The sequence below is a fragment of the Microcoleus sp. B4-D4 genome (assembly GCF_036705185.1).
Taxonomy (GTDB): Bacteria; Cyanobacteriota; Cyanobacteriia; order Cyanobacteriales; family Microcoleaceae; genus Microcoleus.
Window position 1 is genome coordinate 168,219 of record NZ_JAUBTX010000005.1, and the last position, 57,671, is coordinate 225,889.

Below are 57,671 nucleotides of genomic sequence, written 5' to 3' on the forward strand. Positions count from 1 at the left end.
AAATGGCAAGATGGCAAGTTGGTTTTAGAGTTTGAAGGAAATCGGATAGATGCGATCGCCGATAAAACCTTCAACGGCGGCGCGATTTCTGCTAAAATTGCGATCGACGGCAAAAAACCCTCAGAATTTCCCGAACTTTACACCATCACCAGACCCAGCGCTAGTCTGGGCGTCGCTTGGCCCGCAATTCTCCAAATATCCAGTCAAAAACCGCTAATCGTCGAAGATTGGAAAGCAGTAATTACCGAAATTAACAGCGACTCCAGCAAGTTTAAATTTGACGTCATAGGTTCCAAAACAGGTTACGACGGCAGCGGTACAAACGACAAAATGTTCGTTTCAAAATCTAGCCGCATCGCCATTGAACCGAAAAACTGGTGGCTGCAAAATGCCTACGAATACTCGAAAAAGCCTACACCAAAAGGCTTTGAGATTACGTGGCAAGTTAAGCCGATGTTTGTAGATTCATACATTCCGCCACAAATTGCAGATTCCAACCGCGAATATCCTACAACATTAGCTCAGAATTTAAGCAACTCCAAACACATCCTTGAAATCATTCCTGAAACAGAAGGCACAGTTCCCATTCAAGCAATTCGAGTCTATCGCCCTCCTTATATTCCTGATATTCCTGCGCCATGAAGAAGGACTAAGGAATGAAAATTTAATAACTTAAGCGATTGCTCGTTACCAGGCTCTGCCTGGTAATGCAGAGCCGGAGGCTCTGCCTCCTTTTACCTGCTAACTTACAGGAGAGAGGACTGTAGGAGGTGTTTAAGTTATTAAGTTTTCGATCCTAAAGTCCTTACTGCAAACTTAATTTCTGTAGTTATTTCTTCAACCCACGCACCATCCGGGTTTTGTTTCTATAGTCCTGGTTTCAACCGCCGAGTCTTATACCAACAATTACCCGCTTCTCGTGATTCCCAACTCGTGAAACATCAACAGCGATAAAAAGAAATCCGCCACAAAAATAAACACCCAAGAAGTCACCACCGCAGCCGTTGCAGCTTGACCTACCCCTTTCCCACCACCCGCCGTTGTCAACCCCCAACCGCAACCGACAAGGGCAATAATCAACCCAAAAATAAAACTCTTAATCGCCACAGTTACTAAATCCCAAGGCCCCAAAAAAGTCCGCACCGATTCCAAAAATACCGACGGTTCCAACTCGTAAAAAAAAGCCGCCACAAACAGCCCGCCCAAAATCCCCACCGCTACCGCAAAAATTGTTAAAACCGGCAGCATTATGCAGCAAGCTATCACTCTCGGCACTACTAAATAATCAACTGGATTTGTTCTCAACATATACAGGGCATCTATTTGTTCCGTCACCTGCATTTCTCCAATCTCCGCAGCAAAAGCCGAACCTACTTGTCCCGCCACCACGCCCGCCGTTAAAACCGGTGCTAATTCCCGGCAAAATGCCACAGCAAAAGCACCTCCCACTGCCCCAATCGCCCCAAACCGAATCAATTCTCTGGCCGATTGAACGGTAAAAATCATGCCCGCAAAAAAGGCTATTAGCAGCACTGAACGCAAAGAATCCAGGCCTACTGTTACTAAATGTTCCATGATTTTGCGGCGGTCAATTTTGCATTGGAGTATCCGCAGCAGCACTTGACCGCCCAGGAACAAAGTCACTAAAAACCGCTGAAACCACCTGTTATTGAAGGTTTCATCTAAATGTCGATCGCGCTTTTCTTGGTATTTTTTAACCAATTATATCAATTCCGGTTGCACCGTCAGGTGACTGTTGACTGTTGACTGTTGACTGGCGGGTCGAAAAACTGAATAGTTGAGTGTTAACTGTTGACTCAATTTTATTATTCCGATGCAACCAGAAACGATATTATTGACAGCTCGCGATTAATTACAAACAGGGCAAAGCATTGCTAAATAGAGACTTACCCAATTCTACAGCAATTACTGCGCGATTTGTCAACATATTTTTAGTCTGCCAGCCTTGCCGTTGGTAGGTTATACCATTTTAAATTTTAGATTGAGACTGATTGGTTTTGTGGTCATCCTCAGTTTTTCCCACTTGTCAAATCTCAAGTCTCAAATCCAAAATCTAAAATTTGATGTCTACTCGGCAAGCAACAAGTCGATAAACTTATCCAACTCTTCGTCATGCTTTTCGGCTTGATCCTTACCAATTCTCACCAAATCCAATATCCTCTCTTCCGAAGCATCATCAATCCGCAGCGGTGGTTCGTGGTTCAAATCGGGAGTAATTCTCAAATATTGATTTGGTCTTTCAATCGCATCATAAATTTGGAACAATTGATAATTTACAGTTTCAGCAACTCCCGTCATCATGATATTAATCAAAGGCTCAACCCACTCAATTTGACCCCAATTTTTCACTTCTTCGTAGGGATATTTTTTCTGAGCTTCTCCCGTCCCCAAAGATAAAATGACCATATCTTTTGCTGTCGGGCCTCTCTCTGGGCGATCGTCGGAAAATGTGAATTTATTTCTCACTTCCGCATAGGCGCAAAGTGCCGGATTGTTTGCGAATACTCCCCCGTCAATTAAAGCGTAGCATTCGTTTGTCAAAGAGTAAATTTTGGGAATTTCAAAGTAAGTGGGAGCGGCCGATGTCGCTCTGGCAACATCTCTGATAAAATAGTCAGCTTCGGGATGTTCTTTCGCATCCATTTGGTTGAAAAAATTAGCTTTTCTTCTTTCCACGTCGTAACTGGAAATTAAACAAGGTTTCAGCAGTTGGCTGAGTTGGCAATCACTAAAGTTTTTCCGAAAGAATTCTTCTAACGGAGGGCTGGGATATTTCTCATCTATCAAACCGTCTATAGAGCGAAATTTTTGCCAAAATGAACTTTTAAAAACGTCGCGGCCGCTGTTGATAGAAAAATTAACAGCGTCTAGTGCAGACCACCGAGGTCTGCTGGGATTTTTGGGATCGGGAAATAAATAGATGCAAGTTAAAATTCCTCCCGCACTCGTGCCGGCGATTAAATCGAAATAGTCAGCTATTCTCGCATCTGGGTTGCCGCTTTTCTGTTGCAGCTTTGACTCGATGCTAACTGCAACTTGCGCCGGGATAATTCCTCTGATTCCGCCTCCGTCTATGGATAAAACTCTGTTATATTTAGACATGATTGTTGTTTCCTTTTTTGGATATTTGCTTGTTGGCTACACTTTTGAAATCAAAAGTGTTTGATACGATACTTAGCGGTAAGGTACACCCGAAACACCCTAGATATATTAGATTTTACGTTTAGGAATTTCCTAAATTCATATCTAATATTTCAAATCTAAATTTAATTGGCGGGCTGCGATCGTGTATCGAAAAATGTACTCTACAATTTCTACGTAATTGTAGGCGGCGGCTGGGGAGTCTGCCCAGACTGTGATGCCGTGATCGCGAATTAATAAAGCTGGTACAGATGGTGCACAAATGGCAAAGTATTCGCAGATTTCCTTGGCTATCTTAGGCACTTCCAAATAATTTGCAAATAGGGGTATCGCCACTTGGGGGTTTTCCTCCCACACGCCCAAACCTTTGAGCATTTCGATCGCGGGTAAAGGCACTGCATCGCCTTCGGTTAGCCGAGAAACTAAATTTGCTTCGATGGAGTGGACGTGATAGCAAGCTTTAGCGTCTGGAAAACAATTGTAAACGGCTAAATGAATGCTGGTTTCGGCGGAAGGGCGGCTGTCGGCAACAGGTTGCTCCACGATCGCTCCGTCGGAACTCATTCTGATAAAATCTACTTCAGTCAACTGCCCTTTCGCACGACCACTCGCAGTAATCCAAAAACTACCATCTGGTAAGCGGGCCGAAAGATTGCCAGCAGTCCCCACCATCCAACCGCGATCGTAAAAATGTTTGGCTGCTGCAATTAAATCCGGTCTCAAATCGCCACTCATTCTTTGCAAATCCTCAGTTTTTTGTCCAGCTTTTACATTAATCAGAATTGCGCTAGTCTATTTAAATGTATGGTGCACAATGTGCACCTTACCAATACACATACCGCAGAGTGAGGTACGAAGAAAGTAATTCACAATTCCCTTCTACGAACAGGAAACACCAATGCCCTATGACCTGTTTGGCCAATGCCCAAGAGAATCTAATTCACCTGAGAAAGGCTATAGTTTCAATTCCATTTCTGGGACAAATTTTCCAACACGTCAAAAAAATTATCCCATTTAGTATAAGGCTTTTGCTGTTCGTCTAGATACTCGGCAAGCCGATCGCGCGCAAACACAGACGAAGCCTGCAAAGCCATATTAAAATCCGTCAGCGAATCTCCAATTGCCACCTGTTCCTTTGCAGGGTGACGGCGCATTACCCGCACCTTAGACACCAATTCTGCATCTCCTTCAAACTCAGAATTGACTTGCAAGCGAGGGCCGCTAGAGTCCAGATCCACGGCGTAAATAGCGATCGCCCGGTGTGCCAAATCACCCATAACCGCCTCTACCATAATCCGCAAACCACCGGAAACGATCGCAAAAGGCACCTGTTTCTCGTCCAAAAAATCCAGCAATTCCACCAATCCCGGCCGCATCAGTTGTCCCCTAGAAAATTCCACAATTTCCCCGTAACGTTCCGAAGAAATAGACTCTAGTAACTGCCGCACACCCGATCGCAAACTCAGCCTTCTTGCGTACATTTCCGGCATTAGTTGAGACGATAATTCCGGTGCAAAATGCTTCAGCATTGCCACAAAAGTTTCTTCAACAGTTATCGTGCCGTCAAAATCGCAGAATACCACCCGTTGCTGATTGTTCGGAATTGGAGAATTTTGCTTGTCATCAGTCATTGTCAGTCGCACCTTTGGAGAACGGGAAAAGTTTACACAATTCATCGTACACCGAAGGAGTCATTGGCCCGCGCAGGGCGGAGCGAAGCGGAGGGATTGGCCAAATAGGGCGAAGCGGAGGGATTGGGCGGAGCGAAGCGGAGGGATTGGGCATTAGTCATTAGTCATTAGTCATTAGTCATTAGTCATTAGTCATTAGTCATTGGTTACTTGCTACGAATTCCCAATTTCCACTTCTCAATTCCCAATAACAAATAACAAATAACAAATAACAACTAACAGCTAACAGTCAACAGTCAACAGTCAACAGTCATCAGTCATTGGTCATCAGGAAGAAGGCTCGCTTCGGCTTCCTTCGGCTACACTCTACCAGTTGTTCTTCGGGTAAAAAGAGACAATAATAGAAATGGAAGAAGGAAGAAACAAGAGAGAAGAAAGCCTTGAATTTTCGTCGCAAAATAACGCTTTAGTTTAGAACCAAAGCATAAGCAATCGACAGCATCGGCGTGCAATGCGAGAACAAATTACCCGCCGTCTGGTGCGGTTGATATAATAGCTAAACGCTGTTTCTGACACTGGCCCGGAAGATTTTATCAAGAATCTTCGAGGTCGTCTTCGATATCATCTTCGATATCATCTTCGATATCGTCTTCTAGAGAATCTTCGATATCGTCTTCGAGGAATGCTTCTACATCCTGCTTTTGATTTTTACTTTTTTGAGGATTAGCCTTAGTCGGCAAACAAATTAAGTTGTCATCCTCAGTATTAATCAAACCTTTCGATCGCAACTTGCCCATCAGTCGCGTCACAGTAACCCGCGTCGAGCCGATAGCGCTGCCAATTTGAGCGTGAGTCAACACCCAAGGCAGCCTGTAGCCCCGAACCACATCCGGTTCTGCCTCACTTACGTAAGGTTCGCCGAACTCTTCGATCAGCAAAGTGAGAAAACCCAGCAGTCGGTCGATCGTCCGGCGCTGTCCCAAAGTGCTCAGCCAGAGGAGTTTCCGCTGGTGCTGGTAGCGAAACGCATCCAAAATTTCCCGGCGAAAGTGAGGCCAATTATCCAAATCGTGCCAATACATCCAAACTACGTGAGTTTGATCGGCGTGAGCGAAAGCTTGGAGGGTAAACGGAGACTGAGCAACCAGTTCAAAAGGTTGACCCGCGCCGACGAAGCCCAAAAAAGCTTCTTCTGTAGTTTTGCGAGCGGATTTTAGCCCCGGCTTCGCCCCGACGCTAACTTGAGCGCTACCTACGAGCCGCACAGCACCTTTCTGGACTAAATAAAGCAGTCCGGGTCTGGCGGGAATCTTTTCGTCTTTGCTAAAAGTCCGGCAGCGGTAGTGTTCCTGGGCCCAGTCGATAATTCGCTGCCAAGTGATAAAAGGTCGATCGATCGTCTCTAGATGTGTGGAAGTTGATTGCATAAGTGAGGCTCTGGGATATATTTAATTAGTTAGAAAAACAGCTTCTGCCAGCATTCTGATACAAAGTGAGACAACCAACCCCCGATCGAACTTGCACGCTTCTTAACAGTGCTGATTATTTTCAGTTTTACCTAAAATTCAATGTAGCAAAAAATACATGAAAATGGTAGAGTTCAGCAAAGAGTTTCACGTAAATTATTGTTATGTAGCCTAAAAATCGCTCAAACGCCGATTAATTGGATGTAGCCGGTCAGGGCGAGCCGATCAGGGCGAGCCGATCGCTCATCTGTAATATCAGCAGTTTAACGTACAACAACAGCGCCAGCGGTAACACTCAGAGAGTAATTTTTACCTAATGATGGGCGATATGGATACACCAAATATGGAGCAGTGCCCCGAAGTTACAGTGAAGTGTTTTTTGCTCTTAAGGTTGCAGGGCGCGATCGCCCACCAGGAGACACTGGCACAAATTCCGTTAAATCGGGGTAAAGATAGCGCCGGGGTGCTGTACGTCTCTGCGATCGCCCTGAAATTGGCTAAAACTCGGCAACAGACACCGCAGGCGATCGCCGCCGAGTTGGTCGAAACTCTCAAACCGCTGTGCGAGCCAGATTTTGCCGTTAAAGTCGCAGCGGCGGGCATAATTGAGCTGGAGCTGACTGATGCAGGTTTAGCCCTCTGGTTGCAGCGTTTAGCTCAAAATTCCCTCCCAGATCCCGAATCTCGCATATTATCTCCTGTTGTGTCAGGCGATCGACTGTTTCCCATTCAATACAGCCACGCCCGCTGCTGTTCCCTGCTGCTAATGGCCCACCGCGATCGCCTAATTTCGATCGCACAGCCCGATGTCCGTACAGCACCGCAAATTTGGTCGCTGGCGGCCCCAAATCCCATACCCTGGCTCAACAGCAGCCAACAACTGCGGTTAGTACATCCGGGCGATCGTACTTTAATTTCGCAACTAATCACAGCCCTAGACAATTTATCTCCAGTTTTTGGGAATAATTGCACCCAACAAAAACCAGTCAATTATCTCAAAACAGCTAATAATTTGAGCCAAGCATTTCAGACTTTTTACAGCCAATGTCGGATTTGGGGCGAAGTTAAAACAGAAACACCAAAACTCGCCCAAGCCAGACTGGGTTTAGTATTAGCAACTCAATCCTTGCTGCGGTTTATCCTAGAAGAATTATTGAGCGCCGTTGCTCCTTTAGAACTTTGATTGCAGTCACACAATGTTGTATCAGAATAATAACTAATACCAAATCCGAGCTTTCTAACTCTTGTATCTTCTGACTTTTCTATTTCCTCTTCTCTTCGTGTTCTAGCGGTGATATCGTTTCCGCTTGCATCGGAATGATTTAACCGCAGAGTACACAGAGTACACAGAGTCCGAGAATATATATCTGAATCATTCCGATGCTACCGGATTTGATATGACGCGCGGCTTCGCCTAAAGCGTCTTCGCGGTGCCATCATAAAGGGGTATGTTACCTAGATTTAGTATTAGTTGTCAGTTGTCAGTTGCTAGTTGCTAGTTGTTATAGCAAATCCGGGTTTTGTATCCCCTTTACGAACCAGTGGCCTCCGGCCGACATCGTTTGTATAGACGCGGTTTCAACCGCCGAATCATCTAATTGTTATAGCAAATCCGGGTGTTTAATCTCCTTTACGCACCAGTTATCTCCGGCCGACATCGTTTGACTTTCTGGCGGTTTCAACCGCCGAATCATCTACTCTTTTTCAATTTTGGCGATCGGCAGCCTTACCGTAAACGTACTCCCGACACCCTCTTCACTGCTCAACACAATTTCGCCACCTTGCAAATCCACGCATTTTTTAACAATGCTCAGCCCCAGTCCAGTACCAGGAATTATACCCACATTTGTCGCGCGGTAAAACGAATCAAACAGCCGTTCTTGGTCTGCCAAAGGTATGCCAATTCCGGCATCTTGTACCGAAAAGATTACCTCAACCTCAGTAACTTTTAATTCAAAAACTACTTGAGTATTTGGAGGAGAATATTTAATAGCATTTGATAGCAAATTGCTGAGAATGCACCGCAGCAAACTTTCCTCCAAACAAGCCATCGCCGATTGACTGTGATTCACAAAAACCAGCGTCACCGGCTCAGTTTGTGGCTTCAATTTCAGGCTGTTCTGAAATTCCGCTACCAACTCATCACAAAACTTTGTTAAGTCTAGCGGTAGCAAGCAAAACGCAATTTTTCCCGACTCAGAGCGGTCGAGGAGCAAAACGTCATCTAATAACCGATCGATGCTTTTTGCTGCTGCTTGAGTTTTGTCTAGCATTTCTTGTGTTTTCTCATCTGTTAATGTCGATTTGTATTTAGTAAGAACTTGCGTAGTGCCGAGGATGAAGTTCAAAGGATTGCGAACGTCGTGAGCAATCATGTGCAGCAAAGATGTTTTCATCTCGTTGAGTTCTTGGGCTGTTTGCAGAGTGCGGTCGAGTTGGTCGTGAGACAATTTGAGAGTTAAAGACAACTGGCGCGATCGCAGCAAAATTTCCACCCGCGCTTGCAATTCTATTTTCTCGACCGGAGCAATAATTAAATCATCAATAGTTTGCCAAATAAATTGCGTTGCCATCTTTACATCCGAGCGAGATGTAATCAAAAGAAAAGGCAAACATAGGGGGTGTTCTGCCTGTTTTTTGGCAGCTACCCATTGCCAGTGGCTTTTCAGAGCCTGACCGTCAATTACCCCCAAATCGAAAGATTGATTTAACCCTAAAAAATCGTCAATATTTTCTTGTGAGTTTGGCAGCAATATTTCATAGTAAACTGCCAGCCATTCTAATAACAAGCGGCGATTTTCTTTTTGTTCTACAAGCAATAAAATTCGACTCACGCAGATTCTCCTAGCAAGCTGTGAACAACGGATAGCAAATCTCTAACGATCAAAGGTTTTACCAATATACTCCGAGCACCGCGGGAGAAGCTTTCGTGCCCAATGGCCGCGCTTTGTTTGGGCGAAAGTATCAGAAAAGGGATTTCGTGATTTCGCAATTGTTCGCAGCATTCCCAAATCTGGCTATCGAAACCAGAAATATCTACTAAAGCCATCCCGATTTTAGCAGGCTGACCGATCGCTCGCGCCACATCTTCCAAGCTAGAAGCCGCCAGCATCTGGTATCCTTCTTTGTTAAGAAATTGTGCTAAAAGCTGCAAGTTTCGCTGATTGCGGTCAACTGCTAAAATTATTGAATTGCCAGTCATCTGTCAGCTTCCTCGGAATAAGGCTGATGCCGTAGGAGATTTTATATTTAAGTTAGCGTCTGGGTACTTCAGGAAAAATCCCTCTCAATCAACAAGGCCGTCTGTCAACTTAATGCCTAAATTTTCGACCGCCAAACAGCCGATTGAGATCGACCCAGAAACCTTTTAACCCCGATTCAATCTTCATCCACTTCCCCCTCAACCCACACCGGCGCAGAGCTCAAAATGCCGCGCAGCCCCCGTATCGGCTTGCTGACTTTGATGCCGTAGCGAGTAATATCGAGTTCTCGCAGAGTTTTCTCGAAATTGCTGACTCGTTTTTTAATTACTCCGATCGCCTTGCGGATTTCTGTTCTATTATGCAGTTGGCGTTCCAGATAGCGGATAAACAGAATATTATCAGCCAAATAGCTAATCCCAATCTCAGTCATCCGAAAATCTCCACCAATCTCTTCTACCTCATTAATCAAGATCACGGTAACTCCCATATTCTTGAGATACTTGCACAAAGCGTGCAAATTGTTCACCAAATTTTGCCCCTGCATCGAAAGTTGATAGCCAGAAACACTGTCAATCATCACAATCCGCGTCTTTTCCTGCTCCACTTCTCGGCGTACCATGCAGGCAAACTGATCCGGCGAGTAGAGCAAAGGTTCCACGGGTATCACCGAAAGACTTCCCTGCGCCATCATCGCCCCAACCGGGATGTTAACGGATTCGCAGCGGTGCAGCAGAGTCGAAATTGACTCCTCAAAAATGTAAACTACCGATCGCTCCCCCCTTCCCGCCGCCTCCTTCATAAACTGAATTCCCACCGTCGTTTTACCCGCACCGCTAGGCCCAGTAATCACCGTCACAGTCCCCCGTTCCAGCCCCCCGTGCAACAGTTCGTCAATTTCAGGAACCCCAGCAGAAATCGGTTCAGCCACAAAATCCTGTTGATAGTTGTCCGGCAGCAATCGCGGAAATACCTCCATACCAGTCTGAGTCAGGCGCAGCGAATGGCGGCCGTTGCGGAAGTTGGAACCGCGCAGCTTAGTGACAGACAGAGTGCGCCCTTCTGTCAGCAGTTCCAAATAAATTACTCCGTCGCTGATGAATTGCAAATCGTCGTCGGGAGCACTTGACGTGCCTTCTGAGGTGAACACCACCGTCGCCCCCCCTTCCACCAAAAACCGCAGAAAAGACAAAACTTGCTTGCGAAACTGAAACTCATCCGCAGCTAAATAGCGAAATTGAGTAATCGCATCCAAAAATACCCGAGTAGGCTTGACAGCTTGGACTCGTTCGATAATCTTTTGTGTAGTGGGTTCTCGCTCTACCTCCGACGGGGAGAAAATGTCGTAGGTTTGAACTTCTGTAAAAAATTCCGAGGAGGGACTCAAATCGAGGAAAGCCATCGCTTCGATATCAAAACCGAGAGTTTCGGCATTGGCGCGCAATTGCGCTTCCGGTTCTCCTAAAGTAATAAACAGGGGCTTTTCACCCACAGCAATACCTGCAGTCAAAAAGTGAAAGCCCAGCGTAGTTTTGCCGGTGCCAGGGCCGCCCCGCACCAGATAAGAGCGCTGAGCAATCAGCCCGCCGTCAATCACTTCGTTGAGACCGGTAATTCCTACAGAAAGTCGTTTTTGAGGCATTTGTTGGTTCATGTTTTGAATATCGAGCCCGTATTAATATTTAATGGTTTTAGGCAGTGTTGTAATTATTTTTTTACCGGGCGTCTGATAACCTTGATGAAATCTTTCTCTACCGAAAATTACGTTACCACACAAAAATTAGAAAATATTGTTGGCACTGCTGCCATCTGTCTGCAGCAAGACATAGAGGCGGTTTGGCAAAATCGGGTAGAAAAAGCAATTGCCCCCGGTACTTCAATAGACTGCACTGTTTACCCGCATACTCAGGCAGAACTCGCGGCCGTGATTGCTTGTGCTCGGCAAAATCGCTGGGCCGTCTTGCCGGCAGGGAGTGGCAGCAAACTCGATTGGGGGGGTTTGGTTAAATTAGATCCGGATCCCCCCCAGCCTAGGGCGGGCCAGGGGGCACCGCCCCTACCAAGGGGGGAGCAAGATGTTGTCAAAGTCCCCCTTTTTAAGGGGGATTTAGGGGGATCTCCTGATGCAGGGGGGATAGCGGCTGTCAGCACAGCGCGCCTGAATCGCCTTGTAGAACACGCTGTGGGCGATTTAACGGTGACTGCGGAAGCGGGGATGAAGTTTGCGGATTTGCAGGAAATTTTAGCTGCAGCAGGTCAATTTTTGCCGATCGATCCAGCATATCCGCAGCAGGCAACTCTGGGCGGAATTGTCGCTACTGCTAGTGCAGGTTCTCTGCGGCACCGCTATCGGGGCGTGCGCGATTTGCTGTTGGGAATCACCTTTGTGCGATCGGACGGTAAAATTGCTGTAGCTGGCGGTCGAGTCGTTAAAAATGTCGCCGGTTACGACTTGATGAAACTGTTTACCGGTGCTTACGGCACCTTGGGAATCATTTCTCAAGTAACTTTCCGAGTTTATCCATTGCCTGAATCATCGGGAACTGTAATATTGACTGGGGAAACTAATGCTTTAGCTGAAGCTGCTCAAATCTTATTATCCTCTGCCTTGACTCCAACAGCCGTTGATTTGCTGTCGCCGCAGTTAGTAGAAAAACAGAGTTTGGGTAAAGGTTCGGGATTAATCGTAAGGTTTCAAAGTATCGCCGAAAGCGTCAAACAACAATCAGCCCGCTTGCGGTCAGTTGGCGAAAAGTTGGGATTGCAAGGTACTAGCTGCGGCGGTAATGATGAGGATCAATTATGGCAAAGATTGCCAGAAACAATGTGGGATTCTGCCAATAATTCAGCAATTATTTGTAAAATAGGCATCAGACCGTCGGAAGCAGTCAAGGCAATTAATGAGTTGCCGGTACAGGACGCTTTGATTCATGCCGGTAGCGGTTTGGGGGTTTTGCGGTTTGAGACGGCGACTGCTGAAACGCTGTTGCAGGTACGCAGGGGGTGCGAAGCTAATGGCGGTTTTTTGACTGTTTTGGCAGCGCCGACCAATATCAAGCAAGGGTTAGATGTTTGGGGCTATACTGGAAGTGCGATCGATTTAATGAGCCGCATCAAACAAGAGTTTGACCCGGAAAATATTTTTAGTCCAAATCGCTTTCTATTAAAAGGTTCGTAGTGAGGACAACCGTCCTTTTTGAATCTATTTCTAAGTCTTTTGTGAACCTGATTTTTTTTTAACGAACCGCGAAGGCGCAAAGAGCGCAAAGGAAGAAAGGAGAAGAAAATAAGAGAAGAGTTTGTGTTTAATTGACTGATGTAGACTTCCTATCTAGAAACTTATCTAAAAGTTAGATTTTTCTTGATTTAGCAAACCCATTATATTACTTCTTCCTTCTTCCCTCTTCCGACGGACTTACATCCGTTACATCCGTTACATCCGTTACATCCCGTACATTGCTCGTTGCCGAACTTCCTTCTTCCTTCAAATATGCAAACTTCAGAAACATCTCAAATTCCCAGCGACGATTTAAGGCCAGCCAAAGACAGCAATTTTTTAGCCCAAAATCCTCACTTAGAAACCCTCGAAATTCCCGGTTTCGACGCTAACAATCCGCCCGATCCGAAATTAATTGATACTTGCGTCCACTGCGGCTTTTGTTTGTCAACTTGTCCGAGTTATCGCGTACTCGGCAAAGAAATGGATTCGCCCAGAGGCCGCATTTATTTAATGGATGCAATTAACGAAGGCGATGCACCTTTAAACGAAGCAACTTCGCAGCATTTTGATACTTGTTTGGGCTGTTTGGCCTGCGTGACAACTTGTCCTTCTGGGGTTCAATACGATAAGCTAATTTCTGCAACTCGCCACCAAGTTACTAGAAATCAAGAACGCACTTTTTCTGACAATGTAATTCGTACTCTGATTTTTAATCTCTTTCCCTATCCTCACAGGTTGCGGCTTTTGCTTGTACCGCTGTTTGTTTATCAAAAATTAGGACTGCCAAAACTAATTCGCCAAACAGGTTTGCTGAAAAAAGTATTTCCTCGCTTGGCGGCGATGGAATCTATTTTGCCGAAGGTAACAGTTGATTCTTTTCGGGATAATTTACCCGAAGTTATTCCCGCACAAGGGGAGAAACGCTATCGAGTTGGCGTGATTTTAGGCTGCGTGCAGAGGTTGTTGTTCTCGCCGGTTAATGAGGCTACGGTGCGTGTTTTGACGGCTAACGGTTGCGAGGTTGTGATTCCGAAAAGTCAGGGATGTTGTGCTGCTTTGCCGGAACATCAAGGACAAGCCGAACAGGCGAAATCTTTGGCGCGACAAATGATTGACAGTTTTGAAAATACTAATGTTGATTTTGTAATTATTAACGCTGCTGGGTGCGGTCACACTTTGAAAGAATACGGCCACATTTTAGCAGATGATGCGGAATATCGGGAGAAAGCTGAGAATTTTGCGGCCAATGTTAAGGACGTGCAGGAGTTTTTGGCAAGTGCGGGCATTACGGCGAAACTCAATCCTTTGATTGAGGGAGATTTGACAATTGTTTATCAGGATGCTTGTCATTTGTTGCACGGACAAAAGATTAGTTTGCAGCCGCGCCAGTTGTTGCAACAAATTCCTGGTGTGAAGCTAAAAGAACCTGTGGATGCGGCTTTGTGCTGTGGTAGCGCGGGGGTTTACAATATGTTGCAGCCGGAAATTGCTGATGAGTTGGGTGTGCAGAAGGTGGAGAATTTGCTGAATACTGGGGCGGAGTTGATTGCTTCTTCTAATCCTGGTTGTTCTATGCAAATTAAGAAGCATTTGGAGTTGCAGGGTAAGGCTGTTACTTTGATGCACCCGATCGAGCTTTTGGATTATTCTATTCGTGGGGTGAAGTTGCAGAGGCGTTAGTTGGCTGGGGCGGGCGGTGTCTGCCCTGTTTTTGATGTTGAATGAGATTTTTTTTGATGAACCGCAGAGGGCGCTGAGGGCGCGGAGTTAGAGAGGAGAGAGCAAGATGAATAGGCTATTGTATTGAGAAAGATCGCACTTTGGGCTGCTGTCCTAGCAGAAAGACTGCGATCGATGGGAATTGACCCGGAATAATTGTAGACTGGATTGGGCAAAGGCCGATCGCACTTTTAAATTTTTCGCAAAAGTGCGATCGGCACAACAACCAATGACTAATGACCAATGACTAATGACTAATAACCAATAACCAATAACCAATAACTAATAATCAATTCCCTCTTCCAACTTCAAAAAATGCACTTGTCCCGAAGCTTCCGCCGCCACAATTGTCACCCCATCCGGTGCAATAGCGCAAGCTTTCAAAGCACTATCTCCCCTGAAACTAGCAACTATTTTTCGACTCAACAAATCCCAAACTTTCAGAGTATTGTCATCGGAAACCGAAATCACCTTATTTCCCAAAGTCGCCACAGATGTTACCGCATCCCCATGACCTGTCAAAGTAAAAATTTCTTTTCTACTTGACAAATCCCACACTCTCAAATTTGGTTCCCGCCCGCCAGAAATTGCCCATTTACCATCCGTTGTAACTGCCACAGCATTCACAAAACTCTCATGACCTTTGAGAGTGAAAAGTTGATTGTTGACGACTACATTCCACATATTTTTCAAAATATTCTTTTCTTTCCCCAAACTCCAAACTTTCAGAGTTTTGTCGCCGGCCGCCGAAATTACACGTTTTCCGTCGGGAGTAACTGCTACAGCTTTTATCCCGTCAGTATGACCTAAAAATGTAAAAAGTTCGTCTCCTGTTTCTAAACTCCAAACTTTAATAGTCTTGTCTCCAGAACCAGAAATTGCCATCGTTCCGTCAGGCGTAACAGCTACAGAATTTACCCAGTCTGTATGGCCCCTGAAAGTCAAGATTTCGGTTCCGGTTTCTAGATCCCAAAGTTTCACGGTTTTGTCGCCGGAACCCGAAATTATTCGCTGGCTATCTGCTGTGATTGCGATCGCTTTTACCCAATCTTGATGTCCCCCAATAGTAAAGATTTCTTGCCCATTTTTGAGATTCCAGACTTTAATTCTGTTGTCTCCTGAACCAGAAATCGCTTTAGTACCGTCCGCCGTCACTGCTACAGCATTTACCCAGTCATCGTGACTTGCAGGTGATAAATTTTCTTTGCCTGTTTCTAAGCGCCAAACTTTCAGGGTTTTGTCCGATGAACCAGAAACTATCCGCTTCCCGTCGGGGGTAACAGCGACAGCATTCACGGGCGCGATGTGATTGGTAAAAGTAAAAAGTTCTGCTTTTGTTTCTAAATTCCAAACTTTCAAGGTTTTGTCGCCGGCTGCCGAAATTACTTGTTTTCCATCGGGAGTGACTGCTACACCTTGCACGAAACTGCTGTGTTCTCCTAAAGTAAAAAGTTGCTTTTCTTCTAACAAACTCCACACTTTGATAGTGCCATCATAACTGCCGGAAATTATTTGTTTACCGTCGGGAGTTACGGCTACTGATTTCACCCAATCTGTATGTCCGGTGAGGGTAAAAAGTTCTTGTCCTTTTTCTAGATTCCAGACTTTAATACTGTTGTCTCCCGAACCGGAAATTAACTGTTTGCTATCGGGTGTTACTGCTACGGACTGGACAAAACTGCTGTGACTTTTTAGGTTGAAAATCACTGTTCCTGTTGACAAATCCCAAACTTGTATACTGCCATCCCAGGAACCGGAAATTATTCGCTTGCCGTCGGGAGTTACTGTTACTGCTTCTACTGCAAAAGTATCGCCTGCTAATGTTAATATTTCTGTTCCAGTTGCTAAATTCCAAATTTTAATCGTGTTGTCCCAAGAACCGGAAATTACTTTAGTGCTGTCTGGGGTGACGACTACAGCATTGACGTAGGTAAGATGACCTTTGAGGGTGAAAAGTTCTTCTCCTGTTTCTAAGTGCCAAACTTTGAGATTGTGGTCTGAGGATGCAGAAATTACCCGCTTGCCGTCGGGGGTAACAGCTACAGCTTGTACCCAGTCTGTATGTCCGGTGAGGGTACGCAGCAATCTGCCGCCCGGAGGGGTAAAGCTGGGCGTTAGGGGTCGCAACCAGGGGTTTTTCTGCTGTTTTGCTTGGGTTAGGAGTTTGTTGATTTCGGGGGTTTCAAAGCGCATTAAGCGGGCAATTAGTTGCGCTGCTAGTTGGCTTTTGTCTTTGGCTAATATGTGGGCAGAAAGTCTAATTGCTTCTTGGATTAACTTGAGGTTTTCGTTTTTTTGATCTGTAATAGTATCAGGATTTGTTGCTAAATCATAATCTTCTATTAGGGCTTGTACTCCTGATGCTGACAGCTTGGATTCAATAAATTTGTAATCTGTTAGTAAGCTGTATAATTTTTCTGAGTCTGAAGTCGCTGCTATCTGATTTGGCAGCATTTCCAGACAGTGTGTCTGTTCTGCAGACTGCATTGTGTCCAGCCCTTCCGTAAACTCGCTCATAAATTTGGTGATGTCTTTTTTTTAAATGTATACGATCGCTAGCTGCACGTTGCTGGAAACTCGATCGAGAATCTTTTCTCGTTTATTTAGGATGACATATTTAAAGGCTATTTGCTACCGGGCTACTGCCCTTGATGAGGCTGATGGTTCAATGAATCGCGGGTGTTTTAGTCCGTGTCTGCTTTGAGAATTTTTAATGAGTGCGATTGCTATCAACCGCAGCCCGTGAAAATTCAACTCTGCAGCGCCAAATCTACCGATCGACAAAACCTGACATATATCGTTGTTTTTCTTAATATAGCTGGTCTGGGAATGATGATTGTCGATCGGCTAACACTCTCAAAGCTCAATTTTTTAAGGTACTACAATCCTATTGGATGCGCGAATCAGACTTTTTTAGCGCAATACGATGCCGAATCTAATTTTCTGTCAACTCGGCTGCATCAGCCTGCTGTCGCCCGGTGGCGTTTCGTACCTCAACCAAACCTGCAATCTGCTGGACCCAAATCCCGGAAAGTTTTGCAGGCGCGCCCTATTCCTTTAAAATATAGAGTGGCACTTGCACTCTTAAACCTGGTTGATCGGCTAAAATCATTGGTTTAACCGCTAGGTACGCAGGTAGAAACCGGGTTTCTGAGTTTATAGCACGCCCGTGGCGATCGAAAATAAAGAAGTATTTAAGTTTAGAGACAAGTTTTATGGATGTTATCGAGTTTTTTGAGTTAAGTGCAGGTAAATGGTTTTCCCAGCGTACCGTACACAATCTTCAGTCTGGCGAATTGCAGGCTGGTAAATCTGACCTCAAAATAGAAATGGTGACAGCTAGCGATGCAGCAGTTGTCAAACTTTGCCAACAACACTCGATTAACCCTACCTCAACTCAGCTAAAGGGCGTTCGGATTTCTTGGGACGGTATTCCCGATCGCAACCAAGCTAAACAAATTGGTTCTACAATATTAGCGATCGTCCCCAATCCCGACAATCCTAGGGAAGGTCAAGTGTTGCAAGAGAAGGGAAACGCCCGCTACGTGATGGGCGATGACGATGTGCTGACATTGATTACAGAATCAGATACTGTCCGCGCCGAAGAAAGGCTGTGGTATCTCATGCCCAATCTGCGGCTGCGGACTAGCGTTGTTAAGCAAGCTAACGGTACCCAACAGGCATCTTTTTGTTCGGAAATTCGGATGGGAGTAAGTGCGAAAAGTTAACTTTCGGTTTATTGAACAATTGAACAATTGAATAATTGAGGAATCAGAGATTTACCCCACTGATGAATCTGCTATAGCGGTTCTCAAGCGTAGTGATATCGTTTCCGCTTGTATCGGAATGATTTAACCGGCGCTAGAACACAGAGTACACAGAGTCCGAGAATATATATCTGAATCATTCCGATGCTACCGGATTTGATATGAGGTATGCCCAATGCCCAACGCCCAATGCCCAATTCCCAATGCCCTGTTTGGCCTATGCCCGATGCCCAATGCCCAATGCCCCATGCCCCATGCCCAAAATTTACACTTTCTTTCTGCTTTCTCGCTTTTTGATTCGGCCTTTGAGGGCAATGGCTTTTAACTTGGTGTGAAAATCAGTGTGTTTGACAACTGGGAATGATTTTGTCACAGGTTTGTCGGGTAAAAAGCGATCGACCTCGGCTTTATCGGCGAGGGCGGTAAGGGCTAGGTCTTCATATACTACAACTTCTTGATTTTCTTTTGTACGATCGCGATCGGGTAATTTTTCTGTTTCCTGTACTTCTATGTTCGGGACTTCTGCATCTGGCGCGCGATCGATTTCGGGCTCTGACGGCGCAAGCAAATCTAACTCTGCGACACTGACTGCCGGTGCGGGGATCGATAAAACTCTACCGTCCTGCGGCAGTTTAGGATCTTTTTCAACGTTTAAATCTTGAGGAAAATTGTTGCAGACTAAGCGTTCAAACTCGCGATTAAAATGATAGAGCGGTTCTCCTATCCGGTGCCACATACTCAATAGCTGATCGACAGAAACAGCTTTGTAGCGCCCTTGATAAAGCGCTTCAACCACTGCTAAACGCAGCCAGTAGCCGGGGTACTTGGTCAGCCATTCACCCGCCAATTTTTCGGCTTTTTTGCCACCTAGGTCAAAGCCGTAGTGAACCAGCAGAGCCGCTGCTTGTGCAGATATTGCCGTCACTTCTATCATTTGTTATTGGTTCGTTGTCTGTTGTCTGTTGACTGTTGACTGTTGTCTGTTGTCTGTTGTCTGTTGTCTGTTGACTGTTGGTTTTAAATACCCTGTTTGACCAATTCCCAATTAGCAAATTGAATTAATCGGATAAACGGACGCCTCCTTCGACTGTTTTCACGTCTCCAGAAAAAGGTTGGGGAGTGCCGTTCCAATTGAAGTCGCTAATTCTAAAAGTCAGGCTGCCGACTTGACGTTCAGGATTAAAACGCAAAATAATTGCGTAGCTGCGACGGCTGTATTCTAAAGTGTAGTTCGTACTGATTGCTTCCTTGCTCTCTAAATTAATAGCTGTTTGAAAGCCGACTCGAAATCCTCCGTAAACTTGCTGGACAAGTCCAAAAGATAGGACTTTCAAATCTACTAGCCGATCGAACAAATAAGGCGATATGCCGTCCCGCGCTACCTGAGTGTAAGTCACGTTAAATCCAGTGTAGTCGAGGAAAGGGCGGGAGAAATGGCCGAACTGCCCTTGAATGCCGACGCTGCTGGCGATCGAGTTTTGTGTGTCGCCGCTGCTGTAATAAGTGCCAACTCCCCGGACTCCCAAGGCTAATTGCAAGAAAGGAACCACTGGGTTGCGCGTGTACTTCAAACCCTGGGTGGGAGTGCGGGGTAGCGGTTTACCCTCCCACAGGTTGAAGCCGCGGCTCAAGGCGAAGCTGGCTTGGGCGCGGCCCAAATCGATGCGGTTGTTTTCGCGCACTGGTTCGAGCAAGTCTGGTCGATCGGTGTCAGCATTGATAAATTGATACCCGGCTTGATAGCTGAGATTGATGCCTGTGCTGCCGAGTGGGATGACGGGGGAAGTGAGGACTGCCCCGAGGCTGCTCTGCACGGTTTGATAGCCCAGAGAGCCGTTAAACAGTCGATCGCGGTAACTGTATTCTGCCGCTAGAGAGTGAGTGCCGATCGACTGCCGCAGGCGCACATTGCCCCGAAAGCTCTCTTCTGGCAAATTCGGGAAATCCTCGAAACTCAGAAATATCGCCGAGGCTTCGATATTGGTACGAGGGCCGAGCCTAGAGGTCAACTTCGCTTTGAGTCCGTAGCTGTCGGGAAAAAACGGATTGCCGCCGTGATCTGCCACCACCCGCTGAAGGTATATTTGGGGTGTCAGGGTGAGCCGCACCGGCCCGTTTTGCAACACCTGAAAACCGCACTCGGCGTACAAACCGCCCCTGTCCCCGCCGTCGTAGCCAAAGGTCAAACAAGGGCCGTTCTGCTGTCGGCTGTCAAACACTTGTCTGCGGGGATACACGGGTATTTTGATGCGGTTGTCAAATACTAAGCGGGGCGAATTTGTGACTAATTCCTCAGCCGTGGGCGAAATGCTTCTAATCGTCGCCCTCCGCGCCCTGTATTCAAATTCTGGCGGGGAAAAAGGGTCGTTAGTAATCCGAATGTTAGTTGCGACTCTGGCGCCGTTGGGCAGAAGTTCGAGGCGTTCTGCTTCAAAGCGGATGCGGTTGACTGCGCCGACAACTTGGGGGGCTGCTAGCTGTCCGCCACCGCCGATGGTGACGCTGGCCGCTCCTGGGGATTTGACTCCGCGCAGGGGCTGCTGGCTGGTAATTCGATCGCTCAGAGGCTGTTCGAGAATGGTTCCGGCACTAATATCTGTGGGTAGTGTGGGCGTTAATTCGCTACCTGCTGCGGGGAGGAATATTTCGCCGCTGGCTTGTTCGACTGCGCCGGAGTTCAGGCCGAGATTGAATTCCATCTGCTGGCCGCGGACTACTTGTTGGCCACGGGTATAGGCGACGTTGCCTGATGCTATCACTTGGCGGGTGACTAGGTTGACGATCGCCCGATCAGCATCTATCACAGTTTGCCTGAACCGCACCACAACATTACCAACCGCCGTGACAATTTGCTGCTTGTCGTCAAATTCTTGCCGGTCTGCCTTAATTTCGATGGTATCGGCCGGACTCACCGGAAAAGGCACCGTCCGCTGAGATGGTGCGGTGCGGACTCCCGGCGCGGCTGGTTTGGGCTTTGGTTTGGGCTCTCTTGTTGCGGGTTTGGGGGCGGTTCTTGGTACGGGGGCGGTTCCTGGTGTGGGAATGTCGAACTGTTCCTGCTCGGTGGGAGGCTGTTCTGGCGCGGGTTCTGGAACGGGAATCTCTGTTGGCACGGGAGCGTTCTCTTCTAACTGTCGGCCTTGGGCCTGATACCAACTTTCTTGCGGTTTTAGCGCATTCTTGTCCTCTTTTCTCTGCTCCCCTGCTATTTTTTGGCGATTCCGAGCTGCCACAGCATTTTCTACCGAACCTAACTGGTAAGCAGTAAATGAGGAATCTTGCTTAGCTGCTGGAGTTTCGGGTTTTTCAGCAGCAACCGGCTGCCCAAATCCCGCTACTGCTTCGTCGCTTTCGACTGTGGCTGGAGGGTGTGCGATTTCTGGAGGCTGTTGGTTGCTGGCTGGGGCGTTATCGAGGACTGCTGCTTCTTCTACTTGGGCCGGTTGCTGGGGTGGCTGAACGATTTCTGAACTTGGTTCCGGTGTTTCTACGGAGTTGCTGGGGGTGTCTCCATCACTGGCTGCGACAGTTAGGGCTGCTTTCTTTGGTTTCGCGATGTAGATGATGGCAGGTGGTTCGGGCGGCGGTACCGGATATGGCATAGTTACAACAGGTGAGTCATCCGATTTTAGATTTTAGATTTTAGATTTTAGATTTTAGATTTTAGATTTTAGATTTTAGAGGTTTTTTATAGCTGAGAATCGATCGTCCAAATTTTCGCACTTAACAGGCAGCGTTTCAAAGTTAACCTAAATTTTTTTGCTGCGCTGAGTTGTTAGCTGGCTCATCTTTATAAACTTGATTGCTTGCTAGATGTTTCGCGGGAATCAGCGAATATTTCAACGGGTTTGTTTTGCCACAAGATAACCTCGCTGGTGGTGCGAGGTCAAGTTTTGATTGAGTCATTTTTGTGGCTTTGTGCCCTGGTTCGGGGGCTGCGGTGTCGGGCCCCCGAACTAGCGGCCCAGATAGCTGGCTTATTCCATATCTCTGCGGTTGGGGTTCCGGGCTGGGTCATTGGACAAAAATCCAAATACGAACAGGGAAACAAAAAATAGGACAACTACATTAACTACGATTTTGAGGGTTAGCACTGTGGGAGCCTCCAAAGATGGTTTAATACTGAGCTGATTGCTGCGAGTGCAACTTTTTTTATCATAGGCTAAAGATTACTCAATTTTATCTTTGGTTTGGAGGATTGTTGGCCAATTGGTTTTTGCCCAGTTCCAGAGTTGCTCTAGGATGTTTTCTAGTCGCACCATGAGTAGGTCGAGCCATTCGAGCACTTGTTCTAGCGGGTGTTTAATGTAACCCATTGATTCGGATTTTGTTTCTAAGTATTCGTCCGCGGGCGGGACGGTGGCGCTGCGATTTGTTGGTTGGGCCGCTGTGGCTGTTGGGGTATATTTGCTGGTTTGCGGGGTGATTGCTGCTGGGGATTGGCTGTTTGGCACGGTGTTGGGGTTTGTGTATTTTGGCACTTGGGTTTCCTGTGTCCCCCCAGGGGTTGATGGTGTTGCGGGTGCAGGGCTATTTTTTTGAGTTACTGCTAAATTTGAGGCTTTTTGGGGTTGACTTTTTGACTCTGGTGCGAGCAAGCTCTGCTTGAGTCCGGCGAGCAGGCGGTGAATTGATTTGGGGTAGGGCGACATTGAGACGGCGGTCGATCGACCTTCTGCCATTTCCTCCTTGACTTTTGATCTGTTTTGTGATATTGAGATTTTATCTGTTGCGCCGTCGGGTTCGGAACTACCCTCGATCGACTGCTGCGGCCCTGGTTCCCCGAATAAGTCTTGCCAATTCAACCAAGGTCGATCGACCTCCTGGGTGTTTTCGGTTTTCTCTACCTGTCCTTGCTGTTGCAAATAATACCTAATTGCTACAGATTTCTCCGTGCTATCACTGGCTGCTGTTTCTTTTCCCAGCAGGTTGTCTACTGATGACCAAATCATTTTTTCGATGTTTTGAGCGTATTTCTCCAGGATTTCGCGGCCGGTAAGACCTAAATTGGTTCCCGTAGTTGATGTATCAAGTTTTACCTCGGGATTGGGGGCGGTGGTTTTGGCGGCTGGGGGGACAGTAAATTCTTCGAGGTTGACGGCGGCGCGATCGAGTAATGTAACAAATGAGAGAGGATTGGCCGCTCGATCGAGCTTGCTGTTAAAATTAGTTTCTAATTTTGGGGTATTGTCATCGGTGGAATTTGATTGAGCAATCGACGGCAGTGCGGTTGTCGCTGCAGCCATCTGCGCTGTGGCTTTTTGGAGTAAGATAGCGTTGCGGTCGATCGATTTTTTGACTGCGAAAATTGATTCTCCAAACTGATTTCTTTTCACCGCAACCGGACTTGTCTGCAGCCAAGCCATCAATTCCCAAAAACGACGCACCGGCGCTAACTGAGATTTTTTAGCAGCCGACTCCAAACCGAGATTAAACTTTAATTCTTTTTGGGCAATGTGCCGCCGTTCCGGCCCGTTGTTGGCGACTTCCCAAGTTATCCGATTTTCCAGCAGTTCCTGCTGTTGGGGTGTCAAAATATCTAAAACCTGATTTTCTCTTCCCACCAAAACTAAAGTGCGCGCCGGAATGAAAGTCGCGATTGCGCTAAGTTTTGGTTTGCTGTCTAATTGAGTTTTGGCCAGCGGATGTTCTAAGGCGGAAGTTGTTTGATGCTTGGTGGTTTTTTCACTAAAAAAATTGATGGCTGGAAGCAAACCCCTAGCAGGTTTCTCCGTTGCTGGATTTGTCTGATTTATTAACAGCGGGGCACTGGCTAAAGTTTTGGCAGTTTGTGACGGATTTAGCAAATTTTCGGCTAGGTGCAGGATTTTGCCGATCGAACTTTCCGACGCCATTTCCCCCTCATCCAAATTTTGTAGCAAATCGGGATTTTCGTCCCCGACATCTTTTTGCAATTCAGGTAAATCTACTTTGGGACTTGATTCCCGCAACTGTCTGGTCAACATTCGGGAACTTTGCACCAGCAAGTAAGCTGGATAAAGTAGAATTTGGGTACTGCTGAGGGTTGTTTGTTTAATTTGTCGCCAAGTGCGATCGCAATTATCGGCGACTTGGCGGGACTGTTTGGATATAAAATTTAATATTCGGCTTTGGTATGGGCCGTAGTAACCGTCGGACATAAGTTTAATTATTGAATTCAGGTTTTAGATTCGCGCCGGAATTGCTAAACTTTGCTGTAAAATCAAACCGAGATATTAATCGCAGTTTCAAAACCTCTGAAACCCTTATTTCTTCGCGTCCTTTGCGCCAACGCGGTTCGATGCTGAGCCCTGATTCCTACGCAATTCCTATTTTAGCTAAAAATGAACACTTCCGTGCCACCCGCTAGCAATAATATTTCTGAAGTAGTAGAGAAGTTGCGCCGTCTCAGTCAAGTGGAGGTTCAGTCTGGCTGGAGGTACTGCGATTGTGACGCGGCGACGGGTTCGGTAGGTATTTGTAACGGGCCAGTTGCCGAACTGAACGGGAAAGGACATATTGCTTGGCCATCTGGGAAGCAAGTTATTTATTTAGGGCAGAAATTTGTCATTCCTAACAATTTGCACGGCTATCCTGTGGCTGGTTTGCGATTGCTGCTGGGCTTGACTTGGTGGGCGGAAGATGCTCAAATTTTTGTGGGCGGTGAGTTAGTCGGAAGGGGCGATTTATTTGATTGTGCCGATCGAGTTTTGTTGAGTGCGTCGGTCAATCCGGGTGATGAATTTTTTGTGATGTTGCGCTTGGTAAGTCCGGGGCACGATAATGGTGCTTTAGTGCGATCGATTTGCTTGTACGAAGCGGCAGATTCTGCTTGTTTCGATCCGGGTTTTGTGGCGGATGAATTAGAGATTTTGCAAAAATCCCTAGCTGGTAATTTGGAAAATAAAAATTCCCAATACCTCCCCACCGAAATCATAGCAAATCACCCTAGGTTTGTCAAGGGGAAAACACTGAAATCTGAGATTGATTTGGCGGTTAATTTGATTGATTGGTCGGCTTTGCCGAATCGCGCTAAGTTCGATCGCTCTCTCTCTGTTTTGCGGCACAATTTACTGGGATATTTGCAGGCTGGTTCTGATGATTTGGAGGGGGGAACCGCAGAGGGCGCAGAGGGAGGAGGAAAGGCGGTTTCTCAGGTTGTGGAAAATCGCCACAGTACATCTATATATATAGGAGAAAATCACCCTAGTACATTTTTTTCTGATGATTTAGATGGGGGAACCGCAGAGGGCGCAGAGGGCGCAGAGGGAGGAGGAGATGCAGTTTCTCAGGTTGTGGAAAAACATCAAGATACATCTATATATATAGGAGAAAATGGCGGGGCGAAATCTATATATACAAGTAAAATTTATTTGGTCGGTCACGCTCATTTAGATTTAGCTTGGCTGTGGCCTGTCCCGGAAACTTGGGAAGCGGCAGAGCGAACTTTTGAGTCGGTATTGAAATTGCAATCGGAGTTTCCCGATTTGATTTTCTGCCATTCAACTCCGGCGCTTTATGCTTGGCTGGAAGAACACCGCCCGGACTTGTTTGCTGCGATTCAAAAACAGGTGGCTGTCGGACGTTGGGAAGTTGTCGGCGGGATGTGGGTTGAACCGGATTTAAACTTGATTTCTGCTGAGTCAATGGTGCGACAAGTTGTTTACGGACAGCGTTATGCAAAGGAAAAGTTTGGGGAATTGATGCGGGTGGCTTGGCTACCGGATACTTTTGGTTTTGGATGGCAATTACCTCAGATTTTGCGACAAGGCGGTGTTGATTATTTTGTGACTCAGAAGTTGCGCTGGAATGATTCGACGGAGTTTCCCTACGGTGCGTTTTGGTGGGAAGGGTTGGATGGTACTAAAATATTTAGCATGATGTCTGGGGCGATCGGCGAAAGTATAGAATCTGTAAAAATGGCAAGTTATGCTTTTGATTGGCAAGTTAAAACTAATTTGCCAGATGCTCTTTGGTTGCCGGGAGTTGGCGACCACGGCGGCGGCCCGACTCGCGATATGCTAGAGGTGGCGAAACGCTGGAAATTGTCGCCTTTTTTCCCCAGGTTGGAGTTTGCCAAGGCTGTTGATTATTTGGCTTTGATTGAGAGTCAGTTTTTGCCGCAAGTTACGCCAACTTTCCCCGAAAATGATGTTCCAGAATCGGACAATCGGGAGAATTTGCAAGTTGGCGAAACTGTGGGGAATTTGCGGGCGCTAGAATTTGCCAATTTGTCGAGAATTTCGGATGCAAATCTTTCTAGCTCACAACTCAAAAATCTCGGCACTCTGCCGATTTGGAAGGATGAACTTTACTTAGAATTTCACCGGGGCTGTTACACGACTCGCGCTGACCAAAAACGCCAAAACCGCCGCTGTGAAGAATTGCTCTATCAAGCGGAGTTGTTGTCTTCGCTGGCAACGATTTGCACGGGTGCGGTTTATCCGAAATCTGAGTTAGAATCGGCTTGGAAACAAGTGTTGTTTAACCAGTTTCACGATATTTTGCCTGGTTCGGCGATCGCCCAAGTCTACGCGGATGCTAATCTAGCCTTTGCTGAGGCCGATCGCGCTTGCCACCAAATTCTGCTAAAATCTTTAGATGCGATCGCCGCTCAAATTTCTCTGCCTTCTCCCCCGCAGCCGGACGCTCAACCGATTCTGATTTTTAATACTCTCAATTGGTCGCGCTCTGAGGTTGTCAATCTACCGCTTCCCGATTCTGCTGGTTTAGCTTGGCAAATTTACGATTTGTGGGGACAGAGGCTGGTTTCGCAGGTTGTTAAGGGCGATCGACCGCCATCGCAATTTATCATGTTATTTTGTGCAGAGGATGTTCCGGCGATCGGCTACCGCGTGTTTTGGCTGTGTCGCGAAGACTCTCAAGCTGTGGGTAATGCGGGTGCGAGTCCAGCCACCGAAAACAAGACATATTTATCAAAACTTACATACGGTATAGCACAAAAAAACGCACTTTGTCAAGAAACACATTTTTCCGCCCCACAAATCATCTTAGAAAATGAACTTATTCTGGCAAAAATAGACCGACAAACTGGTAATTTATCCAGCATTTGGGATAAAGTTAATCACAGAGAAGTGTTGAATGCAGCCGGAGGCAATCAACTGCAAGCCTTTCAAGATAGCGGCCAATATTGGGATGCTTGGAACATCGATCCGAATTATCAAAAACATCAATTACCCGCGCCCATACTCAAAGAGATTTGTTGGATCGATCGGGGAGAATTACGGCAGAGTTTGCGGGTTGTTCTGCAAATTGGCAAATCCGAGTTTTGCCAAGATTATATAGTAGAAGTAGGTTCGCCACTGCTGAAAATAAAGACAGTTGTAGATTGGCAAGAAACTCACGTTTTGGTTAAAGCAGCCTTCGGGTTAAATGTAGAAGCAGATTTTGTAACTTGCGAAATTCCCGGCGGGGCGATCGATCGCACAACTAAACCGCAAACACCCGCCGAAAAAGCCAAATGGGAAGTACCAATTTTGCGCTGGACTGATATCAGCAATGACGGTTTTGGAGTGAGTTTGCTCAACGATTGTAAATACGGTTGCGACATTCAACCAAATCAAATCCGGCTGACTTTACTCCGGGGTTCGACTTGGCCGGACGAACAAGCAGATCGAGGAGTTTCGGAATTTACTTGTGCAGTCTATCCCCACGCTGGAAATTGGCAAGATGCCGGTACAGTTCGACAGGGTTACGAGTTAAATTTGCCGCTGCTAGTAAAGGTATTCCCGCAGTTAGGGGAAAACCGAAACAAGAGTTTACCCGCAGTTGGCAAGTTCTTGGATTTGTCTGCACAAAATTTAGCGCTGATGGCGTTTAAACAGTCGGAATATGATGCTAATGTTTGGATTTTGCGGTGTGGCGAATCGGAGGGAAAAGAGGCTGTGCTAGAATTGGATAGCGATTTGCAATTGGAAATTGTAGAGTCAGTTGATTTGTTAGAAAGACCTGCAAATTTGTCTGAAAAGTTGTCTCAAGGGCGAGGTTTTAAGATAGAGCCTTGGAAAATTGCAAGTTTTACTGTTGTAACGAACCGCGAAGGCGCAAAGGACGCAAAGGAAGAAAGGGAAGGGAAGAGATGAGGAGATTGTTGGCTGGTTAAGTGCTAAATTTAGGCTGGTGCAGCTCTGCAAATTAGATCCAAAAATAGGCAATTCCCAACGTAACGAAAGTTAGCGGCAGCCCGAATCTTAAATGCTCCTTAAAAGTCAATCTATCGCCTGCTTTTTCGGCAATTTCAGCTACAATCAAATTAGCTACAGAACCCAATAAAGTTAAATTCCCTGCCAGGGTAGAACCCGCGGCCAACAACAGCCAAGCTTGTGTATCTGTTTTCGGAATCAGCGATTGCAGAACTAACACGGCCGGTACGTTGGAAATTAAGTTAGAAAGAATTACTGTTGTTCCCAACAAACTCAGCGGCGTACCAGTCAAATTAGTTAAATTATCCAACAAACCGAGTTGTTGAACGGCCTTGGTCACAATAAACAATCCTGCAAACATCACTAGCAAATTCCAGTCCACGCGCTGCAAAATGCGATCGGACTTGACGCGCCTCGTAATCAACAATATACTAGCAGCTATCCAGGCAGATTCGGCTAAAGGTGCTCCGGCTAAAAAAGCTACCAAAAGTCCTGCTGTTACCAACAAACTTTTCGCTAGTAAAGGCTTGAATAAGCGATACCGAACTTGAGAAACCGCAGGCAAAGATTTGCAAGAGCGCACTTCGGGATAAAGCCACCACAACCAAATTACTTGAACTACTAAACAAATTAAAGCTACCGGTGCGAGAGTTCGGGAAAATTCCCAATAGCTAATTCCCGAAAAAGAGCCGACGAGAATGTTTTGTGGATTTCCGCTGATTGTTGCTACCGAACCTAAATTAGTGCCTCCTGCTAAAGCCAAAAGATAAGGGAGAGGATTGAGGGATAAGGAGCGAGTTAGAGTGAGTGTTAATGGGGCGAGCAACATAGCAGTAGTGTCGTTGAGAAAAAATGCTGATAAAATACCGCTGCCAAAAGTAACAGCTACTAAAATGCCGAAGGGAGAACGAGTAAAGCGAGTTAAAAACTCTAAAGCTAGTTGAAAAAACCCCGATGCTTCCAAGGTAGAATTAATCACCATCATTCCTAGCAAAAAAATGATCGTACTGGGGTCGATCGCCTCCCAAGCAGTTTTGAGGTCGAGTATCCCCAAAGCTACGGCAAAAGCTGACCCGACAATTGCGATCGCAGCCCGGTTCATCCGTAGCCCCGGCAAATATCCCAAACCGAAACCCAAGTAAGTCAGCCCCAAGATTAGATAGTTGAGTGTTATCATAGATACTTAAAATCCTTGAGTGTCGGTTTGTTCCATTGTCGGAGATACTACAAGTACAGACGCGGTAATTGCAACTCAACCTGCTAGCACCGCAACTAGCGGGAAATATCGCCAACAGACAATCTACCAACTAGGAACAAACAGAGGATTTGCGTCGGGAAGCAAAAACCAGCGCCCTGGGCAAGTTGCAATTTTGTTACAATTTGTAACTTTTTTCAAATAACAGGTTTAATTTAGTTTCACAAGAAAGTTCAATTCCAGAAAGTAAAACTCATTAAAGTCGAGTTAAGCTAAAAGTGTTTGCTAAAAAAATTCATTCAAGCAACGCAGAAAACCACAATTCTCACTTGGGCGGTACGGGCGGCGATCTCGCTGCAGCGAACATTTCGTGCAACAAACAAGTTGAACAGGATTGGTATCGAACTCTCTACGACAATTTTCCGGGCATTTACTTCGTTTTAGACGCTTTGGGAAGAGTTTTTTCAATCAATCAATTCGGCGAGACGAGACTCGGCTACAGGTCGCAGGAATTAATTTATCATTCAATTTTTAACATATTTTACTGTCAAGATCAAGAGAAAATGCAGACCGAATTTGCTGCACTAACACAGGCAAAAAACGGTAAGCTGGCTGCTGGAGTTGCCTATTGGGAAGGTCGCTTGACTTGCAAAGATGGTAGGGTTATCTGGGTCAAATCAACGGCGCGCGCTTTGCCTGGGGTAGACTGGAAAATAGAGGACAATAATGGCGATCGCTCAATTGTCAATTTCCAGCGACCGACTGTACTGTTAGTTTGCGAAGAAATTAAGGCGGCTTCGCCCCTAGCAGCGTCGCCAAACCTGAGAAAAAATTGGCACAGTCCAACTTTGGCGATCGCCAAATTAGCCAAAATTCAAATTAAAGAACGCAACAATATAGAACAATTCATCCGCGAAGTCACAGAAGCCGCGATCAGTATCGTCAACTGCGATCGAGCCAGCATTTGGCTGTACGACGAAGACAAAACTCAGCTTCACTGCATCGACTTTTACGAAGAAAATACTAAATTTCATTCAGTACAAATAATCGTCACAGCAGCCGACTGTCCGGCATATTTTCAAGCCTTAAAATCAGCGACTACCATCGCCACTGTGGCGGCAGAAGATGACCCGAGAACGCAAGAAATTGCCAATCTTTATTTTGCCGATCGCGGTCAGACTGCTTTGTTAAACGTACCGATTATGCTAGCAGGTCAAATGGTAGGAATCATCAGTGCCGAACGTGAAAATTTTGGGAGTCAGTGGACGGAAGAAGAACAGGAATTAACCAAAATATTAGCAGATTTTGTATCTTCAAGTTTATTAGCTAGCGAAAATGCTAAATCAGAAACAATGCGGCGCGAACAGCAACAAAACTTGCTGAGCAAATACTACGACCGACTAGAAGAAAGGGTAGAAAAACGCACGACAGAACTCAAAAAAGCTAACACAAAACTACAACAAGAAATAATTAGAAGAAAACAAGCAGAAGCAGAAATGCGCCGGGAACACCAAGAACAACAAATTATTTTTGATTCTGTGCCGGCAATGATTTGGTACAAAGATCGGGAAAGCCGCCTGCTGCGAATTAACAAAGCTGCCGCTGCATCGAGAGGTTTGCCAGCAAATCAATTGGTAGGAAAATCTTTTTATGAAATCTATCCAGACGAAGCAGAACAATATTATTTAGAAGATTTGGAAGTCATGAATTCCGGGGTTCCCAAGCTGGGGAAAATCGAACTTCTGCCCACAGTCTCCAGTCAAAAATGCTGGGTGCGAATAGATAGGATACCTTACCGAGATGAAACAGGTCAAATTGCTGGCGCGATCGTGTTTGCAGTAGATATTACAGATTTAATTAAAGTCGAAAGGGAACTGCGAAGATATCGCGATCGCCTCACGGAAAAAGTTGAGAAACGCACTGCTATGTATCGGCAAGCAATGGCAGCTTTGTATTCGGCAAATACGCAACTACAACAGCTAATTAATAGCAGTTATACTGTGGGAAATGGCAGCATGACAGCAGCACAATTGCTCGAAAGCGAAGCTTATTTTGAAGCAGTGGCGATCGCCGACCGCGACACAATGTTGAGTGTCAATAGCGATTTTGCCGAAATGTTCGGTTACAATCCAGAGGAAATGGTGGGAATGAGCTTGCTGGAACTGCTGTCGCCAAAATCTTATAAAGTAGCGCCACAAATGATTTCCGCCAGCACCAATACAGTCTGCGAAGCAATTTTTCTCAAGCGGGACGGGACTGCTTTTCCTGCTGACGTGCGGAGTAAATTCGTCGTTTGCGACGGTCGTTTAGTGCAGGTAAAAGCAGTGCGAAACCTCACGGAACGTAAATTAATAGCATCGGAATTAGAACGATCGCGCTCTTTGCTGCACGCTACTATGGAAGCAACGACCGATGGCATTCTTGCCGTTAGTACCGCCGGAGAACTGATTAGTTTTAACGAACAGTTAGTTTTAATGTGGGGAATTCATGAAGAAGTTAGAAACTCGATGGATAGAACGGTGCGGCTGACATTTCTCACCAAGCACGTTAGAGACCCGAGGGCTTTTTTGCAGAAAATTAAAGAAATTTATAGCGATGCGGAGTCCGAAGGCTGCGATATTCTCGATTTTAAAGACGGTCGGACTTTTGAGCGCTACACGCAGCCGATTCGAGTCGGACAAGATATTATTGGCAGGGTGTGGCGCTTCCGCGATATTACTTCTCGCGAAAAGGTGACGGCAATGTTGGGAGATTCTCAACGGCGCTTTCGAGCAATTTTTGATTCTTCGTTTCAATTTGTCAGCTTATTGAAACCGGACGGCACTCTACTGGAAGCTAACCAAACTTCTCTGGATTTTGCGGGAATTAAGCTGCGGGATGTGGCAAACCGCCCGTTTTGGGAGGGGCCGTGGTGGGGAAGTTCTGAGGAAGTTCGGGAACAGTTACAAGAGGCAATTTCTCGATCGGCAAAGGGCGAATTTGTCCGCTATGAAGTGGAAGTTCAAGGCGCACATGAAACGGCAACAGTTGATTTTTCTCTCAAACCTGTCGAGGATGAAACTGGCAAAATAGTATTGCTGCTGCCCGAAGGTAGGGACATTACTCAAAGCAAGCAAGCGCAAGTCGCGCTGCGGCAGCAGGTAGAACGGGAACGCCTGATCGCGCAGATTCAATCGCGCATCCGTTCTTCTCTGGATATCGAAGATATTCTCAACACTACAGTAGCGGAAGTGCGGGAATTTTTGGCAACCGATCGCGTGATTATTTTCCGCTTCCGACCCGATTGGAACGGAGATGTGGTGGTGGAGTCGGTTGGGGAAGAATGGATGCCGCTGATGGGTATGGGTGTAGAGGATTGCTGTTTTGCTAATACTTATGTCGCACAGTATTTGAAGAACAGAATTCGAGCGGTCGAGGACATTCACACTTCTAATTTTGCTGAGTGCCACATCAATTTTTTGGCAGGGTGTCAGGTGAAAGCGAATTTAGTTGTGCCCATCGTGCAGCAGGGAATCGAAAATCGCAACGGTAATCCTACTTGTCAATTACCGAAGTTGTGGGGTTTGCTGATTGCCCACCACTGTTCTGCCCCCCGCCAGTGGCAGCAGTTTGACATGGATTTGCTCAGTCAGTTGGCTACTCAAGTGGCGATCACGATCGAACAATCTTTACTGTACCAGCAGCTAGCAGCAGCTAACCAGCGGTTGGATGGCTTGGCGAATTTGGACAGTCTGACTCAGCTAGCTAACCGCCGCCGGTTTGACGAGGTGATTAACCGCGAATGGGAACTATCGAGCAGTTCGGAACCGCTATCTTTGATCATGTGCGACATTGACTGTTTTAAACTTTACAACGACAACTACGGCCACCAGGCTGGGGATGCTTGTTTGCAGCAAGTCGCGCGGGCGATCGGGGATAGTTGCACGAATGCACCCGCAGAACGCATTTATTTAGCTGCTAGGTACGGTGGCGAGGAATTTGGGGTGATTTTGCCAAATACCGACATCGCGACCGCACAGGCTGTTGCTGAGGGAATCCGCCAGCGCGTCAAAGCTTTAGCAATTCCCCACGTCAAGTCTGTTGTCACCGATTGCGTGACTCTCAGCATGGGGGTGGCGACGATTTCTGAAAATCAAAATTCGCCGAAGATGTTGATTGAAACTGCTGATAAGGCGCTTTATCGGGCTAAGTCGGGCGGGCGCGATCGAGTAGCTAGTTGACGGTTGACGGTTGTCAGTAGTCAGTAGTCAGTAGTCATTAGTCATTAGTCAGCAGTCAGCAGTTATTGCTCGTTACCAGGCAGAGCCTGGTAATGCAGATCCGCAGGCTCTGCCTCCTTTTATCTGGCAACTTACGGGAGAGAGGAGTGTCGGAGGTGTTTAAGTTGTTAAGTTTTCGATCCTTAGTAAAAAAAAGCGATCGCCCCAACTGGCATAAAGTTAGGGCGATCGCCGTACTATGAATCAGCATTTATATATCAGGCTTGGCGCGGAATTTTTACGCATTTTCACGAAACTTGTTACAAAACTTTACTCGACGTTGCGTAAAAATATCCAGAAATCGCGTTTCTGTACTTGAGATCTCTTTTTTTTTGAACCGCAGAGGGCGCAGAGGGCACAGAGGAAGAGTAAAAGTAGGGTGTGTCGCCATCGAAAATTCTGGCTATTTGCAACGATTCGGTAGCGACGCACCCTACCGCATCATAAAGGGGGTGCGTCACTAGGATTTGGTATGACTACTGACTACTGGCTACTGACTACTGACTACTGACTAACCTATTTAGCTAACAGTTTCTGAAACACCTCATACATATCCTCAGCCAACTTTTTAGGATTCCACAAAGGTGCGAGATGTTCTGGCTGCTTCGACTTTATTAAATGCTCTTTCACCGCATTTCTGAAACCAGAATCGCGGCCAAACTTAACCCCCCACTGCGTGTATTCTTCCCAACTCCAAGCCGCACCGACATCAAGATTTGCACTTTTGAGAAAAGCGTAACCCATCCGCGAAAGATATTGGTCGCCGGATCGAGTTACCACTGGCAAATTCGCCCACAAAGCCTCTAAATTGTGCGTCCCGCCGTTGTAAGGATAGGAATCTAACAGCACGTCGGCTACGTAATAAATAGCGCGGTGTTCTTCCTCGGTTCTGGTTTGTCCGATAAACTTAATTCGAGCAAAATCTACTCCTTGAATATCGCATTCTTCGCGGTAAGTGCTGTGAATAACATCTGGATCGCCTTGGCCTTTGCGAATCAACAAACTATCTGGTACTTGTTTGAGGATTCTAACTTGAGCTTGTACCATTTCGGGATTGGTTTTTCTCCCTGGCGCAACGCACAGATAAGCCATTTGATTTAACCCAATTCCCAGAGCATTTCTAATCGCTTCTCGATTCACGGCAATGCTTTGCAGCGCGCCAATTGCTACCGAACAACTAGGCAACCTAACTAACTGTTCTAAGTAATGTTCTTCAACGCCTGGGGGATGAGTGTGTTCGTCGCAGAGAAAGTAGTGATTTTCCGAAATGTAGGGCGCATCAAATCCCAGCCAAGAAACGCAAATTCCCGCAGGATATTGATACAGCACTTCGACATTTGTCGGCACTGTCATCGAGTCTAAATCTATTAAAACATCCAAATCGTCTTGCACTACTTCTGCGAGTATTTCGCCGCCGTCAGCAAAGCCGTTGGGATATTTTTTCGGCCAGTAAAACTTGCCCGCCATTTCTTCAAATCGTTCGGTAACTTCATCTCGGTTGAGTTTACCGGTGACGTAAAGATGAACGTGGGGAGTGATGCGGCTTAATTCGCGGATTAAAGCTTCGCTGCACCAGCCTACTGAGTGGCGGCGGAAGTGTTTGGAAAGGAAGCCGATTTTTAAGGGCTGTTGTTTTGTGAGGAAATTTGCCGATTTGATGCGGTTGATTTGCTGCCGCTGCATGACGGCTTTTTTGTAGTATTCCTTGGCAACTAATCGGTAGAAACTGGCATTTTTTTGGCGGTTGTCTCGCAGGTGGGAAACTGCAAATAGGAAGATTTCGTAAAGCAGTTTTAGTTCGATGACGCTAAAGGTTTCGACTTTTTCGTAGCAGAGTTTTTCGATTTCTTCGAGTTTCTGAATTGCCTGTTTACTGACACCTGATTGTAGGTAGGAAAAGACGTAGGCTGTGGCTGACATGACTGGGGCATTGTCGCCGCAAAATTCGCAGTATTTGTCGGCGACGCTGCGGGCTCTGGCGAGGTTGGTGGAGTGGCTTAGCAAGTCGCAGAGTTGTTGGTGGGCTTCGCTGAATTTGGGGCTGCATTCGATCGCCTTTTCAAAATGTGCGATCGCCTCTAGGGGCTTATCTTGTTTTTGAATGTGTCCCATCCGGCAGTAAACCTCTGCCCAATCCGGTTTTAGTGTCAAAGCTTGCTGATAGCTGGTCAAAGCTTCTTCCAGCCGTCCCAGCATGGAAAAACAACTGCCTAGGTTAGCGTGAACTTCCGGCCAATCTGGCTTGATTTTGAGGGTATTTTGGTAATGAATAATTGCTTCTTCGTACCTGCATAGCTGTAAGAATGAGTTGCCTAAATTGAAGTGCAGAACTTCTAATTCTGGCTTGAAACTTACAGCTTTTTGATAGTAAGCGATGGCAGCATCGAGATTGCCTTGTTGCGATCGCGCGCTGCCGATGTTAGCATAGGCTTCTGCCCAATCGGGTTTAATGGCGATCGCCTTTTCGTAGCTTTCGACGGCTTCGTCGCGCTTTCCTTGACTGAAAAGCCGATTACCTAAGTTAAAGTGGAAGTCGGCACCAACAAGCTGCGGGTTGAGTTCGGATGTTCTTTTAAAACAGGCGATCGCTGCTTCGACGTTGCCGTGTTTGTGATATACTTTCCCTAAATTCCAGTGAGCGCCCGCTAAATCGGGACTTAGGGCAATGGCTTGCTGGTAATTGGCGATCGCCTCTTCCAAACGTCCCATTTTAAAGTACATACTGCCAATATTTGCCCGCACTTCCGCAAAATTTGGCTGCAATTCTAAGGCTTGAGAGTACGATCGAATAGCAGCTTCAATTTTGCCTCCCGCTTGCAAAGCATTGCCTAAAGTGACGTAAGCGTGGATGTAATCGGGGCGAATTTTTAGGGCTTGCTGGCACGCTGCGATCGCCTCTTTAATTTTACCTTGAACCAAACAGTTTTCTGCCAGTTTTTTGTAGGGTTCTACTTCTTGATAATTGGCAACTTGTCTGCTGTCTGGAACCTTCAGCGAGGTAACTTGTTCGGAAACTGCGGCGGGATTGGTAAACGGAGTATTTAAATTTTCTACAGCAGGCGCAGGCGGCAAATTAATGCTAGAAGGCTGCAAGCCGTAGCCTTCATCTTTATTGACAGATATTGGTTGCGCTGCGTCTGATTCTGTTTCTAATTCGATGACTTGGCTGGCGACAGTTGCTTGCTGTTGTTGTTTAATTAAACTCGATATTTTTTCCGCAGCGCTAGTATCTCCAGGTTGCAGTTGCAGCACTTTTTGACAGCAAGCAATTGCTGCATCTAACTTTCCTTGCTGCTGCAAAACGCCTGCCAGCATCAAATGAACCGAGCACAAATTGGGATTAAGGGCAAGAGCTTTTTGGTAACAATTTGTCGCCTGTTCCAATTGCCCTAACTTGTAATACATACTGCCGAGATTCGCGCTAGCTTCGGCAAATTCCGGCTGAATTTCTAAAGCTTGCAAATAAGCTTTAATTGCCATTTCCAGCTTCTCTTCAGCCTGCAGGGCATTACCCAGCGTCAAGTAAGCGGCAGCAAAATTCGGTTGGAATTTAAGGGCGAGATTGCATTGGGCGATCGCCCTAGCAAATTCTCCTTGCAAAATATAAACTTCCCCCAACTTTTTATGAACTTCCGCCTCGGCTGGATTAAACTCTAAAGCTTGCTGATAATTTTCAATAGCGCCATCGAAATTGCCTGCATCTTTCAGCCGATTGCCCTTTAGAAAATAACTTTTAACTGCCTTGAAATCTACCAAAGAATCCGCGATCATTTTCTCTGCCACTCTTACAGGTTTTACACTAATACTATTCAACCATTCTACCCACTGTCGGGAACGTACAGACCAAGTACACCCTCGATTTATATATTCTACCTGCCGTCTCAGATGATTTTCAGCAGTGGCGCTGCGGGCATCTGTAAACTCTTTTAAAACTGAGACTGTCGCCTCAACAAACCGCCTTGTATATCCCTCCCATTCCGGTTTTCCGGCACGGTTCCAATTAGTTACCGATGCCAAATTTTCTGTCCCCGACATAGAAACTAGACGCGCAAATCCAGCCGTTGTTTCCGGCAAAGCCGCCAAATCACTCGTCACAATCCGGCAACCGCTGGCCATCGCCTCCATCACCGCAATAGATGACGTTTCCAAATAGGTATTAGGGTAAGCTAACACCGCGACAGAACGCAGTTGCCGGACGAGTTCGGGTTGCGGTACCGAACCGATGTACTCAACGCCTGCTGTTGCCTGACACTGGCGGTAAAGTTGACCGAAAAAAAGATTGTTATCATTGTCGTCTATTTGGTGTACTTTCATGCTAGAAAATACTTTTAATCTAGTGCCGGGGACAGCTTGACGAATTTCGGGAAAGACTTTTAATAAAATATCGAGTCCGCGAAAAGGAGTGCTGGTGTAAGCTATAATTGGCGGTAGATATTTTTGAGATAGGATTGAAATATTATCTGAAAAAATGTTAGCAAAACAAGGTGCGATCGCATTTCTTAAAACATAACTGCGATTCGAGTCAAGCCCAAAACGAGCGTGAAATTGCTCGCGCTGCCAGTCGCTGACAAAAACAAACGCATCGCAAGCATTAATTTCTTGATAATTATTAAAATTTTCAAGGTAGACAAAGCCAGGTTCGTTATGAATCCACAAAATCAACTTAGTATGTTTGCCCAAAAGCGGCTTAATTTCCAGCGCCTTGCCGGCTATATTGACTATAACTAAAAAATCGAGCGATCGCAGCACTTCTAAATTAGCTTTATTCCCTACTCGCTGCCTGCAATCAACGCCGCGCGACATCCCCGACTCGGAAGTATTGTTAAGTAAAAATACCTCGTTCCCCAGCGCAGCCAATGCCTCAGCCAAATAACAAATAGCGGACTGAGTGCCGCCCAAAGGTTCGCGGTAAGGAGTTTCAACTTGATAATCCCAAGTGTAGGTATCGAGAAATCCGATTTTCATTAAATGGTATAATCTTAAAGCTATTGAGGAGTACCGAACATGACCAGAGAACAAGACCCCGTAAAATTGATGAAACAGCAAGTCGGCTTTGCAGCAGCCGATCGCGTAAAATCTGGTATGATTGTCGGACTAGGCACCGGGTCAACTACAGCTTATACTATTCAAGCATTGGGCGATCGCATAAAATCAGGTGAACTCAAAGATATCAAAGGAGTCCCGACATCCTTTCAATCAGAAGTATTGGCCAAACAATACGGAGTGCCGCTGACAACATTAGATGAGATTGACAGAATTGACGTAGCTATAGACGGCGCTGATGAAGTCGATCCCCACCTCAACTTAATTAAAGGTGGCGGCGCAGCACACACCCGCGAAAAAGTGGTCGATTACCTCGCAACTCAGTTTATTGTAGTAGTTGACAGTTCCAAAATGGTAGATAAATTGGGTTCTACTTTTCGCGTACCCATCGAAGTAATACCGATGGCACTCACCCCCGTTACTCGCGCCATCGAAAAATTGGGCGGCAAACCAGAACTCCGCATGGGAATCAAAAAAGCCGGCCCAGTAATTACCGACCAAGGTAACATGGTAATTGATGTCAAATTTGATAACATTCCTAACCCCGGAGAAATGGAAAAAACATTGAATAACATTCCCGGTGTGTTAGAAAATGGCTTATTTGTAGGCTGTACTGATTTAGTTTTAGTCGGCGAAATCCAAGACGGAAAACCAGTAGTACGAGAGATTTCTAAATAGTCAAAACTGCCCGTTGGCGGTCAAAAACTCTTTGTAGAACAGGCATCTTGCCTGTTCAGGAGAATGCTGCTATATGGGATTTACAACCCGCAAAAATACCAAAAACAAGGTTTCTTACTCTATAGCAACCGCCAAGACTATTAAGAAGTTCTTAATCAGTGAAACCCTTGCGATTGTTACATATTCCTTCTTCCTTCTTCCTTCTCCCTTCTTTCTGACATCCGTTACATCCGTTACATCCGTTACAGAATCCGTTGCCGAACTTCCTTCTTCCTTCTGCTATAGCTTTGACTTTGATTATGATGATGCAATATCGCAGATTCGGCCGCACAGAATTATCCATGCCCGTCTTTTCCTGCGGTGGCATGAGATATCAGTACAAATGGCAAGACGTGCCAGCCAATGAAATTCCCCCAGACAATCAACAAAATCTAGAAGCGACGATTCGCTACTCGGTTGAATGCGGCATCAATCACATAGAAACTGCTCGCGGTTACGGCACTTCTGAGATGCAACTGGGGTGGATTTTCCCGAAATTTCCCCGCGAAAAGTTGATAGTGCAAACGAAAGTTAGCCCCAAACCGAACTCCCAAGAGTTTCGCGAAGACTTTGATAAATCCTTAGCTTATTTGCAACTGGAATACGTCGATTTACTGTCGCTACACGGCATTAATACGTGGGAATTGCTAGAGGAGTCTATGCGTCAGGGCGGCTGCATGGATGTGGCGAGAAAGTTGCAAGCAGAAGGCAAAGTTAGGTTTATTGGTTTTTCCACTCACGGCCCGACGGATGTGATTGTCAAAACCATTGAAACCAATCAATTTGATTATATTAACTTGCACTGGTACTACATCAATCAAATTAATGGGCCCGCAATTGAAGCGGCAAAACGTCACGACATGGGCGTTTTTATTATCAGCCCTTCTGACAAAGGCGGTCAACTTTACAACCCATCGCAAAAATTGGTTGATTTGTGCTATCCCCTGAGTCCGATGGTGTTTAACGATTTGTTTTGTTTGTCGCACCCGCAAGTACATACTTTGAGTTTGGGTGCTGCCAAACCAGAAGATTTTAACGAGCATCTGAAGGCTGTAGAATTGTTAGATAGAGCCGATGAATTGTTGCCGCCGATATTAGCAAGGTTGGAAAAGGCAGCGATTGATAAATTAGGAGAAGATTGGTTTAAGACTTGGGATGTCGGTTTGCCAACTATCGAAAATACTCCCGGAGAGGTTAACATTCGAGTGATTTTGTGGCTGTGGAATTTGGCGAATGCTTACGATGCGATCGACTATTGCAAGATGCGCTACAACCTTTTAGGTAACGCCAGCCACTGGTTTCCGGGCAAAAAAGCAGATCGGCTCAATGAATTGGACTTGCGCCGCTGTCTCGCCCACAGCCCCCACGCTGCCAAAATTCCCGGTATTCTGCAAGCAGCCGATCGGCTTTTTGGAGGCGAATCCGTGCAGCGTCTTTCCCAAGAATAATCAAAAAAAACCCGGTTTCAACAAAGAAATCGGGTTAGTTAACCGGAACACATGAGTTTTACTCAGGCGCACACAATTAGCGTATACTCAAAAAAGTCTCACAACCATCACCCATCCGTCTCATCCATTCGGGCGATAGAACTTTTTTTTCCAAACTCCCTCCCATTTTGCTTTAATCTGAGATCAAACAGTTAATAATCTACTTAGGTATCTTTTATGACTCTCAAACGCCGAGATTTCTTGTATTTGCTGACAGCTAGCGTCGGAGCTCTTACCGCAGGTGCTTGCCAAGCATCAGGAAATACTGTAGTGCAAGCAAGTTCAGCGCCCAAAGATACAAAAATAGCTCAAACTCCCGGGCCTTTTACACTGCCGCCTCTGCCTTACGAATACAACGCTTTAGAACCGCACATCGACGCGCGGACAATGCAATTTCACCACGATAAACATCACGCCGCCTACGTTAAAAACCTCAACGAAGCTGTCAGCAAACACCCGCAACTTAAAAACATTAGTGCGGAAAATATGCTCAAAGATTTGAGCAAAGTGCCGGAAGATATTCGCACAGCCGTGCGGAATAACGGCGGCGGACACCTCAATCACAGTATGTTTTGGGAAATCATGAGTCCTAAAGGCGGCGGCGAACCTACTGGCGCAATTGCCACAGCAATTAAGCAAAATTTCGGCAGTGTTAGCGATTTTCAAGCCAAATTTAACGAAGCCGGTACTAAGCGTTTTGGCAGCGGTTGGGTTTGGCTGGTTCGCAATAAAGCAGGCAAACTAGAGATTGCAACTACTGCCAATCAAGACACTCCTTTCATGGATGGCAACTATCCAATCATGGGCAATGATGTTTGGGAACACGCTTATTATCTCAACTATCAAAACCTCCGCGCTGACTATTTGAAAGCTTGGTGGAATGTGGTTAATTGGACGGAAGTTAACAAGCGCTACGAAAAGGCGATCGGTTAGTTTCACAAATAGTGTAGCTGCGAGCGAGCTACACTATTTGTTATCTCTAAAATAAAAACATCCCTTGATATCAATCCCGCCAATAGAAACGTTCTCTAGCTAACGAATCGGGCGATCGAACTGCTGTACAGTTTTCCGCAAGTAAACGCAGTGGCGCGCGCCCTGACTTGTCGGCGTTGTAAATGATTCGACTGACTCAAGTGTGCCGCCCAAACGCTCGATCGCACTTTGCAAATCCGTCTCTTCCTCCGCCGTCCAATTCCCCCGGTAAAGCACAGCCAAACCGCCATTTTTCAGGAAAGGTAGCGCGTATTTAGCACAAGCAGAAGCGGCTCCAACAGCCCTCAGAAGAGCTAAATCGTAAGCTTGTTTGTGCGGCAACTGTCGGGCAATTTCATCGGATCTGCCCAGCAAAGTCACAGCATTTGCGATCCCTAAAGACGGCAAAACAGTATCCAAGAAAGTAATTTTCTTACGAGTAGAATCGAGCAAGGTGACAGATAAATCCGGCAGGGCGATCGCGATCGGCAAACCCGGAAAACCGCCACCAGTCCCGATATCAATCGCTTTCAACGGGCGATCGGCGGGAAAATCGTTATTTTCCGCCAAATTTTGATTCGGTGGCAGCAGTCTCGCAATTCCCCGCAGAGAATCCCACAAATGTTTTTCCCAAAACTCAACAGGCTCAGTAATTCGAGTTAAATTCAAGGAACGATTTCCCTCAACAATCAACTCGTAAAGCCGCTGAAATTGTTGCTGCTGCGACTCATCCGGCTGCCAATTCAGCGTTTTTTGCCACAATTCATTCATTGCCGGCAACACAGGCACTGTCATCTGATTCATCTTCTATTCCTACTATTTCGTAAACTCTGCAAATTCTCTCCGCTCCAAAATACCTAAAAATGCTTCACAGATACTAGATTCGGATAACATATCCCTTTGATGATTCGGCGGTTGAAACCGCGTCTACACAAACGATGTCGGCCTGCGCCGACTGGTTGATAAAGGGGATACCCAACCCGGATTTGGTATGACTACTGACTACTGACTACTGACTACTGACTACTGACTACTGACTACTGCCTACTGCCTACTGCCAACTGCCAACTACCAACTGACTACTGACTAACAAAACTCGCTTCCTTAGCTTCTAACTTAGCCCGATCGACCTCTTGCAAATCCCCGTGGTCTAAAGTCCAAAATTTATCAGCAACGCCCAACAAATCGCTAGCATCGTGAGTGACAATCAACAAAGTCCAGTGACTTTTCAACTTACCCAACAAGCTTACCAACTGCCGGCGCATCGACCAATCCAAACCCGCCGTCGGTTCATCCAAAAGCAGCAAATGCGGCTGGCGAATTAGTTGCACCGCGAGGGCTACCCGACGCTGTTGTCCGCCACTCAAAGCGTGGGGAGAACTACGCAACGGCAAATGTCCGAGTCCCACTTCTGCCATTGCTGAGTTAATTTGTTCTTGTCCCAATTCAGGATGTCCCAGTCGCAATTCTTCTAAAATTGTGCCTCCGCAAAAATGCCTTTCGGGAAACTGGAAGACTAAACCTCCTAACTGTTGCAAGTGTTCCGGTGTTAATTCTTGTTCGCGCCAGCGGATGTCGCCGCTAGTTTTTTCTGCTAAACCTGCTAATATTTCTAATAGCGTACTTTTGCCGGAACCGCTGCGGCCTACAATCAGCCCCATTTGCTGCGATGGCAGTTCTAAGTTGATATTTTTCAGAATAGCATTCGGACAGGCTGTAGGATGATAAACTAAGTTTTTTAGATAAAGCATTAATGGCAGTTGGCAGTTGTTAGTTGGCAGTTGTTAGTTGGCAGTTGTTAGTTGGCAGTTACTATTAATAGTGGAGACTTTTTTTTGCTGATACCGATCGCATACAATTATTTTACATAAATCTTTACAAAAATCAGCCTTTTTTTTGAGCTTTCCCCCTTGATTTTGAGATTATTTAATGCTATCATTTGATAATGAAAATATGTGCAGAAATTTTATGAATGCTCACAATCCCATTATTAAAGTATACAGCAATAGCCAGAAAAAATCAAGACCATCCGATCGATTTTTGAGTCGCGGCCCGGAAGTCTGAATTTTCAATTTTCAGATTCCCAGTTTACAATCAATTGCTTTTTGAGAATTGACGATGATGAAAACTATTTTAGCGTCCATTGGCAAGCAGATGTTGAGTTCCAAAAAGACTGTGGGGGCGATCGCCCTTGGAGCAAGTGCGATCGTCCTCGGCCTCTGCATTAACTCCGCAGTAGCGGGCGATCCCTTTCGGAGCAGCAACCCACAGGCGATCGGGCCCAACACCGAAGCAGCCTTCAAAACAATGTTTGAACAAGGAAACTACAAACAAGCAAAAGTCCAAGTTCAACAAGCACTATTAGCCGAACCAAACGAACCGCTAGCCTATGCAATGGCAGCCTCCCTATCCTATATCCAGCAGGACTTCAACTCGATGAATTCCTACGCGCAAAAAACCCGCGAAGTAGGCGAAAACTTGACAAAAACTAACCCATTACGCGGCAACCTATACACAGCAGTCGGTCACTTTCTAGAAGGAGCAAAGGCCATAGCCCAAGAAGGAACAGCCAAAGGCGCACCCCAAGCGCTCAACAAACTGCGAGTAGTATTTCAATACCTAGATGCAGCCGAAAAAATAGCTCCCAACGACCCAGAACTCAACCTGCTTAAAGGCTACATGGACTTAATGCTAGCCACAAACCTGCCCTTTTCCAACCCCAGCGAAGCCATTAAACGACTGGAAGAAAAAGCCTCTCCCCGCTACTTAGCTTATCGCGGCATGGCAGTAGGCTATCGAGACTTGAAAAAATACGATCGCGCCCTAGAATTTGCAAACAAATCCCTAGCAGAAACACCAAACAATCCAGAAATTCTTTATCTCAAAGCACAAATCTTGTTTTCCCAAGCCAGGGGAAAAGACATCAACAAAACCCTACTAGAAGAAGCCCGCCAAAACTTCGACGCAGCCTTAGTCAAACCAGACCAACTACCGCGCAGCCTAGTAGCCGAAATCTTCTTTCAGCAGTGCAAAACGCGCAACCGTCTCGACAGCAAATCTCGTAACTGCGACCCAATGCGCGATAAAATCAGAGATGCAGGTGGCATTTGGGGGCCGACGGCTTTACCACCACTATAAAAATACCAAAAAACCATGAAAGTACAGTTTCGCGAGTTTAACCCCTTTGACCTCTGGATTTGGCTGAAGTTTAGCAACGTGCCTTCAAACGGTGAAAAACAGTATGTTGAAGAAGTATTTGACTCTTGGTTTTTCTTAGGAAAACTAGGGGGATTTAATGCCGAAAATTTGCAAGTTCAAGATGAAGGCTTAGATATTAGTGACATGGATTACGATGTTAATCTAGCCGACCAAAGCATGATGGCTTTGATGCACAATATGGGAGAAATGGAGTATCAAGGTTCTTGGGCTCGCTGTTGGTTTGATTTAGGGACGAGCGACGCTATTGGCATCGATATTTTAATTAATGTTTTCCAGCAACTAAGCAAAGAATTCGTGACGGTTGAAGAATTGATTATCGGCGGAGAACATCCAGACTGGCCTGTGGAAAATAGTCGCAGTCGAGACGCTTTTGTCCCTGATAATTACTCATCATAGGTCATTAGTCATTGGTCATTGGTCATTAGTCATATCGTTTCCGGTTGCATCGGAATGATTTAACCGCAGAGAACACAGAGGACACAGAGAGACAATAGAGATATGAATAATTCCGATGCTACGGGATTTGATATCATTGGTCATTAGGGGCGGGTTTTGCCGGGGATATTTGCTATAGCTAACAACACAGATAAACCCGCCCCTTCCGCGTTGCTTTCTCTATCTACCGCACGCTTGGCAGCGTACTCAACAACTGATAAAGAATAGAGTTAATAAAACCGAGGGCTACAGCGCCCAACAAAGCACTCCAAATTCCCCACCGCAAGCGAAATCCTTCGACTAGCCAAGCCGCCAATCCAAAGATAGCAGCGTTGATAACAATCATAAACAAACCAAAAGTTAGCAACAAAGCTGGAAACGTAAACAACATAAAAATCGGCCGCACTAAAGCATTCAGCAATCCAAAAACTGCAGCCGAAACCATCGCTTTTCCAAAAGTGTCAATGTCCACCCCGATGGGCAACTTGGAAATAATAAAAAAGCTCACCGATGTTACCAACCAAGCAATTGCCAGCGAAACGATATCCATTTGCTTATCTCCTGAAAAAACTACACATTAAATCGGAACAACAACACATCGCCCTCTTGTACAACATACTGCTTTCCTTCACTGCGAACTAAGCCTTTTTCCTTAGCAGCATTCATCGCGCCCGTAGCAACCAAATCTTCATAAGCTACAGTTTCGGCCCGGATGAAACCCCGCTCAAAATCCGAGTGAATCACCCCTGCAGCTTGCGGTGCTAACATTCCCGCGATAATCGTCCAAGCCCGAGTTTCCTGCGGCCCGCTAGTGAAATAAGTCCGCAAACCCAATAAGTCATAAGTAGCTCGAATCAAAGATTTTAAGCCACCTTCACTAACCCCCAGAGATTCTAAGAAATCCGCCCGTTCTTCCTCTGGAAGATCCACCAATTCTGACTCAACTTGCGCCGAAACTATGACAACCTTAGCATTTTCTTTAGCTGCTATTTCCCGCACTTGTTCGACATAGCTATTTCCGGTTCCCAAATCGTCTTCAGACACGTTGGCTGCATAGATGATCGGCTTGTTTGTCAACAATTCTAAACCTTTAACTAATTCAGCTTCTTCGTCAGTTAAACTGCACTGGCGCACTGGTTTTTCTGCATTCAAAACCACAACCAACTTTTCAAGCACGTCCACTTCTGCTTGAGCTTCCTTATTGTTGCGGGCTTGTTTGCGAGTGCGATCGAGCCGGCGTTCAATTTGAGCCAAATCTGCTAGAATTAATTCGAGATTGATAATGTCAATATCTCGTTGGGGTTCGACAGAACCCGCAACGTGAATGATATCATCATTGTCAAAACAGCGGACAACATGGACGATCGCATCCACGGCCCGAATGTGAGACAAAAACTGATTTCCCAGCCCTTCCCCCTGACTCGCCCCCTTCACCAAACCCGCAATATCCACAAACTCCATGCGCGTCGGCACAGTTTGCACGGATTTGGAAATATTGCTCAGCACCTTCAACCGTTCGTCTGGCACTGCCACGATACCCGTATTTGGCTCGATCGTACAGAAAGGAAAATTAGCAGCAGTCGCCTTGGCATTAGCAACCAGAGCATTAAACAAAGTAGATTTGCCAACATTAGGCAGTCCGACAATTCCGGCAGTAAGCATAGCTATTTAGAAACATATCACTGTATCAAAATATCATAAGCAATAGCAATATATCTGACTTGTCCCTTCTAACTTTTACAGCTAAGCTTGAATAAATATACAACTTGAGGTAGATGGCTCAATGGTTAACCAGTGGTTAAGCAGAGTAACGATCGCTGTGGGGCTGTCGCTACCCCTGTTAGGGCTTACAGCAGCTAGCGTTTTCGCTGAGATGGTCAAAATTTCGGTGATTAACAACAGCGGCAAGACGATGACAGTCCTCCAGTCGGGTAGTTCCGACGATGATTGGGGAGAAAACCTGTTAGACGGTCCGCTTGCCGATCGGGGCACTGTCCCTTTTGAATTTGATTCAGCTGAGTACGAGGGTGATATCTCGGGGGGCTGTGTTTTTGATGTCAGGGCCCAATACTCTGACGGCACATACACTGATTTGCGTGGTATTAACTTTTGTAAAGAGAGTTCGATCAACTTCAATTAATCGATAATTTAGGCAAAAACCGAGTTTTTTCAAGTCTGATATTCATCAAAAAGATTGGGGACTTGGGAGAAACCCGGTTTTTGCGATCGACCTCACAAACAATCTTAAATTTCGCGATCAACTAAAACATAATTTAAATAGGTTCAGGGATTGTCTGAGGAATCGGCCCCGGCACTGTCTGAGGAATCGGCGAAGGTACAGTTTCCGGCACCGGTTCGGGAATTGGCTGCGGAATTGGCGCAGGTACCGGCTCCGGTACTAGCCCGGGAATCGGTTCGGGAACGGGGCCCGGCACCGGTGGCGATGCGGGTATAGTCGGCAGCCCCGGTTCGGTGCTGGGAATCTGCGGGCCTGGAAACGGAGTAGGGTTGGGAGAAATCATGTTATTGTTTTGCTCGCTAATAGAGATGTCTCAAAAACATTTTGTTGCCACTCATACCTATATTTTCAAACAAAAACAACTGAGTGGTCAGATTGTTTAATCTCATTATATTAAATTTAAAATTGTGGCTAACACATCTATCTAAATAGCTATAATTTAATGTTACGTCGCATAAAAATATGCCTTCGGTATTAAACTAAATATCAAATACAGCAATCAAGATTAAGCGTGTCACCAGCAAACTCTCAACAACAAACGCCTCTATTAGATGCCTTGCGCGATCGCACAAATCATCCGCACGCCCCATTCTACGCCCCCGGACACAAAGGCGGACAAGGAATCTCAGGGCCCTTAATTGACTTATTCGGTGCAACAGTATTTCGATCGGATTTGCCCGAATTGCCGGAGTTAGACAATCTCTTTAACCCAGAAGGTGCAATTGCCGAAGCTCAAGAATTAGCCGCCCAAGCATTTGGAGCCCAATCAACTCGGTTTTTGGCTAACGGTTCAACTTGCGGAATTATCGCAGCCATCTTAGCAACTTGCGGCCCCGGCGATAAAATTATCTTGCCTCGAAATATCCACTCCTCGGCGATTTCAGGTTTAATTTTATCCGGTGCAATTCCAATTTTTGTCAATCCAGAATACAACCAGGATTGGGATATTGCCAACAGCATCACCCCAGAAGCCACAGCAGCAGCCCTAGAACAACATCCCGACGCGAAAGCAGTAATGGTCGTCTACCCAACCTATCACGGCGTTTGCGGGGATTTGCGGGCGATCGTCCAACTTACCCATCAATACAACATCCCGTTATTAGCAGACGAAGCCCACGGCGCGCACTTTAACTTTCACCCAAACTTACCAGAACCGGCCCTATCAGCCGGGGCAGATTTAACGGTACAATCAATCCACAAAACCCTCAGTGCAATGACACAGGCATCGATGCTGCACCTCAAGGGCGATCGTATAAATATCCAAAAACTCGATCGAGCATTGCAGCTAGTACAATCCACCAGTCCCAGCTACTTATTGTTAGCATCATTAGACGCCGCCCGCCAACAAATCGCCCTCCACGGCAAAGAATTAATGGCTCAAACCTTACTATTAGCAGACACAGCGCGCGATCGTCTCAATCAAATTCCCGGCTTATCAGTTTTAGAACCATCAAACACGCCCGGTTGTGCCGCATTAGACAGAACGAGGCTAACAGTAAAAGTATCCGATTTAGGCATCACAGGATTTTTTGCAGATGAAATCATGCACTCGGAACTCGCAGTCACAGCAGAACTTCCCATGCCGCAACATCTCACATTTATTATCAGTTTGGGGAATACAGAATCAGATATCGACAATCTAGTTAAAGCTTTCAAAGTTTTAGCAGAAAGAAGCAAGTTAGACAGCGATAAATGTGCGGGATTTAACGGATTTAATAGCTCGATATTTCAGCAAGAAGCAACAAGCAAGAAGCAAGATTTTTCCCATTCCCCACTCTCCCCCTCTCCCCCTCTCCCACTCCCTCATTCTCCCCCTCTCCCACTCCCTCATTCTCCCCCTCTCCCCCTCTCCCCCTCTCCCCCTCTCCCCCTCTCCCCCCGCGATGCCTTCTTTTCCCCTGTAGAAACCGTAGCTGCAGACAAAGCGGTCGATCGCCTGTGCGCCGAGCTCATCTGTCCCTATCCCCCAGGAATACCAGTTTTGATGCCCGGTGAAATCATTACCCCAGCAGCCGTTGACTACCTGCAACAAATCCTTGCCGCCGGCGGAAAAATCACAGGTTGTAGCGATCCCGACCTCCAAACTCTCAAGGTTGTGCGACAGTAAATATGAAGGAGATCGAAAGTAGCAAATAGTGCTTTCCTCCCTTGGGGTTGCCAACTGCCAAACTGACAACTGACAACTACCAACTGACAACTGACAACTGACAACTGCCTTCTATTTAAAATCAAACTATGCTTTGGCCCTACGTGACTCCTGGTATTCCCGATGACTTATTTGAACGTTTACCGGGAATTCCCATGAGTAAGCGAGAAGTCCGACTGCTGTTACTCTCCCACCTGCGACTGCAAGCAGATTCAGTAGTGTGGGACATTGGTGCAGGTACTGGTACAATTGCTGTAGAAACAGGTTTGCTTTGTCCCAAAGGTCGGATTATCGCCGTCGAAAGGGACGAAGAAGTAGCCAGCTTGATTCGCAGAAATTGCGATCGATTCGAGCTCGACAACGTAGAAGTCATAGAAGGCAGTGCCCCGGAATGCCTCGAAAATCTGCCCCAACCCCCCCACCGAGTCTGCATCGAAGGAGGTCGCCCGATTAAAATGATTCTCAAGGAAGTCTGGCGGTACTTGCAGCCTCGCGGTCGAGTTGTCGCCACAGCATCGAATTTAGAAAATCTTTACGCCCTTTCCGAAAGCTTCGCCGAGTTGCAAGTCCGCAACATCGAGGTAGTCCAGTCCGCCGTCAACCGTTTGGAAACTCGCGGCCTGAGTCAAACCTTTGCCGCCGTCAATCCCATATTCATTCTCAGTGGCGAAAAGCTGGATTAGAAGTCAGTTGACTGTTGACTGTTAACTGTTGACTGTTGACTGTTGACTGTTAACTGTTGACTGTTAACTGTTGACCTGGTTCCTCGGCAGAGCCTGGAATACATACCCAATGCCCAATGCCCCATTCCCGATGCCCCATTCCCGATGCCCCATTCCCGATGCCCCATTCCCATTCCTAAATGTAATTCTTAACCTTTTTTAAGTTCGCTTAACGTTCATACTAAGAATAAGGGCGACCATAGTTGGATTGACCGCCAGAGTTGAGATTTTGGAAGATTGATTGGGGATGGGGTTGCCCGTGCAAGGGAGGAAGCCGTACCTTAACAATTCTTGCATCGCAGCATTTTTGCATTTTTGCATCGAATCACAGCCCAAAGACGGATACCGCGGCACGTACAATCGTCGCTCACCCAAATTTGGACTGAGGTTCAATGTCCCAGATTTATCTGCCCTTGTAAATCTCAAATCTCAAATCTCAAATCCAAAATCGATCGACCGATTTACCATCTGCTGTGAGAAATTCATTTTATGCCTTGGTCCCGTATCCTGAGTGGAATAGTTGCGATCGCCCTAGCTTTGGGAATGATTATTATGGGGGGATGGTACTTCACCCTCGGTTTTGGAGTCATCGTCTACCTCGGTCAATTGGAATATTTTCAGTTAGCCAGGGCTAAAGGCATTGCACCCGCAGCCAAAACTACCTTAGCTGTCAGTCAAGGCCTGCTCATTACTGCCGCCCTGGCCCCCCAACTCGTAGACGCGATGTTTCCCCTCGCCGGAACCTTAATCTGTTTCTACCTGTTATTCCAACCTAAATTATCCACGATCGCCGATATTGCTACCTCAATTTTAGGATTGTTCTACGGCGGTTATTTACCTAGCTACTGGGTACGGCTGCGAGTCGGTTTCGACCAGGCAAATATTGCTACAACCCAATTTTCGCAAACAGTAGCCAGCAATGCGCCCGTTAACATTCACCCGTCCCTGTCTTGGACAAGTCACAGCAACCTATCTTTAGGATTGACTTCGCTGATGCTGGCTTTCTTCTGCATCTGGGCCGCTGACATTGGGGCTTATTTTGTCGGCAAATTCTTCGGCCGCACTAGCCTCTCCCACATCAGCCCCAAAAAAACCGTTGAAGGTGCTGTATTTGGTGTTTGCGGCAGCATCGCCGTGGCCGTCGCCGGGTCTTGGTATTTACAATGGCCTGGGTGGCCCTATACTGGGGCTGTTTTTGGCTTGTTGATTGGTGTTGCTAGTTTGTTGGGAGATTTAACTGAGTCGATGATGAAGCGAGACGCGGGGGTTAAGGATTCGGGACAATTGATCCCCGGTCACGGCGGCATTCTCGATCGCACTGACAGTTATGTTTTTACCGCGCCCTTAGTCTACTATTTTGTGATTTTGCTCTTACCCGCGATCGACTCTTTTTTAATTAATCGGTAATTGGGAATTGGGAATTGGGGATTGGGCATTGGGAATTGGGAATTGGGGATTGGGCATTGGGGATTGGGGATTGGGCGGAGCGAAGCGGAGGGATTGGGAATTGGGCATTGGGGATTGGGGATTGGGGATTGGGCATTGGGAATTGGGGATTGGGCATTGGGGTATGTATTCCAAGCTCTGCCGAGGAATCAGGTTAAAGTCAACAGTCAACAGTCAACAGTCAACAGTTAACAGTTAACAGTCAACAGTCAACAGTTAACAGTCAACAGTCAACAGTTAACTAACTAACTAAGGCAAAACTCTAATTCCACCCCGACAAACCATCTCCCCCGGACTCAAAATCAACTCATCAATTGCAACTTCCTGTCCGAAATCAATTTTAAAATCATTGAAATCACTACTCTTTAATTCTCCATCGATTTCTATTTCTGGTGCTTCAAACATCAATTCGCTACCGCTGACAATCCGCAAACCAGTCCGCAATACCAAAGGAATTTTGCTACCGCCAGCGCGCAAAATTGTCGCCGAAAGTGTCAACTTCCCCGCCTCAATTTTTATCTGAGAATCTTGCAATTTCAGAGATTTTTCGCTATCTGTCAGCGGTAACATTGGTAGCAAAAATTCGCTCAAAGCATCAGCCAGCAAAGGTGCTTTCAGCGACGCATTCAAATCCGCTTGAGCAAGCCTCAAAACGCCGGTGACGGGAACGGATTCGAGCAGGCGCAGGGGCTTGCCTTTGAGAGCTTGACCGAGGTTGATGCGAATGCCACAGCCCTCTATAGCAACTTCTGTGAGATGTAATCCTTTATACACAGCACCGCTGGCGGCCGCCGTTACTTTGGGGATCGCACCGCTGAAGATTTGTCGATCGCTCCCCTCAATTTTCACCTTCAACTCGTCAACGTGCTGAACTTGCGATCGCAGCCACAACTGCACCGCCGGAGACAGCACCGAACTCGCGATCCGGCTGCCTCTACCAGGCGGTGGTGTTCCTTGTCCCTCGGCGAGATTAGCAGTCCCATCAGAGCTAGCAGCGCCAGATTGATTGTCAAATTGAAGTGAGTTGCGATCGACAGTCATAAACCATTAAAAAATATAAGCCTTAATATTCAAGCACAGAACTTTAACTGGGACTCGCATCCAGCCTCACAAACCCAGTTTGTGCGATCCCAAGGCAAATTTAGCGATCGAGCGTATCAATTTAACCGGATGTACGGGATTTATGGTAGTGTTGATTATGGTCTAGTCAGACCCACACCTCTCAAATTAACAGCAAACTAACGGCGGGGCGATAGCCTGCCACGAGTCTTTTCCTCGTAGTTGTTGCACAAAAACATTCAGGGTTATGCCATCAGGACAATCTACACCGGGCGCAACGCCCTGTAAGGATTGCCCACCATAAAAATTTATTCCCGACTAGGAATTCAACATTGGTAGTAAGGTTACATCCATTAACCCTATCGTATTTCCTCCCCCAACGTTCCTGCGTTGGCGGTTCCCACACTCCCGTCATGTCTGATGAAAGGCTGCAAAAAATTCTAGCCCAGTGGGGCATTGCTTCTCGCCGTCTGGCAGAACAGATGATTGTCGCTGGACGAGTCCGAGTTAATGGCAATATTGTTCGCTTAGGACAAAAAGCGAATCCCGATCGCGATTTGATCGAAGTCGATGGAATCCCGGTGAAACCAACGGATCGACCCGCTTTTGTCTATCTGTTGCTCAACAAACCCGCAGGCGTAGTTTCTACTTGCCGCGATCCCAGAGCCCGATCGAAAGTTCTCGACTTATTACCACCAAAATTGCGCTATGGTCAAGGCATCCACCCCGTAGGACGCTTAGATGCAGATTCCACAGGCGCTCTCTTGCTCACCAATAATGGTAAGCTGACATTTTGTTTGACCCATCCGCGTCACTCGATCGCCAAAACTTATCAGGTTTGGGTACGGGGCGATCCCCCGGAAACCATACTGCAAGCGTGGCGTCAGGGCATCATCCTGTCCGACAGAAAGACTTTGCCCGCAAAAGTGAGAATTCTCGATCGCGCCGGAGACCAAACTCTGTTAGAAATCATTCTATCAGAAGGGAGAAACCGACAGATTCGGCGTATTGCCGAGCAGTTGGGACATCCCGTGGTACGCCTGCACCGCACAGCCATTGGCCCGATTCTATTGCAGCAGCCCGGTTCGCCAATATTGCCACCGGGCAGCTACCGCCCCCTAGAAGATGCAGAAATTATTTTTTTATGGAATCTAGTCAACCTAACATCAATAAGCGTGCCAGAAAATCTAGAGGAGCACAGCATATGACAAAGAATTTATTGTTTTTATTCTTCAAAACAACTAAGCAGAAACTGCAACCCCAAGAGCCCGAACCACCTCAAAATAAGCTAGCGGAAATAGGAGCTCAACTCCGCGAGTGCCGCGAACAGCATTCGATTTCTTTGGACAAAGTAGCCGTGGTAACAATGATTCGCCGGAATCTCCTGCAAGCCATCGAGGAGGGTCAACTCGACCAACTCCCCGAACCGGTCTACACTCAAGGTTTGATCAAGCGCTACGCCGAAGCAATGGGTTTGGACTCAACTCAGTTTGCTTACTTTTTCCCGATCGAACCGCCAGCGCGATCGAGCACCAAGCTATCCTGGCAAGATGGGCCTCAATTGCGCCCGATGCACCTCTACATCTTTTACACATTTCTAATTATCTGTTCAGTCAACGGCTTATCTCACTTGATGGGCAATTCTACGACAGGCAAAAAAGATGCCACAGCCGAAGAATTAGCCCTCGGGAAGCAAGAACAAGCTCGTTTAGCAGCCTCAGCATCGAGCGCCTCAAAAAAACAGAAACCCAATAGTTACGGGGCTGTCGAAGCAGCAAGAACCGGTCAAAATCCCAATAAATCTAGCAACAAACCAGTGATGGTTAGCCTCACTTTTAAGGCAGATTCCTGGATGCAGATTGAAGTCGATGGCAAAACAGAATTTGAGGGAATTTTGCCGACCGGGACTGTACAAACCTGGGAAGCCGATCGCAAATTGGTAATTGTAGCTGGTAACGCCGGCGGGGTAATGATTGCTGTGAATAACGGACAACCAGAACTAATCGGAAACCCCGGAGTCGCCAAACAACTTATTTTTAAAGCAGATGAACTCAAGCCTTCAGCCGATTCCAAAAATCAAGGTTAATCGGAAAAAGGCAATCGGAAATAGTTAATAACTAGCCGTCGATAAGTTTTAGTGACATCTCCTTCTTTATTGACTCCTATCATCCGCGATCGATTAACCACACTCGCTCTTAATTAGGTTCGTAGTGCGTCCTAGCTTCCGCAACATGAAAGCGGAAGCTAGGACGCACTACGAACCATTTTTGTTACGGGTAATATCGTTTCCGATAGCATCGGAATAGTAAATTAACTGTTGACGGTTAACCGTTAACCGTTAACCGTTAACCGTTAACATCATGTATGAGTGCAACCGGAATTGATATAATTGACCGGACACGAGCAGATTACCAATTACCAATTACCCATTTTTGTTCAATTTTTATTAGGAGTGCGCCCGGTGATGTAAGTCATGTTTTTTAGCCGATCGCGCACCTCCCAATTCAAAGCTTCGCGCCGATACCGCCAGCCCCAATTTCCGTCTGCTTTCCCCGGAAAATTCATCCGCGCATCAGTAGCCAAACCCAACAAATCTTGAAACGGCACAACTGCCAAATTAGCAACCGAAGTCCAACCCATGCGAATTAAAGACCAGTGAATTCCTTGGGGATCGATACAGCCCAAATAACGAAAAACCTCATCTCTTTCGTACTGTTGGAGTTGATTGAACCAGCCGACAGTCGTGTCGTTGTCGTGGGTGCCGGTGTAGACTACGCAGTTGCGATCGTAATTAAAAGGCCAAAAAGGATCTTCCGGGCCCGCGCCGAAAGCAAACTGCAAAATCTTCATACCCGGAAACTCGAACCGATCGCGCAAAGCTTCCACTTCAGGAGTAATTACCCCCAAATCTTCAGCAATAATCGGCAAGTTCCCAAACTTTTCATTAATTACCTCAAACAAAGCCGTTCCCGGCGCCTTAATCCACTCTCCCTCCATCGCAGTATGCTGCCCGCGCTTCACCGCCCAGTAAGCGTCAAATCCTCGAAAGTGGTCGATCCGGCTCACATCTACATAATCAAAAAGCGCTTCAAAACGCTGCACCCACCACTCAAAATTATTTGCTTGCAGCGCCTCCCAATTGTAGACCGGATTGCCCCACAATTGACCTGTGGCGCTAAAATAATCCGGGGGAACACCCGCCATTAAAGCTGGTTCTCCGCTTTCTTCATCCAAGCAGAATAAGTTGGGATTTGACCACACATCTGCGCTGTCGTGAGCTACATAAATCGGAATGTCGCCAATAATTTTAATTTCGCGCAGGTTCGCATAGCGTTTCAACTCTGTCCACTGGCGGAAAAACTCGAACTGGACGTATTTGTAGTAATAAATCTCAGTATTTAGCTGCTGCCGCCACTTGTCTAGCGCCTCCGGTTTGCGTCGGGCAATTTCTGGTTCCCAAGTGTGCCAGCTCGAACCGTTGAAACTGTCTTTTAGTGCCATAAATAAGGCATAATCTTCCAGCCAAAGCGCTTTGCTCTGGCAAAAACCAGAGAATTCTTTTTGCTGCACCGGCGATGCTTTCGCTTTGAAGTTTTCGCAGGCTTTTTTGAGCAGAGGTACTTTGTGCGCGATCGCCCGATCGAATTCTACTGTATCCAGCGAAAATTCCGGCAAACTATCTAAATCTTCATCGCTGAGCAATTGCTCGTCCCGCATAATTTCCGGGCTCAGCATCATCGGATTTCCTGCCATTGCTGAATAGCACGAATAAGGAGAATTGCCGTAACCAGTAGGGCCCAGCGGCAATATCTGCCAGTATTGCTGGTCGCTTTCCACTAAAAAGTCAATAAACTTATATGCTTCTATGCCCATGTCCCCAACACCGAATCGGCTGGGAAAAGATGTTGGGTGGAGTAAAATGCCGCTCGATCGGGGAAAAAGCATAATCTATCCTTAGATATAGGAGTTAAACGTTGACAATTTGACAGATATTCCCTATTGGTTAAACTTCGCAGTTTTTAGGGATCTTTTCAGCGCAAATACTTTGGCGATTGTCTCATATTTTTTGCCGGAACGTACTTGCTAAATATTTGTATGGCCATCTCATCACAACTGCTGAGTACAGCCAAAAACATCAAGCTCTTCACTTACGCCTTTGCCCCAATAGACCAATTCCAAACAACCTCTAAAGAGCAGGCTCTATGCGCCCGATCCACAAGAATTATGGGATTCGTCTAATATAGACAATAGGCTTCTCTTACCCGGTAGCGCTTGCTACCAACTATTTGAGCACTTACGCACGGGTGCGTCGAAACAGGGTTTTTTCTATGCGCCTCATTCGCACTCACCCACAGAACGAGTAAAAAAACCCGGATTCTAGGTGTGTGAGTGCGTCCGGGACTGTATTTTTGTGCGATCGCACCC

Annotated in this window: 43 protein-coding genes (1 of these 43 only partly in view); 19 read left to right on the forward strand and 24 right to left on the reverse strand. The window is 46.4% G+C overall.

Annotation, left to right across the window (positions count from 1 at the left end; genetic code table 11):
* Positions 1-642, forward strand: the final stretch of a protein-coding gene (locus QUB13_RS06715; protein WP_333379793.1) for an SGNH/GDSL hydrolase family protein. 831 nt of this gene lie to the left of the window's left edge; 642 of the gene's 1,473 nt are visible here — the last part of the coding sequence; the start codon falls outside the window, past its left edge; its stop codon occupies positions 640-642.
* A 264-nt stretch (positions 643-906) separates the two neighbouring features.
* On the opposite strand, the gene QUB13_RS06720 is transcribed toward QUB13_RS06715, so the two are convergent.
* From QUB13_RS06720 to QUB13_RS06740, 5 genes are all read right to left on the reverse strand, one after another.
* Entirely contained in the window at positions 907-1,722 is an 816-nt protein-coding gene (locus QUB13_RS06720; protein ID WP_333379794.1) for an MlaE family lipid ABC transporter permease subunit, read from the reverse strand.
* Between the two features lie 366 nt (positions 1,723-2,088).
* The gene (locus tag QUB13_RS06725) at positions 2,089-3,123 is read right to left on the reverse strand and encodes a patatin-like phospholipase family protein (protein WP_333379795.1); all 1,035 of its coding nucleotides are present in this window, start codon (positions 3,121-3,123) and stop codon (positions 2,089-2,091) included.
* A 144-nt stretch (positions 3,124-3,267) separates the two neighbouring features.
* Positions 3,268-3,897 carry a methylthioribulose 1-phosphate dehydratase gene (mtnB, locus tag QUB13_RS06730; RefSeq protein ID WP_333379796.1) on the reverse strand — a complete coding sequence of 210 codons (630 nt, stop codon included), beginning with the start codon at positions 3,895-3,897 and terminating at the stop codon, positions 3,268-3,270.
* Between the two features lie 227 nt (positions 3,898-4,124).
* Entirely contained in the window at positions 4,125-4,793 is a 669-nt protein-coding gene (locus tag QUB13_RS06735) for an HAD-IB family phosphatase (protein WP_333379797.1), read from the reverse strand.
* 593 nt (positions 4,794-5,386) lie between these two features.
* Complete coding sequence (locus QUB13_RS06740) at positions 5,387-6,220, reverse strand: Crp/Fnr family transcriptional regulator (protein WP_442922138.1); 834 nt, start codon at positions 6,218-6,220, stop codon at positions 5,387-5,389.
* A gap of 367 nt (positions 6,221-6,587) precedes the next feature.
* On the opposite strand from QUB13_RS06740, the gene QUB13_RS06745 reads away from it, so the two are divergent.
* Positions 6,588-7,442: a DALR anticodon-binding domain-containing protein gene (locus QUB13_RS06745; protein ID WP_333379798.1), complete on the forward strand. Its 855-nt coding sequence runs from the start codon at positions 6,588-6,590 to the stop codon at positions 7,440-7,442.
* Positions 7,443-7,953: 511 nt separating this feature from the next.
* Here QUB13_RS06745 and QUB13_RS06750 read toward each other — a convergent pair.
* The 3 genes from QUB13_RS06750 to QUB13_RS06760 form a co-directional block, all read right to left on the reverse strand.
* The gene (locus tag QUB13_RS06750; protein ID WP_333114947.1) at positions 7,954-9,093 is read right to left on the reverse strand and encodes an ATP-binding response regulator; all 1,140 of its coding nucleotides are present in this window, start codon (positions 9,091-9,093) and stop codon (positions 7,954-7,956) included.
* A complete protein-coding gene (locus QUB13_RS06755) occupies positions 9,090-9,461 on the reverse strand; it encodes a response regulator (RefSeq protein WP_333114949.1) in 372 nt (123 codons plus the stop codon). Before QUB13_RS06755 ends, QUB13_RS06750 begins: the two co-directional genes overlap by 4 nt.
* A gap of 176 nt (positions 9,462-9,637) precedes the next feature.
* Positions 9,638-11,113, reverse strand: coding sequence for an ATPase domain-containing protein (locus QUB13_RS06760; protein WP_333379799.1), 1,476 nt, complete (start codon positions 11,111-11,113; stop codon positions 9,638-9,640).
* Positions 11,114-11,197: 84 nt separating this feature from the next.
* On the opposite strand from QUB13_RS06760, the gene QUB13_RS06765 reads away from it, so the two are divergent.
* Positions 11,198-12,637: an FAD-binding oxidoreductase gene (locus QUB13_RS06765; RefSeq protein WP_333379800.1), complete on the forward strand. Its 1,440-nt coding sequence runs from the start codon at positions 11,198-11,200 to the stop codon at positions 12,635-12,637.
* A 205-nt stretch (positions 12,638-12,842) separates the two neighbouring features.
* Here QUB13_RS06765 and QUB13_RS06770 read toward each other — a convergent pair whose 3' ends face one another.
* Complete coding sequence (locus QUB13_RS06770) at positions 12,843-12,968, reverse strand: hypothetical protein (protein WP_255515858.1); 126 nt, start codon at positions 12,966-12,968, stop codon at positions 12,843-12,845.
* Here QUB13_RS06770 and QUB13_RS06775 point away from each other — a divergent pair.
* Entirely contained in the window at positions 12,950-14,359 is a 1,410-nt protein-coding gene (locus QUB13_RS06775; protein WP_333379801.1) for a (Fe-S)-binding protein, read from the forward strand. The two genes, QUB13_RS06770 and QUB13_RS06775, sit on opposite strands and share 19 nt — an antisense overlap.
* Before the next feature lie 321 nt (positions 14,360-14,680).
* Here QUB13_RS06775 and QUB13_RS06780 read toward each other — a convergent pair whose 3' ends face one another.
* Entirely contained in the window at positions 14,681-16,915 is a 2,235-nt protein-coding gene (locus tag QUB13_RS06780) for a hypothetical protein (RefSeq protein WP_333379802.1), read from the reverse strand.
* Between the two features lie 698 nt (positions 16,916-17,613).
* Here QUB13_RS06780 and QUB13_RS06785 point away from each other — a divergent pair.
* The gene (locus QUB13_RS06785; RefSeq protein ID WP_194009974.1) at positions 17,614-18,126 is read left to right on the forward strand and encodes a phycobiliprotein lyase; all 513 of its coding nucleotides are present in this window, start codon (positions 17,614-17,616) and stop codon (positions 18,124-18,126) included.
* A 304-nt stretch (positions 18,127-18,430) separates the two neighbouring features.
* Here QUB13_RS06785 and QUB13_RS06790 read toward each other — a convergent pair whose 3' ends face one another.
* The 4 genes from QUB13_RS06790 to QUB13_RS06805 all read right to left on the reverse strand — a co-directional run bounded on the left by QUB13_RS06790 (position 18,431) and on the right by QUB13_RS06805 (position 24,305).
* Positions 18,431-19,099: a hypothetical protein gene (locus QUB13_RS06790; RefSeq protein ID WP_333090684.1), complete on the reverse strand. Its 669-nt coding sequence runs from the start codon at positions 19,097-19,099 to the stop codon at positions 18,431-18,433.
* Between the two features lie 124 nt (positions 19,100-19,223).
* A complete protein-coding gene (locus QUB13_RS06795; RefSeq protein ID WP_333379803.1) occupies positions 19,224-21,767 on the reverse strand; it encodes a DUF3769 domain-containing protein in 2,544 nt (847 codons plus the stop codon).
* Between the two features lie 375 nt (positions 21,768-22,142).
* Positions 22,143-22,259 (reverse strand): photosystem II reaction center protein I, encoded by a 117-nt coding sequence (locus tag QUB13_RS06800; RefSeq protein ID WP_106151135.1) that lies wholly within the window; start codon positions 22,257-22,259, stop codon positions 22,143-22,145.
* 75 nt (positions 22,260-22,334) lie between these two features.
* Positions 22,335-24,305 (reverse strand): hypothetical protein, encoded by a 1,971-nt coding sequence (locus QUB13_RS06805; RefSeq protein WP_333379804.1) that lies wholly within the window; start codon positions 24,303-24,305, stop codon positions 22,335-22,337.
* A 183-nt stretch (positions 24,306-24,488) separates the two neighbouring features.
* On the opposite strand from QUB13_RS06805, the gene QUB13_RS06810 reads away from it, so the two are divergent.
* Positions 24,489-28,247, forward strand: a complete 3,759-nt coding sequence (locus QUB13_RS06810) for an alpha-mannosidase (protein ID WP_333379805.1) — start codon at positions 24,489-24,491, stop codon at positions 28,245-28,247.
* A gap of 52 nt (positions 28,248-28,299) precedes the next feature.
* On the opposite strand, the gene QUB13_RS06815 is transcribed toward QUB13_RS06810, so the two are convergent.
* The gene (locus QUB13_RS06815; RefSeq protein ID WP_333379806.1) at positions 28,300-29,484 is read right to left on the reverse strand and encodes an anion transporter; all 1,185 of its coding nucleotides are present in this window, start codon (positions 29,482-29,484) and stop codon (positions 28,300-28,302) included.
* Between the two features lie 296 nt (positions 29,485-29,780).
* On the opposite strand from QUB13_RS06815, the gene QUB13_RS06820 reads away from it, so the two are divergent.
* Positions 29,781-33,722: a PAS domain S-box protein gene (locus QUB13_RS06820; RefSeq protein WP_333379807.1), complete on the forward strand. Its 3,942-nt coding sequence runs from the start codon at positions 29,781-29,783 to the stop codon at positions 33,720-33,722.
* A gap of 555 nt (positions 33,723-34,277) precedes the next feature.
* Here the strand turns inward: QUB13_RS06820 and QUB13_RS06825 are convergent.
* Complete coding sequence (locus QUB13_RS06825) at positions 34,278-38,726, reverse strand: tetratricopeptide repeat protein (protein ID WP_333379808.1); 4,449 nt, start codon at positions 38,724-38,726, stop codon at positions 34,278-34,280.
* Between the two features lie 39 nt (positions 38,727-38,765).
* On the opposite strand from QUB13_RS06825, the gene rpiA reads away from it, so the two are divergent.
* Positions 38,766-39,482, forward strand: coding sequence for a ribose-5-phosphate isomerase RpiA (gene rpiA / locus QUB13_RS06830; RefSeq protein WP_333379809.1), 717 nt, complete (start codon positions 38,766-38,768; stop codon positions 39,480-39,482).
* A gap of 151 nt (positions 39,483-39,633) precedes the next feature.
* Here rpiA and QUB13_RS06835 read toward each other — a convergent pair whose 3' ends face one another.
* On the reverse strand, positions 39,634-39,825 hold the full coding sequence (locus QUB13_RS06835) for a hypothetical protein (protein ID WP_333379845.1): 192 nt from the start codon (positions 39,823-39,825) through the stop codon (positions 39,634-39,636).
* Here QUB13_RS06835 and QUB13_RS06840 point away from each other — a divergent pair.
* Both QUB13_RS06840 and QUB13_RS06845 read left to right on the forward strand, forming a co-directional pair.
* Positions 39,785-40,969, forward strand: a complete 1,185-nt coding sequence (locus tag QUB13_RS06840; RefSeq protein ID WP_442922140.1) for an aldo/keto reductase — start codon at positions 39,785-39,787, stop codon at positions 40,967-40,969. The two genes, QUB13_RS06835 and QUB13_RS06840, sit on opposite strands and share 41 nt — an antisense overlap.
* 216 nt (positions 40,970-41,185) lie before the next feature.
* A complete protein-coding gene (locus tag QUB13_RS06845) occupies positions 41,186-41,941 on the forward strand; it encodes a Fe-Mn family superoxide dismutase (protein ID WP_333379810.1) in 756 nt (251 codons plus the stop codon).
* Positions 41,942-42,040: 99 nt separating this feature from the next.
* Here the strand turns inward: QUB13_RS06845 and rsmG are convergent, their stop codons facing one another.
* Positions 42,041-42,784, reverse strand: a complete 744-nt coding sequence (gene rsmG / locus QUB13_RS06850) for a 16S rRNA (guanine(527)-N(7))-methyltransferase RsmG (protein ID WP_333379811.1) — start codon at positions 42,782-42,784, stop codon at positions 42,041-42,043.
* A gap of 275 nt (positions 42,785-43,059) precedes the next feature.
* The gene (locus QUB13_RS06855; protein WP_333379812.1) at positions 43,060-43,731 is read right to left on the reverse strand and encodes an ABC transporter ATP-binding protein; all 672 of its coding nucleotides are present in this window, start codon (positions 43,729-43,731) and stop codon (positions 43,060-43,062) included.
* A 367-nt stretch (positions 43,732-44,098) separates the two neighbouring features.
* Between QUB13_RS06855 and QUB13_RS06860 the strand changes: the two genes are divergently transcribed.
* Both QUB13_RS06860 and QUB13_RS06865 read left to right on the forward strand, forming a co-directional pair.
* The gene (locus QUB13_RS06860) at positions 44,099-45,118 is read left to right on the forward strand and encodes a Sll0314/Alr1548 family TPR repeat-containing protein (protein WP_333379813.1); all 1,020 of its coding nucleotides are present in this window, start codon (positions 44,099-44,101) and stop codon (positions 45,116-45,118) included.
* Positions 45,119-45,133: 15 nt separating this feature from the next.
* Complete coding sequence (locus QUB13_RS06865; protein WP_333379814.1) at positions 45,134-45,595, forward strand: DUF3531 family protein; 462 nt, start codon at positions 45,134-45,136, stop codon at positions 45,593-45,595.
* A gap of 223 nt (positions 45,596-45,818) precedes the next feature.
* On the opposite strand, the gene QUB13_RS06870 is transcribed toward QUB13_RS06865, so the two are convergent.
* Together QUB13_RS06870 and ychF are read right to left on the reverse strand one after the other, a co-directional pair.
* The gene (locus tag QUB13_RS06870) at positions 45,819-46,184 is read right to left on the reverse strand and encodes a phage holin family protein (RefSeq protein WP_333379815.1); all 366 of its coding nucleotides are present in this window, start codon (positions 46,182-46,184) and stop codon (positions 45,819-45,821) included.
* Between the two features lie 20 nt (positions 46,185-46,204).
* A complete protein-coding gene (gene ychF, locus QUB13_RS06875) occupies positions 46,205-47,296 on the reverse strand; it encodes a redox-regulated ATPase YchF (RefSeq protein WP_333379816.1) in 1,092 nt (363 codons plus the stop codon).
* Between the two features lie 121 nt (positions 47,297-47,417).
* Between ychF and QUB13_RS06880 the strand changes: the two genes are divergently transcribed.
* Positions 47,418-47,774: a hypothetical protein gene (locus QUB13_RS06880; RefSeq protein ID WP_333379817.1), complete on the forward strand. Its 357-nt coding sequence runs from the start codon at positions 47,418-47,420 to the stop codon at positions 47,772-47,774.
* A 133-nt stretch (positions 47,775-47,907) separates the two neighbouring features.
* Here the strand turns inward: QUB13_RS06880 and QUB13_RS06885 are convergent, their stop codons facing one another.
* Positions 47,908-48,156 carry a gamma-aminobutyric acid A receptor, epsilon-like protein gene (locus tag QUB13_RS06885; RefSeq protein ID WP_333379818.1) on the reverse strand — a complete coding sequence of 83 codons (249 nt, stop codon included), beginning with the start codon at positions 48,154-48,156 and terminating at the stop codon, positions 47,908-47,910.
* A 228-nt stretch (positions 48,157-48,384) separates the two neighbouring features.
* On the opposite strand from QUB13_RS06885, the gene QUB13_RS06890 reads away from it, so the two are divergent.
* From QUB13_RS06890 to QUB13_RS06905, 4 genes are all read left to right on the forward strand, one after another.
* Entirely contained in the window at positions 48,385-49,980 is a 1,596-nt protein-coding gene (locus QUB13_RS06890; protein WP_333379819.1) for an aminotransferase class I/II-fold pyridoxal phosphate-dependent enzyme, read from the forward strand.
* A 128-nt stretch (positions 49,981-50,108) separates the two neighbouring features.
* Entirely contained in the window at positions 50,109-50,702 is a 594-nt protein-coding gene (gene cbiT, locus QUB13_RS06895) for a precorrin-6Y C5,15-methyltransferase subunit CbiT (RefSeq protein ID WP_333379820.1), read from the forward strand.
* Between the two features lie 528 nt (positions 50,703-51,230).
* On the forward strand, positions 51,231-52,148 hold the full coding sequence (locus QUB13_RS06900; RefSeq protein ID WP_333379821.1) for a phosphatidate cytidylyltransferase: 918 nt from the start codon (positions 51,231-51,233) through the stop codon (positions 52,146-52,148).
* Positions 52,149-52,379 (forward strand): hypothetical protein, encoded by a 231-nt coding sequence (locus QUB13_RS06905; protein ID WP_333379822.1) that lies wholly within the window; start codon positions 52,149-52,151, stop codon positions 52,377-52,379.
* A 57-nt stretch (positions 52,380-52,436) separates the two neighbouring features.
* Here QUB13_RS06905 and QUB13_RS06910 read toward each other — a convergent pair whose 3' ends face one another.
* The gene (locus QUB13_RS06910; protein WP_333379823.1) at positions 52,437-53,228 is read right to left on the reverse strand and encodes an LmeA family phospholipid-binding protein; all 792 of its coding nucleotides are present in this window, start codon (positions 53,226-53,228) and stop codon (positions 52,437-52,439) included.
* Between the two features lie 431 nt (positions 53,229-53,659).
* On the opposite strand from QUB13_RS06910, the gene QUB13_RS06915 reads away from it, so the two are divergent.
* The gene (locus QUB13_RS06915; RefSeq protein WP_333379844.1) at positions 53,660-54,454 is read left to right on the forward strand and encodes a pseudouridine synthase; all 795 of its coding nucleotides are present in this window, start codon (positions 53,660-53,662) and stop codon (positions 54,452-54,454) included.
* A complete protein-coding gene (locus tag QUB13_RS06920) occupies positions 54,451-55,332 on the forward strand; it encodes a helix-turn-helix domain-containing protein (RefSeq protein WP_333379824.1) in 882 nt (293 codons plus the stop codon). Before QUB13_RS06915 ends, QUB13_RS06920 begins: the two co-directional genes overlap by 4 nt.
* Before the next feature lie 350 nt (positions 55,333-55,682).
* Here QUB13_RS06920 and malQ read toward each other — a convergent pair whose 3' ends face one another.
* Entirely contained in the window at positions 55,683-57,191 is a 1,509-nt protein-coding gene (gene malQ / locus QUB13_RS06925; RefSeq protein ID WP_333379825.1) for a 4-alpha-glucanotransferase, read from the reverse strand.
* Positions 57,192-57,671: the final 480 nt, after the last annotated feature.

Bases quoted from the DNA above. Each gene is read 5' to 3' on its own strand.
- QUB13_RS06725 (WP_333379795.1), bottom strand. From the start codon at position 3,123: ATGTCTAAATATAACAGAGTTTTATCCATAGACGGAGGCGGAATCAGA.
- mtnB (WP_333379796.1), bottom strand. From the start codon at position 3,897: ATGAGTGGCGATTTGAGACCGGATTTAATTGCAGCAGCCAAACATTTT.
- QUB13_RS06735 (WP_333379797.1), bottom strand. From the start codon at position 4,793: ATGACTGATGACAAGCAAAATTCTCCAATTCCGAACAATCAGCAACGG.
- QUB13_RS06740 (WP_442922138.1), bottom strand. From the start codon at position 6,220: ATGCAATCAACTTCCACACATCTAGAGACGATCGATCGACCTTTTATC.
- QUB13_RS06745 (WP_333379798.1), top strand. From the start codon at position 6,588: ATGGATACACCAAATATGGAGCAGTGCCCCGAAGTTACAGTGAAGTGT.
- QUB13_RS06755 (WP_333114949.1), bottom strand. From the start codon at position 9,461: ATGACTGGCAATTCAATAATTTTAGCAGTTGACCGCAATCAGCGAAAC.
- QUB13_RS06760 (WP_333379799.1), bottom strand. From the start codon at position 11,113: ATGAACCAACAAATGCCTCAAAAACGACTTTCTGTAGGAATTACCGGT.
- QUB13_RS06765 (WP_333379800.1), top strand. From the start codon at position 11,198: ATGAAATCTTTCTCTACCGAAAATTACGTTACCACACAAAAATTAGAA.
- QUB13_RS06775 (WP_333379801.1), top strand. From the start codon at position 12,950: ATGCAAACTTCAGAAACATCTCAAATTCCCAGCGACGATTTAAGGCCA.
- QUB13_RS06770 (WP_255515858.1), bottom strand. From the start codon at position 12,968: ATGTTTCTGAAGTTTGCATATTTGAAGGAAGAAGGAAGTTCGGCAACG.
- QUB13_RS06780 (WP_333379802.1), bottom strand. From the start codon at position 16,915: ATGAGCGAGTTTACGGAAGGGCTGGACACAATGCAGTCTGCAGAACAG.
- QUB13_RS06785 (WP_194009974.1), top strand. From the start codon at position 17,614: ATGGATGTTATCGAGTTTTTTGAGTTAAGTGCAGGTAAATGGTTTTCC.
- QUB13_RS06790 (WP_333090684.1), bottom strand. From the start codon at position 19,099: ATGATAGAAGTGACGGCAATATCTGCACAAGCAGCGGCTCTGCTGGTT.
- QUB13_RS06795 (WP_333379803.1), bottom strand. From the start codon at position 21,767: ATGCCATATCCGGTACCGCCGCCCGAACCACCTGCCATCATCTACATC.
- QUB13_RS06805 (WP_333379804.1), bottom strand. From the start codon at position 24,305: ATGTCCGACGGTTACTACGGCCCATACCAAAGCCGAATATTAAATTTT.
- QUB13_RS06810 (WP_333379805.1), top strand. From the start codon at position 24,489: ATGAACACTTCCGTGCCACCCGCTAGCAATAATATTTCTGAAGTAGTA.
- QUB13_RS06815 (WP_333379806.1), bottom strand. From the start codon at position 29,484: ATGATAACACTCAACTATCTAATCTTGGGGCTGACTTACTTGGGTTTC.
- QUB13_RS06825 (WP_333379808.1), bottom strand. From the start codon at position 38,726: ATGAAAATCGGATTTCTCGATACCTACACTTGGGATTATCAAGTTGAA.
- rpiA (WP_333379809.1), top strand. From the start codon at position 38,766: ATGACCAGAGAACAAGACCCCGTAAAATTGATGAAACAGCAAGTCGGC.
- QUB13_RS06840 (WP_442922140.1), top strand. From the start codon at position 39,785: ATGATGCAATATCGCAGATTCGGCCGCACAGAATTATCCATGCCCGTC.
- QUB13_RS06835 (WP_333379845.1), bottom strand. From the start codon at position 39,825: ATGGATAATTCTGTGCGGCCGAATCTGCGATATTGCATCATCATAATC.
- QUB13_RS06845 (WP_333379810.1), top strand. From the start codon at position 41,186: ATGACTCTCAAACGCCGAGATTTCTTGTATTTGCTGACAGCTAGCGTC.
- rsmG (WP_333379811.1), bottom strand. From the start codon at position 42,784: ATGAATCAGATGACAGTGCCTGTGTTGCCGGCAATGAATGAATTGTGG.
- QUB13_RS06855 (WP_333379812.1), bottom strand. From the start codon at position 43,731: ATGCTTTATCTAAAAAACTTAGTTTATCATCCTACAGCCTGTCCGAAT.
- QUB13_RS06860 (WP_333379813.1), top strand. From the start codon at position 44,099: ATGATGAAAACTATTTTAGCGTCCATTGGCAAGCAGATGTTGAGTTCC.
- QUB13_RS06865 (WP_333379814.1), top strand. From the start codon at position 45,134: ATGAAAGTACAGTTTCGCGAGTTTAACCCCTTTGACCTCTGGATTTGG.
- QUB13_RS06870 (WP_333379815.1), bottom strand. From the start codon at position 46,184: ATGGATATCGTTTCGCTGGCAATTGCTTGGTTGGTAACATCGGTGAGC.
- ychF (WP_333379816.1), bottom strand. From the start codon at position 47,296: ATGCTTACTGCCGGAATTGTCGGACTGCCTAATGTTGGCAAATCTACT.
- QUB13_RS06880 (WP_333379817.1), top strand. From the start codon at position 47,418: ATGGTTAACCAGTGGTTAAGCAGAGTAACGATCGCTGTGGGGCTGTCG.
- QUB13_RS06885 (WP_333379818.1), bottom strand. From the start codon at position 48,156: ATGATTTCTCCCAACCCTACTCCGTTTCCAGGCCCGCAGATTCCCAGC.
- cbiT (WP_333379820.1), top strand. From the start codon at position 50,109: ATGCTTTGGCCCTACGTGACTCCTGGTATTCCCGATGACTTATTTGAA.
- QUB13_RS06900 (WP_333379821.1), top strand. From the start codon at position 51,231: ATGCCTTGGTCCCGTATCCTGAGTGGAATAGTTGCGATCGCCCTAGCT.
- QUB13_RS06910 (WP_333379823.1), bottom strand. From the start codon at position 53,228: ATGACTGTCGATCGCAACTCACTTCAATTTGACAATCAATCTGGCGCT.
- QUB13_RS06915 (WP_333379844.1), top strand. From the start codon at position 53,660: ATGTCTGATGAAAGGCTGCAAAAAATTCTAGCCCAGTGGGGCATTGCT.
- QUB13_RS06920 (WP_333379824.1), top strand. From the start codon at position 54,451: ATGACAAAGAATTTATTGTTTTTATTCTTCAAAACAACTAAGCAGAAA.
- malQ (WP_333379825.1), bottom strand. From the start codon at position 57,191: ATGCTTTTTCCCCGATCGAGCGGCATTTTACTCCACCCAACATCTTTT.